This is a genomic window from Zafaria sp. Z1313, from assembly GCF_050563205.1.
In the GTDB taxonomy this organism is placed as follows: domain Bacteria; phylum Actinomycetota; class Actinomycetes; order Actinomycetales; family Micrococcaceae; genus JAZDCJ01.
Genome location: NZ_JBNWUK010000022.1, coordinates 1 through 54,007, shown reverse-complemented (window position 1 = coordinate 54,007; position 54,007 = coordinate 1). Strand labels below are relative to the sequence as shown.

Below are 54,007 nucleotides of genomic sequence, written 5' to 3'. Positions count from 1 at the left end.
CGAGGTTCGGCAGGTCCGGGTAGAGGGGGTGGGCGGTGGCGAGGGCCTCGACGCGTTCCTTCAGGCCGGCCAGGGTCTCCGGATCGGCACCGTTTTCGTCGGTCCCGGCGATCAGGGCCTCGGCGATCACGTCCGCGACCTCGGCGAACGCTGCCTCGGAGAAGCCGCGTGTGGCCAGGGCCGGGGTCCCGATCCGCAGCCCCGAGGTCACCATCGGCGGGCGCGGATCGAACGGGACCGCGTTGCGGTTCACCGTGATCTCCACGGACGCGAGCAGATCCTCCGCCTGCTGCCCGTCGAGCACCGAGTCCCGCAGGTCCACCAGCACCAGGTGCACGTCCGTGCCCCCGGTCAAGACGCTGATCCCCCGCGAGGCCACGTCCGGGCGGGTGAGGCGTTCGGCCAGGATCCGCGCCCCGGCCAGGGTCCGCGCCTGGCGTTCGGCGAACTCCTCGCCCGCGGCGATCTTGAACGCGACCGCCTTGCCCGCGATCACGTGCTCCAACGGCCCGCCCTGCTGGCCCGGGAACACCGCGGAGTTGACCTTCTTGGCGATCTCCGGATCGTTGGAGAGGATGATTCCGCCGCGCGGGCCCGCCAGCGTCTTGTGCGTCGTGGAGGTCACCACGTGCGCGTGCGGGACCGGGGAGGGATGCAGCCCCGCCGCGACCAGGCCCGCGAAATGCGCCATGTCCACCATCAGGTACGCCCCGACCGCATCCGCGATCGCCCGGAAGCGGGCGAAGTCCAGCTGCCGCGGATACGCCGACCAACCGGCCACGATCAGCTTCGGCCGGTGCTCCAACGCCAGGGCCTCGACCTCGTCCATGTCCACCTCGTAGCTGGACTCGTCCACCCCGTACGGGACGATCGTGTACAAGCGGCCGGAGAAGTTGATCTTCATCCCGTGCGTCAAGTGCCCGCCATGGGCCAGATTCAACCCCAGCACCGTGTCGCCGGGACGGATCAGCGCGTGCATCACCGACGCGTTGGCCTGGGCCCCCGAATGAGGCTGCACGTTCGCGAAACCCGCCCCGAAGAGCGCCTTGACCCGCTCGATCGCCAGCGACTCGATCACGTCCACGTGCTCGCACCCACCGTAGTACCGGCGCCCCGGGTACCCTTCGGCATACTTGTTCGTCAACACCGAACCCTGCGCCGCCATCACCGCCTGCGCCGTGTGGTTCTCCGAAGCGATCATCTCCAGACCGCCCCGCTGCCGCGACAGCTCCGCGTCGATCCCCGCAGCGACCTCCGGATCCAACGCGGCCAACGACGCCGTCAACGACCCCGCGACCACCGGCTCATACGTGGTGCCCGGCCCGGCGACGCGGTCGGCCTCCGTTGATGCGCCGCCGGATGCGATCTCTGTGGCCTGGGACATGAATCCTCCTGGGGAACTAATGGTCGACAACTGATATATCACTGTGCGACTCATAGTATGATCGGGATCACAGGGCGTCAAGGCCTTCGCCGAAACCGGCGGGAGGAACCGGGGCCGCGACAAGCAGGAGGAGCCGATGAGCACGTCAACCACCGCCGGAGGCGCTCGGAATCCCGCGACCGGTAGCGGCGGGCGGGCCCCGGGCTCCGAGGGGTCGCTGGCCGGGCAGGCCTACCGGATCCTGCGCGACCGGCTGATCATGCTCGACATCGCCCCCGGCGACCCCCTCAACGAGGGGGCCCTCGCGGCGGAGCTCGGCTTCGGCCGCACGCCGCTGCGGGAGGCGCTCAAGCGGCTCGAGACGGACCACCTCGTCGTCTCCTACCCCCGCCGGGGCACGTTCGCGACGATCGTGGACATCACCGAGCTGGCGGCCATCTCCGAGGTCCGCGCCGTCCTGGAGCCGCTCGCGGCGCGCAAGGCCGCCCGGAATCCGCATCCGGCAGTCCGGGCCGAGCTGGAGGACGTTGCCGAGGCCATCGGCTCCCTCGACGGCGGCCGGGGTCGCCGCGAGCTCATGGAGTACGACCTCGAGGTCCACCGCCTCATCTACCGGGCCGCCGGCAACCTGCACCTCGAGGAGTCGCTCGTGAGGCTCGACAACCTGGCGACCCGCATCTGGTGCCTGGTCCTGGACCGCCTGCCGTCGATCGAGAGCCATATCGCGGAGCACGTGGGCCTCCTCCGGGCCATCCTCGACGGCGATCCGGACGAGGCCGAGCGGCTTGCCACGGAGCACGTGGGGCACTTCGAGCAGGCGGTCCGCGCCGTTCTCTGAGTGCTGGCTCCGGCCCGGCCGCACGGTCGCGTCCGCAACAATCCTTGACTGTCAGCGCCCTCTGGGTAGAGTGATCTGCAACACAGTTGCGTAGATCGCAACTCTCGTGTTTCCGCATCTTCCCCAGAAAACCGGCCCAACGGGCCGGAGAACCGAAGGGCCCTCCAGATGTCACACACCGAATCCAATGCCACCGGGCTGCGCGGCGGAAACGACGACGGCGTCGTCCCCGCCCCGGCCGCTCCCCATCCCTCCGCAACCACGACACCAACTCCCCGGCCCGCGGCCGTCGACCGGGCCGCCGCCGACCCGCCCGCGCCCGCCCCGTCCGTCGCCGAACCGCTCGCGGGGGCCCCGGCGCCGTCCCCGGACGGCGGGAGAAACCGCCCCGGTGTGAACCTGCCGCGCTTCCGCGGCCGCGTCATCCCACCGCTGGACCGCGCGGTCATCAAGATCCTCCCGCCCGTCCTGATCGTCGCCGTCATCATCGCCGTCACGGTGGATCCCGCCGGGGCCGCCTTCGTCATCGGAGAGATGCGGACCTTCGTGACGTCCGGCTTCACCTGGCTGTTCATCCTCTATTCCGTCATCGCCGTCGTCGTCTGCGTCTGGCTCGCGTTCTCCAAGGTGGGGCGCATCCGGCTCGGCGGGCCGAAGTCCAAGCCAGAGCACAGCAAATTCGCCTGGTACTCCATGCTCTTCGCCTGCGGGCAGGGCATCGGCCTGATCTTCTGGTCCGTCGCCGAGCCGATCATGCTCCGCGACGACGCGCCGCTCATGGCCGCGAACGGCAATCCCGGGGAAGCCGGGATCGTCTGGGCCTACTTCCACTGGGGGCTCACCGCGTGGGCGATGTACTGCGTCGTCGCGATCTGCCTCGCCTACTCCCATCACAACCTCGGCAAGACCCTGACGTTCCGCGAGGCGACGGTGGACATCCTTCCGGAAAGGATCCAGCGGCCCGCCGGCGTCGTCGTGGAGCTCCTCGCGATCATCGCCACCGTGCTCGGGCTCGCGACGTCCTTCGGTTTCGCAGCGATGCAGTTCACCTCCGGCCTGGCCGCGTTCACCGGCATCGAGCCGGGGCCGTGGGTGTGGGTCGGTGTCATCGCCGGGCTCGGCGTGCTCGCCGCGGTGTCCGCCTTCGTCGGAGTCAACAAGGGCATGAAGCGCATCAGCGAGGCCAACTCGATCCTCAGCATCGTCCTGGTCGTCGGTGTCTTCCTCTTCGGCCCCATCGTCTACATCCTGTCCAACATGTCCCAGACCTTCGGCGCGTTCTTCTACAACTTCGTGCCGATGAGCCTCTGGACCGATGCTGCGACGGCCACCGGACCGCTCGAGAGCTGGCAGGACAGTTGGAACGGCTGGTGGACGGTGTTCATCTGGTGCTGGGTGATCGCCTTCTCACCGTTCGTGGCCGGCTTTATCGCCCGCATCTCCCGCGGCCGCACGATCCGCGAGTTCGTCCTGGGCGTGACCATCATCCCGTCGCTCATCGTCATGGTGTGGATCGGGATCATCGGATCCGCCGCCCTGTACTACGACGACGCCACGAACCGGTCGATTTCCGACGACGTCGCGGTGGACACTTCGAGCGGACTGTTCTCCATGCTGGGCATGATCCCGGTCATCGGCGTCCTGCTGATCATCGTGGCGACGATCGTCGTGGCCACCTACTACGTCACGAGCCTCGATTCCGGCACCTACGCCCTCGCGGAGTTCGTCTCCGCGCCGAAGAAGGCCGGGCCGTGGTTCCGCGTGGTCCTCGTGGCGAGCATCGCCTCGGTGGCGATCGTCCTCCTCTCGCTCGGCGGTACCGCGGTCGTCGACACGGTCCAGACCGGGACCATCATCGGGGCCTTCCCCTTCTCCTTCGTCATCCTGCTGATGATCGCCAACCTGATCCGGCGGCTGCGCTGCCGCACCAAGGAGGTCAAGCAGCTGGAGAAGGACGTCAACGACCCGCAACCGCGCGACGAGGACCGCTTCCTCGACGACGACGGACTGCCCGTCCTCCCGCCCGGGTCCCCCGGCGGCGACCGCGGCTGACCCGGCCGGCCCCACACCACGACGGCGCGCGGCCGCCTGCCGCGCGCGGAATCAGGAGCAAACATGGAACAGGGAACACCAGGTGCGGCACGCGTCCACCTGGCCGAGATCGATGCCCACGCCTTCGCCCACTGGCTCGCCGGCGGCGCGGGGACCGTGGTCCTGCCGGTCGGAGCCCTGGAGCAGCACGGCCCCCATCTGCCGTTGGGCACCGATGCGATCCTCTCGGCCCGCATCGCGGCCGGGGTCGCGGAGGGGATCGGCGGGCTCGTCGCCCAGCCCTTCGCCTACGGCTACAAGTCCCAGCAGAAGTCCGGCGGCGGCAACCACCTCACGGGAACGGTCAGCCTCGATGCGGCCACGGTCATCGGCCTGACGCGGAACGTCGTCGGATCCCTGCTCGCCCAGGGTGCGCGCCACGTCGTCGTCCTCAACGGCCACTACGAGAACTACCAGTTCCTCTACGAGGGGATCGACCTCGCCGTGAAGGACCTCGGCCTGAGCGGCCCGGACGGGCCCGGCGTGCTGCTGTTGTCCTATTGGGACTTCGTGACGGACGACGTGCTCGCGGCGGTGTACCCGGACGGCTTCCCGGGCTGGGACATCGAGCACGGAGGGGTCCTGGAGACCTCGCTGATGCTGCACCTCGAGCCGGCGCTCGTGGACCTGGCGCGCGCCGTGGACCACCCGCCGGCCGAACTGCCGCGCTTCGACCGCCTGCCGGTGGTCGAAGCGCGGACGCCGGCCACGGGCTGCCTCTCGGCGCCGACCGGGTCCGACGCCGAGAAGGGGCGCCTGCTGTACGAGCGGGTCGTGGCCGAGATCGTCGCCGACCTGGCCCGGGAACTCGATACGGCGAGGAGGCAGACGCCGGGCGGGTCCCCGGAGGAATCCGCGCCGTCGGCCGCGGGCGCCACCGGGTAGCCGTCCGAGGGCCCGGCGGGCCCGCCGTCCATGCGTCGCGGACCACCTCCACGCGGGGGTGGTCCGCGACGTTTTGTGGTGTTCCGGGCCGCAGGAAATCATGCGGGCGAGGGTCTTGACGTGACGTGGCCCACATGCTCATATGGATGCAACACCGTTGCATTGATTGCAACCCGAGCATGGGTGGAGCCACATGACACGACTTCCCGAGCAGGCTGGACGGACAACGGCGTCCGTTCGGCCGGCGGGCGACGCCGGGACCGGCGAGCCGAATCCCAACAGCCGGAACCGCCCCGAGCAGGTCACCAGCGCCACCCGGCGCCGGGTCGTGACCGCGAGCTTCATCGGCAACTTCGTCGAGTGGTTCGATTACGCGGTCTACGGCTACCTCGCCGTCACCATCACCGCCGTCTTCTTCCCGGAGTCCGATCCGCAGACCGGACTCATGCTGACGTTCGCGCTCTTCGCGATCTCGTTCCTGGTCCGTCCCCTGGGCGGCTTCATCTGGGGGCACATCGGGGACCGGATCGGCCGCCGCTCGGCCCTGAGCTGGTCGATCCTGCTGATGTCGCTCGCCACCTTCTGCATCGCCCTGATCCCGTCCTACGGCGTGATCGGCGTCTGGGCGCCCTTGGCGCTGCTGGCCATGCGGGTGGTCCAGGGCTTCTCCGCCTCCGGCGAGTACGCGGGCGCCTCGGCCTTCCTCGTGGAGTACGCGCCGGCCAACCGTCGCGGGCTCTACGCCGCCGTCGTGCCCGGATCCACGGCCGCGGGGCTGCTCTTCGGATCACTCATCGCGGCCGTCCTCACGTCGACGCTCGACGAAGGCCAGATGTCCGATTGGGGCTGGCGGCTTCCCTTCCTGCTCGCCGCCCCCATGGGCCTGATCGGCCGCTACATCCGCACGAAGCTCGAGGATACTCCCGCCTTCCGCGAGCTGGCCCGGGAGGACGAGGTCGTGAAGGCGCCGGTCGGCGACCTCTTCCGCAAACACGGACGGAGCCTCGTGCTGGCGTGCGGCGCGGTGTTGCTCAACGCCGTCGGGTTCTACGTGATCCTCAGCTACATGCCGACCTACCTGTCCCAGGAGGTGGGCCTCGAGGCCACGCTCTCCTACCTTGCCACGACGGTCGCGCTCACCACGTACATCGGCTTCATCTTCCTGACCGGCATGCTCTCGGACAGGTTCGGCCGCAAGAAGGTCCTCATGAGCGCCTCTCTGGTGTTCCTGGCCATGACCGTTCCCGCCTTCCACTTCCTGAGCACGGGCAGCTTCGCCGTGATCCTGCTGGTCCAGATCGCGCTCGGCGCGGCACTGACCCTGAACGACGGAACGCTTCCGAGCTTCCTCGCCGAGCTCTTCCCGACCCGCGTGCGCTACACGGGATTCGCCGTCAGCTTCAACCTCTCCAACGCCGTCTTCGGCGGCACCGCGCCGCTCGTGGCGACCTGGCTGATCGCCACCAGCGGCAGCATGCTGGCCCCCGGCTGGTACCTCATGGGCGCCGCCGCGATCTCCCTGGTCGCCGTTGCCTGCGCTACCGAGACCGTCAACAAGCCACTGCGCACCGAGTGAGCGGCGGCTCCACCCGGCCCACCGAACCCCAACAACCCCACGTCCCTCGCGGACACCACCCCTACAGGAGGACACCATGACCATCACCACCCCCGGATCGATCGCCGAGCTCGAGCGCCTCAAGGTCCTGCACAACGGCACCAAGCAGCCGCTGACCTTTTCCGACGCCGAGTTCGAGCGCCGCCTGTCCGGCCTGCGCCGGATCATGGCCGCCCAGGACCTCGACGCCGTCATCCTGACGAGCTACCACGGCATCAAGTACTACTCCGACTTCCTCTACACGACCTTCGGCCGCAACTACGCCCTGGTCGTCACCGCCGACGACTCGGTCACCGTGACCGCCAACATCGACGCCGGCATGCCGTGGCGCACGAGCTACGGCGAGAACATCGTCTACACCGACTGGCAGCGGGACAACTTCTACTTCGGCCTGCAGGAGGCCCTGCGCCAGCGCGGCGTGACGGCCCGCCGGCTCGGCGTCGAGGACGACGCCCTGCCGCTGCTGACCCGCCAGAAGATCCAGGCGGCGTTCGAGGGCGCCACGCTCGTCGACGTCTCGCAGGACGCCATGCGCCAGCGCATGATCAAGTCCGCGGAGGAGATCGAGGTCATCAAGCACGGCGCCCGCATCGGCGACCTCGGCGGCGAGGCCATCAAGGCCGCGATCCGCGAGGGGATCAGCGAGTACGAGGTGGCGCTGATCGGCACCGAGGCCATGGTCCACGAGATCGCCCGGACCTTCCCGGACCGCGAGGTGCGCGACACCTGGGTATGGTTCCAGTCCGGGATCAACACCGACGGCGCCCACAACTGGGCCACGACCCGCACGCTCCAGCGCGGCGACATCCTCTCGCTGAACTGCTTCCCGATGACGTCCGGCTACTACACCGCCCTGGAGCGCACCCTGTTCCTGGGCCAGCCGGACGAGCGGAGCCTTCAGCTGTGGAACATCAACGTCGAGGTCCACCGCCGCGGCCTGGAGCTCATCAAGCCCGGCGCGGTCTGCCGGGACATCGCCGCCGAGCTCAACGAGATCTACATCGGGCACGGACTCCTGGCCAACCGCACCTTCGGCTACGGCCACTCCTTCGGCGTCCTGTCCCACTACTACGGGCGCGAGGCCGGCCTGGAGCTGCGCGAGGACATCGACACGGTCCTGGAGCCGGGCATGGTCGTCTCGATGGAGCCGATGATCACGGTCGCCGACGGCCTGCCGGGCGCGGGCGGCTACCGCGAGCACGACATCCTCGTGGTCGGCGAGGAAGGCGCCGAGAACATCACGAAGTTCGGCTTCGGTCCGGAGAACAACATCATCGACGCCTAGCCGCGCCGACGCGCCAGGGCCCCGCGCCCGCCTCCGGGCGGCCGCGGGGCCCTGCGCCGTGGGGCGGTTCCCCGGAGCGGCGCACGGTATCCTCGAGCAAACACCACCACGCAGGGGCCGGGCCCGTGCCCTCGCGGGCGCGGCCGGCCGGGAAAGGGACGGCAATGGTCCGGAGTACGACGCCGGAGCCCGGCCACGGCGCGAACGGCCGGCCCGGGAACGGGGCCGGGGAGGCGGGCGGCGAGAACGGCGGAGCCCGCGGCGCCTCCGTGATCGTGAACGTCGTCGACGTGTTGCGGTGCTTCACCGTGGAGGCGCCGGTCCGCGGTGTCACCGAGATCGCGGGGGAGGTGGGACTTCACAAGTCCTCCGTCTCCCGCATCCTGGCCACGCTCGAACAGGAACGCATCGTGGAAAGGGACGAGGCGACGCGGAAGTACCGCTTGGGGCTGGGCCTCATCGCGGTCGCCGGCCCGCTGCTCGCCAACCTCGACGTCCGCCGGATCGCCTTCCCCGTGCTGGAGGAGCTGCGCGACTCCACGCGCGAGACCGTCGCGCTGACGGTGTGGGACGGTGCGGAGTCCATCTCCGTCGAACAGCTCGCGAGCCCGCGCCAGGTCAAGCACACCTCGCCGATGGGCAGCCGCTACGCGACGGGCCTGAGCGCCTCGGTCCAGGTGTTCCTGGCGCACGAGGACCCGGCCGACGTCGCGGCCCTGATCGCGGAGGGGTCCATCGAGTTCGAGTCCGGGGGCGCCGACGTCGCGGGCTATCGGGAGCGGCTCTCCGCGGTCCGCGCGGCCGGGAGCGCCGTCAACTACGGGGAGACCAGCGAGGACGAGGTCGGCGTCGCCGCTCCGGTGCGCGACCACCGTGGCACGGTGGTCGCGGCGGTCATGATCGCCGCCCCCCGCTACCGCGTCACCGAGGACGTGCTCGCCTCGCTCGCGGCCGCGTGCCGCCGCTCCGCCGAGGAGATCAGCGTCCGGCTCGGGGGAACCGCCGGCTGAGCCCGGGACCGCGGTCCGGGCCGCCCGGCGGGCGCGCCTTGACTGTAACGGGCGCCACAAATAGCATTGGAGGCAACGCCTGTTTCATCACGAGCAACTACCGTTGCCCGGCCGGGCACCCGCGGAACCGCACGGCGGTACCCGGGCCCCGGCGTCGTACCCCTGCCGAGGAGAAGCCATGGAAGAAATCCGCATCGAAGCCAACGGACACCTGGGGCCGATCGATTCCTCGCGCATCCCGCGCTTCGCCGGAGCCGCGAGCTACGCCCGCCTCCCGCGGCTGGACCAGGTCTCCGGCGCCGGCATCAAGGTGGTCGGCGTCCCGTTCGACGCCGGCGTCTCCTACCGCCCGGGCGCGCGCTTCGGCGCCAACCACGTCCGCGAGGCCTCCCGCCTGCTGCGCCCCTACAACCCGGCCCTGGACGTCTCGCCGTTCGAGGACGTGCAGGTGGCCGACGCAGGCGACATGGCCGTGAACCCGTTCAACATCAACGAGGCCATCGAGACCATCCAGGACAACGCCCTCGCGCTCACGGCCGACGGCTCGAGCCTCATGACGATCGGCGGCGACCACACGATCGCGCTGCCGCTGCTGCGCGCCGCCGCCGAGCGCGCCGGCCAGCCCGTCGCCATGCTGCACTTCGACGCCCACCTGGACACGTGGGACACCTACTTCGGCGCCGAATACACGCACGGCACCCCGTTCCGCCGCGCGGTCGAGGAGGGCATCCTCGACACCGAGGCCATCAGCCACGTCGGCACCCGCGGCCCGCTCTACGGCAAGAAGGACCTCGAGGACGACCGCCGCTTCGGCTTCGGGATCGTCACGAGCTCCGACGTCTACTACCAAGGCGTCGCCGAGATCGTGGCCAAGCTGCGCGACCGGATCGGAAACCGTCCGCTCTACATCTCCGTCGACATCGACGTCCTCGACCCCGCGCACGCGCCCGGCACCGGCACGCCGGAGGCCGGCGGCATCACGAGCCGCGAGCTCCTGGAGATCCTGCGCGGCATGCGCGGCATGAACCTGGTCGGCGCCGACGTCGTCGAGGTCGCCCCGGCCTACGACCACGCCGAGCTCACCGGCGTCGCGGCCTCCCACGTCGCCTACGATCTGATCACCCTGATGGCCGACAAGCGCGCGGGGCAGAATGGGTACGACGCCGCTGCCTCCTCCGGCGCGCAGGGCGCCGGGGCCGCGGCCCTGGAAGAGGGCGTGAAGTAGATGCAGACCCAGCAGAACCAGCCCGCCGAGGGTGCGGCCCCGGCGTCGTCCGGCGCCACCGCGTCCGCCGGGGCCGTCCGCAACGGCGGCGACCTGGTCATCGAAACGCTGGAGGCGCTTGGCGCCAAGACCGTCTTCGGGATCCCCGGCCAGCACGCGCTCGGCCTCTTCGACGCGCTCTCCCGCTCCTCGCTGCGCTTCGTGTCCTCCCGCGTGGAGAACAACTCCGCGTTCGCGGCCGACGGGTACTCCCGGGCCACGGGCGAGGTCGGCGTCCTGTTCCTCTCCACCGGGCCGGGCGCCCTGACCTCCCTCGCCGGGCTGCAGGAGGCCTACGCGACCGGCGTGCCGATGGTCGTCGTCGCGAGCCAGATCCCGCTCGACGGCCTCGGCGCCCGCCGCAAGGGCATGCTGCACCAACTCGACGACCAGAAGGCCTCGGCCGCGAACGTCACCAAGAGCCAGCGCACCGTCCACCACGCCTCCGGCATCCCGTCCGCGATCCAGGACGCCTGGGCGGACGCCGTGACCGTGCCGCAAGGCCCCGTGTGGGTCGAGGTGCCGCAGGACGTGCTGCTGGCCGAGGTCTTCGTCCCGCCGGTCTTCGACGCGCTCGCCGAGCCGTACGACCACCCGCCGCGTGTCGAGCTGATCCGCGAGGCCATGCGGTGGCTGTCCGTGGCCGAGCGGCCGGCGATCGTCGCCGGCGGCGGCGTGCGCCGGGCCGGTGCCGAGGCCGAGCTGCTCGCCGTGGCCGAAGGGCTGCGCGCCCCCGTGATCTGCTCGCCCGGCGGCAACGGCGCCTTCCCGTGGGAGCACCCGCTGAGCCTGCAGTCATGGGTCGAGGACCGGCACACCACCGAGGTGCTCGAGGACGCGGACGTGCTGATCGTCGTGGGTTCCTCCCTCGGCGAAGTCACGTCCAACTACTTCACGCTCAACCCGCGCGGCCGGATGATCCAGATCGACGCCGAACCGCGGGTGCTCGAGTCCAACCGTCCCGCGCTCGGCATCCGGGCCGACGCGAAGTCCGCCCTGGCCTTCCTCGTCGACGGGCTGCGCCGCGTGGCGGAGGACCGCAACGGCCGCGCCCGCGGGGAGAACGAGGGCTTCGCCTCCGGGGTGGCCGAGGGCGACGCGCTCGTGGCGCTCGGCGGACACCGCAGTTGGCACGGCAAGTCGCCGGAGGACGTCGTCGCCCAGACCCTCGCCAAGGTCCGGGCCCGGCTCGATGCGCAGGACCTCGCCAAGGAGCAGGCGTTTATGGCGGACATCCGGGCCGCCGTCCCGGACTCGATGCAGACCTTCTGGGACATGACGATCGCCGCCTATTGGGGCTGGAGCTGCTGGGACTCCCGCGACGGGCAGTTCCACTCCGCCCAGGGCGCCGGTGGCCTCGGTTACGGGTTCCCCGCGGCGATCGGCGGTGCCGTGGGCCTCGCCGTGGCCGGGAAGACGGGGGTCGACGGGCGCGTGCTCGCCGTCTCCGGCGATGGATCGTCGATGTACTCGATCTCCGAGCTCGCCACGGCCAGGCAGCACAACGTGCCCGTCACGTGGCTGATCGTCGACGACGGCGGCTACGGCATCCTGCGCGAATACATGGTGGGCGCATTTGGCAAGGCCACGGCGACGGAGTTGGCGCGGCCCGACTTCGTGGCGCTGGCCGAATCCTTCGGCGTGCCCGCGCGGCGCGTGGAGCCCGGAGACGTCAAGGGCGCCCTCGAGGAGGCCCTGGCCGCCGACGGCCCCAACGTCGTGGTGGTCGAGACCCTGCTGCAGATGTTCGCGCCGACGCACCTCGACTGAGCGACGGGCCGCGCCATGTCGCGCGTCGGCTGACCGGCCCGGGCCATGATGGGCGCAGTCCGTTGGTCCGGCCCGGGCCATGATGCGCGTTGGCCGTTTGGGCCAGCTCATCGCGGTGACCTGGGTCGACTGTGCAACCGGCCCGCGCCGTGGTGGACGCAGCCCGATGGTCCGGCCAGCACATCGCCAGCGCGCACGCCCGCCGTTCGCCTACCGAACATGGACGCTTTCACTGGGGCATGACGATAAATTGTCATGCCCCAGCGAAAGCGTCCATGTTCGTGCCGGGCCGACTGGTGGTGGTGGGTTCGTGTGTGGCCGATCTGGCCTCCACAGAACCGCTGCATTGATCCGTTGGCCCCAACTGTCCACACGACCCGCTCGACCCGATGTCGCCCACGTCTGGGGCTGAAACGGTGGCGGCATGACTTCCGAGAGCCGCCAGTCGTCGACCGCCAACGCCAGCCCACCAGTCGACCGCCCATCGCCTGTCGACGACGCGGTCAACCGGTTGACGACGTGGAGGCAGCTCAGGATCGGCGGGATGAGCCAGGACGAACTGCGCGACAGCCTCGCTCAAGGCGGCCTGGTGCGGGTCCGCTCGGGCATCTACCTCCCCGGAGCGGTGGCGTCGGAATTGGCCGCGTGGGACAGGGACCTCGTGGCGATCCACGCGCACGCCATGGCCTCCCGCGGTCGATGTGTGTTCGTCCTCGCGTCGGCGGCGAGGTTGTGGGGTCTCGACGTCTGGGGCGCAGGGAACGAGATCCACGTCGCGCAATCCGGCCGCGCCGTGGCCCAGGGCAAGGGAAGGGGCCTCGTCAGGCATCAGATGGACGTGGACCCGGCTTTTATCCGGACGGTGTCGGGGCTTCAGCTCACCTCCGCGGCACGCACGACGGCCGACGCGCTGCGGCTGCTGGACACAACGAGCGCGGTGGTCCTGGCCGACTCCGCGCTGAGGGCCGGCGTCGCGCTGGACGACATCGCTGGACATCTCGAATCGGCGCGGGGCCGTCGCGGTGCCGTCCGGGCCCGGGAGCGTCTCTCGCTGGCCGATGCCGCGTCGGAGTCGGTGGCCGAGGGCCGCCTGCGCATGATGCTGCACTCCTGGGGTTACCCGCCGCCCGTCCTCCAACACCAGGTGATCGTTGCCGGCCAACGGTATCGCCTGGACTTCGCATGGCCCGAAGCCGGCCTCGGGCTGGAGGTCCACGGCAACGGCAAGTACTTCATGGAGAAGCCAACGGGGGACAAGCTGCTGCAGGAACGCAAGCGTGAGGCGCGCCTCAGGGAGGCCGGGGTCTCCGTCCTCAATGTCTGGTGGGAGCAACTGGGGCAGCCCGAACTCCGCGAGCGGATCGGATCGCATGTGGCGCCGTTGATCCGCGGTCGTCGTCTGACGGGTTGAGGCCTCGGCGGTGAAGCCCGGCGTTGACGAACCTGCCCTGCCGTCGCCGTGCCCGTCGCCGACCCGGCTCGCGCCGTTGACGTCCGCAGGCCACCGCCGCTCGCCCGGCGTGGCCCGGATCACCACGGCGTAGCATGGCGCCATGGACACCTCCCGCCATGACACCTCCCCCGATGACCCCTCCCGCGCAGAGACCTCCTTCGACGTGATCGTCGTCGGCGCCGGGCTGGCGGGCCTGGTCGCCGCCACCGAGGCCGCCGACGCGGGCCGCCGCGTCCTGCTGATCGACCAGGAGGGCCGGCAGAACCTCGGCGGCCAGGCCTGGTGGAGCTTCGGCGGGCTGTTCCTCGTCGACAGTCCCGAGCAGCGGCGCCTGCGCGTGAAGGACTCCGTGGACCTCGCACTGCAGGACTGGTTCGGCACGGCCGGCTTCGACCGGCCAGAGGACCATTGGCCGCGCGAGTGGGCCACCGCCTATGTCCACTGGGCCGCCGGCCCGAAGCGGGAGTGGCTGCACGGCCTCGGCGTGCGCTTCTTCCCCGTCGTCGGCTGGGCGGAGCGGGGTGGCCACGGCGCGGACGGCCCCGGCAACTCGGTCCCGCGCTTCCACATCACGTGGGGCACGGGCCCCGGGATCGTCGAGCCGTTCGCGAACAAGGCCCTGCAGGCCGTCGCCGACGGGCGGCTCACCGTGCGCTGGCGGCACCGCCTCGACGCCCTCGTGCTGCAGGATGGCGCCGTCGTCGGCGTCAGGGGCGCGGTCCTGGAGGGTACGACGGCGGGGCGCGGCGCCCCGAGCAGCCGCACCCCGGTGGGGGAATTCGAGTACCGGGCATCCGGCGTCGTCATCGCGACGGGCGGGATCGGAGGCGACCTGGAGAAGGTGCGCGCCGCCTGGCCCGGGCGTCTCGGGACGCCGCCGGAACGCATGGTCGCGGGAGTTCCCGCGCACGTCGACGGACGGGGACTGGACATCGCGGTGGAGGCCGGCGGACGGATCATCAACGGCGACAGGATGTGGCACTACACGGAGGGCCTCGCGAACTGGGACCCCGTCTGGAAGGACCACGGGATCCGGATCCTGCCCGGGCCGAGCTCGATGTGGTTCGACGCCGCGGGGGAGCGGCTGCCCGCTCCGCTGTGGCCCGGATTCGACACGCTCGGCACGCTCGAGCACCTGATGCGGGGCGGGCACGGGTACTCCTGGTTCGTGCTGAACCGGAGGATCATCGGCAAGGAGTTCGCCCTGTCCGGGTCCGAGCAGAACCCGGATCTCACCGGCAAGGACGTGCGGGCCGTCCTGCGCCGCGCCCGGGTCGACGTGCCCGGACCGGTGCAGGCGTTCCTGGACCACGGCGAGGACTTCGTGCAGGCGGACACGGTGGAGGAACTCGTCGCCCGCATGAACGCGCTCGCCGGGAACACGCTGCTCGATCCGGCCCGGATCAAGGAGCAGATCACGGCCCGCGACCGGGAGGCCGGCAACGGCTTCGGCAAGGACGGGCAGCTGGCGGCGGTGCGGGCCGCGCGCGGATACCTCGGCGACAAGCTCGTGCGGACCGTGGCGCCCCACCGCATCCTGGACCCGGCGGCCGGACCACTCATCGCGGTGCGGCTGAACATCCTCACGCGCAAGAGCCTCGGCGGCCTCGGGACGGACCTGCGTTCCCGCGTCCTCGCGCCAGGCGGCGCGACGGTTCCCGGGTTGTACGCGGCGGGCGAGGCGGCCGGCTTCGGCGGCGGTGGGATCCACGGCTACCGCGCCCTCGAGGGGACGTTCCTCGGCGGTTGCCTCTTCAGCGGCCGCGCCGCGGGCCGGGCGGCGGCCTCCGGGGACTGAAGGGCGGCTGGGGCGGCATCTGACAGGCGGCGTTTTCATCGAGTGAATGCATGATCAGCGGTGGTTCTCTGCCTAGACTGGGGCTTCCACGTCATTCGTCTCGCCGTGCGCACCGGTGCGCGGCTTCTCTAGGGGGAAACCAATGTCAGATCCCAACGTCCCGCAGTACCCGGGCCAGGGCCAGGCCGCGGCCGGCCAGGGCCCCTACGAGGCGCCCGGACAGCAGGGCCAGTTCCAGCAGCAGGGCCAGTACGCACAGCCGGGGCAGTACCCGAACTGGGAGCAGCAGCAGCCGGCGAAGGCGACGGGATTGACCATCGCCGCGCTGGTCATCGGCATCGTCGCCCTGGTCCTGTCCTTCATCCCGATCTTCGGCATGATCTCGTTCGTCCTCGGCCCGCTCGCCGTGGTGCTGGGCATCGTCGGCCTCGTGAAGAAGCGCCCCAAGAAGGGCTTCTCCATCACGGGCATCATCACGGGTGTCCTGGCGCTCATCATGGCGATCGTCTGGGCCGTGGTCTCGTTCTTCGCGGCCTCCGTCCTGACCACGGGCGGCGACAGCGCCAGCTACACCTTCGAGGCCACCTCGGAGGGCTCCGCCAGCTACGGCTACATCGGCACGAGCATCGAGGACGTCCACGACGGACTGCTTGCCCCGGGAGAGACCTTCTCCGAGCAGGTCGAAGCCAGCACGATCCTGGGCAGCGTCTTCGTCATGAACGCACCGGGCGAGACCGGCAGCGTCGGTTGCGTCATCCGCGACGCCGACGGCGCAGTGGTGTCCGAGTCCACCGTCGAGGGCGAGGGCGCCGAGGCCACCTGCTCGGTCCTGGGCGGCTGACCCGGGCCCGACCCGCGCACACCTCGGCGGCCGCTCACCAGTTCATCGTGAACTGGCGGGCGGCCGCCCGCTTAAGCACCGGCACGGAGAGCGCCGCGCCGAGCGCGCGTGCCGCGACGCGGGAGAGCGGGCGGGGCAGCGGCCGTCCGAGCACCATGTTCACGTGCGCCTGCCGGCCCGCCCGTGCGGCCGCGGCGAGGCGGCGCCGTGAGAAGTGGGCGAAGCGAGCGGCTTCGTCGCCTTGAGGTGGCTCGGTTGCCGTGTCTCCTGGTTCCGGCCGCAATCCGCGCTCCGGATCCGTCGTCACCGCGGACCCGTCGCGGGCCGGGGAGGGCGCGTCCGGCCGGAGCCCCGCCACAAGTCCGCCCAGGAGGTCGGCGAGCTCGGCCGCGTCGAGCAGCCCGAGCGTCATGCCCTGGCCGCCGATCGGGCTGACCTCGTGCGCCGCGTCCCCGATGAGGATGAACGGGCCGCGGACCATCGTGTCCGCCGTGCCGCGCCACGTGCCGAACGCGCTCGTCATCCCGGCGGTCAGCGGTTCCGGGGCGTGGCCCGTCCGTGCCGAGACGATCCCGGCGAGCAGCGCCGCCCGCGCCTCGGGGAGCGTCCGACGGTCAGGGGCCGGCGGGATGTCGGCCCGAGGTCCTCCGCTCGAGGCCTCCCCGCGTCCGGAAGCCACCCGGCCAGTGGTGGCGGTCCCGCTTCCGGAATCCACCCGGCCGGTGGCGTCGTTCCCACCGCCGGAAGCCACCGGGCTGTCGGCCGCCGTCCCGCCGCCCGACAGCCGCACGACCCAGCGGCGCGCCTCGCCCGGCAGCGGGAACGACTCGACGATGCCCTCCGGGTGCAGGAACAAGACGGCCTCGTCGCCGAGCCCGCTGGAGTCCGCGAAGTCGCCCATGAGGTAGCGGTCCGGATAGCGGCGGCGGTGGTGGCCGATTCCCGCCAAGCCGCGCACGGTGGAGCGGATGCCATCGGCGCCCACGAGGAAGCGGGCCCGGACGGTCGAGGCCGGGCCGCCCCCGGTGGGCGTCGTGGTCACCTCAACGCCGCAGCCCGCCCCGTCGCCGTTCGCCCTACCGTTGGTCAACCCGCCGCTGTTGGGCGCAGCACGCCCGCTGGATGCGCCGGCTCCACTCGGGCGATCATCACTTTCTGGACGAATCCGTGTCCATGGGACACGGATTCGTCCAGAAGCCGATGACGGGCGGGGCGGATGGGCGGCGGCCTCGACGACCCGGTGGCCACGGCGCAGGGCGGTGTGGTCCAACGCATGGAGGCGCTCTTCGAGCAGCCTGATGGTCGTGGACTGGGGGAGCGACAGCACCCAGGGGTATGGCCCGCCGATCCGCGCAAAGTCCATCATGGCCAGGGGCCGGCTCGCGATCTCCAGACGCTGCTCCCGGGGTGTGGTGCCACAGGGGGCCGTCGACCCACCGCTACCGATGCCGCCGGACCGGATCGGCAGCCCGGCCAGGACGCCGGTGCCGCGCCGGATCCGCAGCCCCGCCGCGATCGCCGCCTCCGCGACGCCGGCCCGCGCCAGGACGGCGAGCCCGGGAGGGTGGAGGCCGATCGCGCGCGAATCCGCCGGGGGAGCGGCTTCCGGTTCGAAGACCCGTACCCTCCACCCGGCCTGGACCAGGAGCACCGCGAGGGCCAGCCCCGACGGCCCGGCACCGGCCACCACGACGTCGACCTCCTCGACCCCGCCCCCGTTCACGGCCCGGCCCCCGTTCACAGCCCCGCCCCTGTTGACGGCCCGGCCCCCGTTGACGGCCCGGCCCGGTGGATCAACAGGTTACGGAACGGCGGCCGGGCCACCGCTTCCCACGCGGGAGGCGTCGCGGCCTCCAGCTCGGCCAGGGTGTAGCTGCGGCGGATCGAGGTCAGGCCGTCGCACCGGATGAAGGAGCCCGGGGCGAGCGGCGCGGCGGCCGCCCAGAACAGCGCGTAGGCGGCGCGGGAGCGCCGGATGTCGTTGTGAACGGCGATCCCGCCGGGGGCCAGGAGCCGTTCCGAATCGGCGAGCAGGCCGGCGAACGCCTCCTCGTCGAGGTGGTGCAGCACGTGGTTGGACACGACGGCGTGGAACCGCCGGCCCGAGGCGGCCACGGCGGCACTCGTGGCCCGCTCGAAGCGGACCCCGGCGTCGTACCCTGCTCCCTGGGCGAACGCCTGCGCCCGCGCGTCCGGGTCGATCCCGGTGACCCGCAGGCGGATCCCGTCCCTCGCCGCGAGGCGGTGCAGGTGTGCCGCGACGTCCCCGCCGCCGCAGCCGACGTCGAGCAGCTCGGCGGCGCCAGTGAGCGGCAGCGCCGGCCGCAGCAGCCCGCGGTAGACCGCGGCCCAGCCGGCGAGGGCACGGTTGACGTAGGGGAAGCGGGCGTAGGTCGCGGCGAGCCGCGCGGGGTCGCACCCGGGCCGGTCCATCTCCTCGACCGCGTCGACGGCCCGGTCCCGCAGCCCCACGTCAGCGGCCGGGCAGCAGTGTCATGAGGGAGGTCTCCACGGTCAGCCCCGGGCCGAAGGCCATGGAGCACACGCGCCCCGGCGCCCCCGAATCCAGGATCTCCTTGAGCACGAACAACACGGTGGAGCTGGACATGTTGCCGTAGTCGCGCAGCACGGTCCGCGCGGGGACCAGCTGCCCGTCGTCCAGCTCCAAGCGGTGTTGCACGCGGTCCAGGATGGCCCGGCCGCCGGGGTGGATGCCCCAGTGCTCGATCTCCGCGTAGGCGCGCCCGGCGAGCGAGGGGTCGCGGGCCAGGAGGGGTTCGAGCGCGCCGACGATGTGGTCGTCGATGATGTGCGGCACATAGGTCCCCAGGACCATCTCGAAGCCCTCGTCGCCGATGTTCCACGCCATCGAGTCCTCGCCGACGGGCGTCAGCACGGTCTCGAAGTGGTCCAGGCTGAACGCCGGCGTCGTGGCTTCCGGCCCGGGCGGGCGCGCCGTGACGACTGCGGCCGCCGCTCCGTCCGCGAAGAGCGCCGAGCCCATGATGGTGTCCGGGTTGTTGGAGGTCCGCACGTGCAGCGAGCACAGCTCGGCGCACACCACGAGCACCACCGCGTCGGGGTCCGCCTCGCAGAACAGCTTCGCGGCCCGCAGCCCCGGGAACGCGGCGTAGCAGCCCATGAACCCCAGGTGGTAGCGCTGCACGGACGGGGCCAGCCCCAGCCCGCGGACCAGCTGGTAGTCCGGCCCGGGGTTGTAGAAGCCCGTGCAGGAGACCGTGACGACGTGCGTGACGTCCTCCGGCCCCAGGTCCGGGCAGGCCTCGAGCGCGCGCCGGCCGGATTCGAGGAACAGCGCGGACGCCTCCTCGGCGAAGACGGCGTTGCGGACCTTGGTGGAGGGGCTGAGCAGGTTCCCGGTCTCAGGGTCGTAGAACAGCGGGGACCCGGCGCGGGCTTCGGTGGTCAGCTCGCCGATGACGGTGTGGCGCGTGCGGATGTCGGCCGAGTCGAAGGACGTCGCCACGAGCCGCTGGCCGAGCCGGGTCAGCCCCGGCTGCGCGGCGAACACGTCCCGGGCCAGGTCCTGGTGCAGCACGGTGGAGGGGACGGCGGTCTCGATGGTGCGCAGCAGTACCGGCATAGCGCGAGCCTACGGTCCGTGCCGGCGGCCGTCTAGGGCGGCCCCGGGAGGGGGAGGACGACGCCGGACGGGGCCCGGGTGCGCCGCCTACCCCTTGCGGTGGCCGGCCGCGCGGCGGGAGGCCATGAGCCGTTCGACGACGGACAAGGCGGTCGCGGCGTTGCCTCCCGGGCCCACCGCGAGGTAGGTGGGGGCCTCGTGCGCGGGGCGTGATTCGTCGTCGTACCGGAACGGCAGGTAGCTGCCGCCGGACTGGCGGACCAGGAACGCGCCCGCCGCGACGTCCCACGGGTTCGTGTCGAAGCCCAGGGTGATGTCCGCCCAGCCGGCCGCGACGTGGGCGAGCATCAGGGCTCCGCTGACCTTGCGACGCAGGGTGGCGTAGGTGCCGACGAGCTCGGCGAAGGCCTCGAGGCCGGCGGGCCCGTCGAGGGCGAGCGCCTCGGCGGAGGGGTAGTCGGTCATGATCGAGGCACGGGACTCCTCGGCGTGCGCGGCGGGGCGCAAGACCCCGCCGTTGAGGTAGGCCCCGCCCGAATCCGCGCTGAACAGCAGCTCGGCGACCGGGTCGTAGACGACGCCGGCGACGACCTCGCCGTCGAGCGCCGCGGCGATGGAGACGCAGAAGAACGCGACGCCGTGGGCGAAGTTGCTGGTCCCGTCGATGGGATCCACGATCCACTCCACGCGGCCCCTCCCGCGGTGCCCGCCCTCCTCGCCGAGGATCCGGCTGTCCGGCTCGGCGGAGAGCACATGCTCCGCGATCGCCTCCTCCGACGCCTTGTCGTAGACGGTCACGAGGTCGTGGTGGTTGCTCTTCTGGGTGATCGCGAGCTCGGAGCGGAAGGCCCCGCGGAGCATCGGGCCGACCGCGCGCGCGGCGTCCTCGGCGATCGAGCGGAGTCGGGCGGAGCGCTGGGCGGGGGTCTCGTTGGGATCCACGGTCCCAGCCTATCGGTGCGCGGGCCCGGCGGGACCGCCGCCCGGGCCGGGTTCCCGCGGCCGTCATCTTCGACACATTCATTGATTGCGGCAAGCAACCATGCCTATGGTTGTCCTAGGCAATCAAACTCCGTTCCCCGCGTCCCGGGCCGACCCCGGGGCGCCGCTTGCGCAAGGACCCCCCCGTGGCACTGAATACAGAGACCGCCCTCAAGCTCGTGGAGAGCATCCAGTCCTTCCACCAGGTGCTCAAGTGCGTCAGCCATGCGGGCCTGCGCCCCGGCCAGCCGGGGCTCGGCCCGCTCGCCGTGCTGGAGCGCATCGAGCGCTCCGAGCCGGCCCGGGCGGTCGACGTCGCGAAGGGCCTCGGCATCGGCCCCGCGGCGCTGAGCCGCCACGTCGCCGAGCTCGAGTCCTCCGCCCTCGTCCTGCGCGGCCCCGACCCCGACGACGCCCGCGCCCAGCTCCTGCGGCTCAGCGACGCCGGCCGGGACGCCGTCGCGGCGGCCCGCGACCGCCGCGTGGAGGTCCTCGTGCGCCTCCTTGACGGCTGGGACGAGGCGCGCGCCCTCGACGCGACGGGCCTGCTCGACGACCTCGCCCTGCACTTGCGCGACGGGCTGCGGACCTCCCGGGAGGAGCAGGCATGAGCCCCGAGGACTTCCGTGGGGACCCCGCCCGCCGCCCCGGCACGTCCCGGGGGAACGACGCCGATGCCGCCCCGGGCGCCGAACCCTCCCGGGAAGCGGGGAGCCCGGGCGGTCTCTTCGGCGACACGGCGATTCCGCACCCCGACGCGGGCACGCAGGGCCTGATCACCGCGGCGACCCCGATCGTCCCGCCGGCGCCGGACGCCCCACCCCGGCCGGGCTCCGCGCCCGAGCCGGGCCCCGGCGTCGTCCGTCCCGAGCCCGTCGCGGACGTGCCGCAGATGACCAGGCAGGAGGTCCTGCGCTCCATCACGGGCGTGCTCGCGAGCTTTTTCGCGGCCATGCTCGCGGCGACGATCGTCTCGATCGCCCTGCCGACGATCATGGCCGACCTCGGTGGCTCCCAGACCGACTTCGCCTGGACGATCACCGCGGCGCTGCTCGCCAACGCGGCCTCCACGCCGATCTGGGGCAAGCTCGCCGACCTCTTCGACAAGAAGCTGCTCACGCAGATCGGCATCGCCGTGTTCGTCATCGGCTCGCTCCTGGCCGGATTCGCCCTCAACATCCCCATGCTCATGGCCTCCCGCGTCGTCCAGGGCCTCGGCATGGGCGGACTGACCGCGATGGGCATGGCCGTCATCGGCTCCGTCATCCCGCCGCGGGAACGCGGCCGCTACTCCGGCTACTTCGGCGCCGTCATGGCTGTCGCGACCGCGGGCGGGCCGCTGCTCGGCGGCTTCATCGTGGACACCCCGCTCGGATGGCGCTGGACGTTCTGGATCGGCATCCCGCTCGCGCTCGTGTCCATGGTGCTGATCCACAAGACCCTGCACCTCGTCCACGTGCCGCGGAAGGTCTACATCGACTGGGCGGGATCGCTCCTCGTCACCGCGGCCGTGGCCACGCTGCTGATCTGGGTCTCGTTCGTCGGCCAGGAGGGCGGCTTCGCGTGGGCCTCGTGGCAGACGGCCGTGATGGTCGGCGGCTCGCTCGTGCTCACCGCCGTGCTGCTGTTCGTCGAAGGGCGGGTCCCCGATCCCGTGATCCCGCTGAAGATCATCAGCCAGCGCACCACCGCCCTGGCCATCCTCGCCTCCATCGCGATCGGCGTCGGCATGTTCGGCACGGGCGCGTTCCTCGGCCAGTACTTCCAGCTCGCCGTCGGCGCCACCCCGACCATGGCGGGCGTCTACACGATGCCGATGATCCTCGGAAACCTCATCGGCTCCGTGGTCTCCGGGCAGCTGATCAGCCGCTTTGGGCGCTGGAAGGTCTTCCTGGTCATCGGCTCCCTCGCCAACGTCGCCGGGCTCGGGATGCTCGGCCTCATGGACGCCTCCACGCCGTTCTGGTACCTCGCCGCGGGCATGGTGCTCAACGGGCTCGGCATGGGCATGATGCTGCAGAACCTGGTCCTCGCCGTGCAGAACACCGTGAAGGTCACCCAGATCGGCACGGCGAGCTCTTCCGTGGCGTTCTTCCGCTCCGTCGGCGGCGCCGCCGGGGTCGCCGTGCTGGGCGCCGTCCTCTCGGAGCAGGTCGCGTCCCGCGGCCCAGGCGCCCTCGGCGAGGCGACCGCCGTCGTCTTCCTGATCTCCGCGGCCGTGGCCCTCGCCGCGTTCCTCTGCGTGGTCTTCATCAAGGAGGTCCCGCTGCGGCGCTCGGTGTAGGGCCTGCGTGCCATGATGGATCCGCGCCGCAGCAACCGCACCCCCACGGCAAGGAGGCCACAGTGGACGCCCCGAGCAATGAGTCCCCCGCCGACGAGTTCCCCGCCCAGGAGTCCCGCGCGGACGGAGCGAGCCCGGCGGACCTGATCGACGTCGACGCCCTGCTCGGCCCGGAGGAGCTCGCCCTGCGCGCCGAGGTCCGCGGCTTCGTGGACGAGGCCGTCCGGCCGCACATCGGCACGTGGTACGACTCCGCCCGCTTCCCGGCCGAGCTCGTGCCCGAGCTCGGGCGCCGCGGCCTGCTCGGCATGCACCTGGAGGGCTACGGCTGCGCGGGCCGCAGCGCGGTCGAGTACGGGATCGCGGCCGCCGAGCTCGAGGCCGGGGACTCCGGGATCCGCACGTTCGTCTCCGTCCAGGGCTCGCTGGCCATGACGGCCATCCACCGCTTCGGCTCCGAGGAGCAGAAGAGGCGCTGGCTGCCGGGCATGGCGGCGGGGGAGCTCATCGGCTGCTTCGCGCTGACCGAGCCGGACTCGGGCTCCGACCCCGGATCGATGCGCACGACCGCCCGCCGGGACGCCTCCGGCGACTGGGTGCTCAACGGCGCCAAGCGGTGGATCGGGCTCGCGAACCTCGCCGACGTCGCCGTCGTCTGGGCGCGGAGCGACGACGGCATCCGCGGCTTCCTGGTTCCCGGCCGGACCCCGGGCTTCACGGCCACCCCGATCGAGGGCAAGCTCTCGATGCGGGCCTCGGTGCAGTGCGGGATCGAGCTCGAGGACGTGCGCCTGCCCGCCGACGCGGTGCTGCCCGGGGCGCTGGGGCTCAAGGGCCCGTTCACGTGCCTGAACGAGGCCCGCTACGGGATCGCCTGGGGGGCCATGGGCGCGGCGCGGGACAGCTTCGAGGCCGCGCTGGACTACGCGCAACGGCGGATGCAGTTCGGGCGGCCGCTCGCCGCCTACCAGTTGACGCAGGCCAAGCTCGTGGACATGGCGCTCGAGATCAACAAGGGCTTCCTCCTGGCGCTGCATCTGGGGCGCATGAAGGACGCGGGCACGCTCTCGCCGCAGCAGATCAGCGTCGGCAAGCTCAACAACTGCCGCGAGGCCATCGCGATCGCCCGCGAGGCGCGCACGATCCTCGGCGGCAACGGGATCACGCTCGAGCACTCGCCGCTGCGCCACGCCAACAACCTCGAGTCGGTGCGCACCTACGAGGGCACCGACGAAGTGCACCTGCTCATCCTCGGCCAGCGGCTCACGGGCCACGCGGCGTTCCGCTAGGGCGGGGTCAGGACTCGTCGAGCTGTTCCGGCTGGTTGCCGAGGAGGAAGTGGCGGCCCGTGACTTCGCGCGGGGTGATCTCCACCCACGTGTCCTTGAGGGTCTGGACCCAGGGGCGGACGCCGGCGGCGCGGGCGAGCTCGATCTCCGCCTCGGTCTCCAGGACCCGGGCCGTGCCGCGGACGACGACGGACCAGGCCTGGTCGCTCAGGATGCCGTCCGACTCGAACGCGACCGTCGGGTTGATGGTGAGCCCGGCCAGCTTGTTCCCGGGGGCCGTGCGGAAGTAGAGCTTCCCCTCGTGGGCCGCGTGGTTGACCGGGACGATGTCCACGTTGCCCGCGACGCTGAGCGCGATCCGGCCATGGTGGGTGCGTCCCAGCAGCGTCCAGCACTGCTCGGTGTCCAGGATCATGACGGGCTGGCCGTCCTCGTGTTCAAACATCATGCCGCCCATTGTTCTACAGAATGTAGAAGAATGCGAGGGGTTTTCGGTGCCCGTTTCCGCCGCCGCGCGGTGACGGCCCCACGGCCGCGTGCGTGAAAGACTGGGGCCATGGCAGCACCGAACACCGTGAAGCACGCCCGCCACCTGGGGGTCCGCCTTGAAGACGGATGGCACGCGTTCCGCGAGCGAGGCGGCCGGAGCCGCGGACTCGTGGCCACCGTCCTGCCCTTCCGCGGCTACGGCGTCAGCGGGGCCGACGGCTGGGTGCGGGTCTTCGCACGTATCGTCCTGGCCCGGCCCGGCGCGTTCACGAACGGCCTGCCCAAGTCCAAGGTCGTCTCCGACGGCGTCCGCGGCTGGAGGAACTTCATCTCCCCGCCCATCCCGCACGCCGAGGTCGTCGCGGAGATCGGCGGGCGGACCTTCCGCGTCGACGCCGACCGCGGAGGCGTCCTCGACGTCAAGATCACGGTGGACCTGGCGCCCGGCTGGCACGCGGTGACCCTGCGCAGCGAGTCCTCGGAACCCGCGGACGTGTCCGTGTTCGTCGTCGACCGCTCGATCGACTTCGGGGTCGTCTCCGACATCGACGACACCGTCGTCGTCACCGCCCTCCCGCGCCCGCTGCTGGCCGCGTGGAACTCCTTTGTGCTCAGCGAGCACGCGCGCGTCGCGACGCCCGGCATGGCCGTGATGATGGAGCGGCTCATGCGCACCCGCCCGGGATCCCCGGTGCTCTACCTCTCGACGGGCGCCTGGAACGTGGCCCCGACCCTCACCCGCTTCCTCTCCCGCAACCTCTACCCGGCCGGAGCGCTCCTGCTGACGGACTGGGGGCCGACCGAGGGGCGCTGGTTCCGCTCGGGGCAGCAGCACAAGGTGGACCAGCTGCGCCGCCTGGCTGCCCAGTTCCCGCACATCAGCTGGCTCCTGGTCGGCGACGACGGACAGCACGATCCGGAGATCTACGCCGAGTTCGCCCGCCGCCACCCCGGGCAGGTGCGGGCGATCGCGATCCGCCAGCTCACGCCGTCGGAAGCCGTCCTGGCCGGCGGCCGCTCGATGGGCACCATGGACTCCACCCCGGGGACGCCGTGGGTGTACGCGCCGGACGGTGCCGGGATCTGCGAGGGCCTCGAGCGGCTGGGGCTGCTGGAACCCGAACGTGTCGCGGGGCCGCCCACCTCGGCGATGCCCGTCCTGCCGCGGAAGACGCCGTGAGCGGGCGCCGCCTGAGCGTCGGCGTGCCGATGCGGTGGGGCGACATGGACGCCTACGGCCACATCAACAACGTCAACCTGGTCCGCATGATGGAGGAGGCGCGGATCGCGGCCTTCGGCGTGCCGGGCGGGACGGGCAAGCCCGGCGCCGAGCCCGTCGTCGAGCTGTTCTCCACCGTTCCGGCCGACACGCAGACGCTCGTCGTCGAGCACCGGGTCCGCTACGTGGCCCCGCTGGACTACCGCAACGTCCCGGCCCGGGTCGACGTCTGGATCAGCTCGGTCAAGCCCGCCTCGTTCGACATCGCCTACGAGTTCCACGATCCCGTCGACGGCGGCGTCTGCGTGCGCGCGATCACGACCCTGGCGTTCTTCTCCACTGCGGAACAGCGACTGCTGCGCATCCCGGCCGAGCACCGCGAGGCGCTCGCCGGGTTCCTTGGAGAGCCGCTGTTCCGCTGAGGGCGGCTCAGGCCCCGCTGTGCAGCAGGCCCGCCGTGACCTCGACGAACCGCAGGCCGAGTTCCGGATCGTGCTCCAGATCGCACGGGGCCAGCTCGTCGCTGGAGAGGCTGAAGTAGCGGCGGCCGGCCCCGACGCCGGGGTCCTCCGGGACGCCGAGGATCCGGGCCGCCTCGTTCCAGGCGCAATGCCACCACAGCGTCTCGAACGGCTCGGAAGCCCAGCGCACGCGGTGGTCGAGCCGTTGGCCGGCCAGGTTCAGGAGCCGGACGATCTCGGCCACGTCATGGGCCGTGTAGCGTGCGACCTTCAGACCGGCCGTCATCACGGCCACCCGGAAACCGGGAAGGAACGCCGTGACGTGGGCCGGTTGCCACGCGGTGGGGTCCTTCCGGGCGCGGGCCAGGCGGAGCGGGTAGATGTCGTGTCCGTCGCGGTAGCTGCGACAGCTGCCGTCGGGTGCGTTCATGAAGGTGTGCCTTCCGTTGCTCTTGCCCGGAGCGGTATTGCACCGGACCGCTTCGTCATCCGAACCACCCGTGAAGCATGGGGTTGGTGCGCGGCCGGGTCGGAGCCCTGCGTGTGGCCGCATCTCGTGAAGCTGCCTCCATCCTAGCGGCCCGGTGCGACGCTTCGGCAAGCAACGCACCGGACCGCACCGGACCGGGACGGTCAGCCCTGGCGCGCCTTGAGCCGCGGATTGGCCTTGTTGATGACGAACGTGCGGCCGCGGCGGCGCACCACTTGCGCGCCGGGCTGCTACTTGAGGGCGCGGAGCGAGTTGCGGACCTTCATGGGGTTCCTCCTGGGATCGTGCTGCCGTTCTCGGACGGAGCGCCGTGCGGCGCCCCGGTGGTCCCGGCGCGGGACAGCTCCGCGTCGGTGAGTTCGCAGGCGGCGAGGGCCGCGGCGGCCTCCTCGGCGGCACCGGCCATGTCCGGGCCGGTCATCAGGAGCCGGGTCCCGGCCGCCCGCCGGCCCCACGTGCCGAGGTGCTCCATCCAGACGCGGGGTCCGATCCCGGTCACGCCGAGCCGCGCGGTCGGGGAGTCGGCGAGCCAGACGTCGCCGCGCAGCCAGGCGACGCCTTCGGCGATCCGGGGCAGGGTCGCGCGGAAGCGGTTCGCCTGCAGAGGCCGCCCGGCGCGGAGCTCCACCGTGCCGAAGGGTCCCCGGGAGCCAGGCGTGGGCGGCTCCGTGCCCGGCCCGAGTTCGGCGTGGAGCAGGCGGGCCCGTGGGGGCGATCTCGGCGATGAGCTGCATGCCTGGACGAACCCCGCCCCACCGGACTGGCAGCCCGCGGAGCCGCCGCCGAGGAGGTGGGCGAAGAGGCCCTCGACGAGGAGCACCTCGCGGCACTGCGCGAACGCCTCGATCAGGAACTCGCCGGCCGTGCGGTCGTCGGCGGGCAGGCTGCTGAGCCCGGATTCCCAGAGCGTGTGGCGGTCCCAGAGCTGGTCCTCGACGGATGCGGGGTCCACGGCCAGGGCGAGCGCCCGGGGATGTCCGTGCGGCATAGTACCCGTTCGCCTTCGAGCAGGTCGTGCACCACGACGACCGCGTCGGGGTGGTCGGCGCGGAGGCGGGTGAGCGCCTGGTCGCGGCAGTGGAAGTCGAGGGAGGAGAGGAGATGGAGGCTCACGCGGCCAGTCTATTGAGAATCATTCTCAAGATGCAAGCCGCCTGGAGTCCGTCCGGGACGCCGTCCGGGGCGGGGGCGTTTGCATTGACGGGATTCGTGGGATTGGGTGGACAAAAGGCAACCGCCGGCCCGCGGCCGGCCCGAAGGAGTGTGTCCTCAGCATGAGCGTTTCCCCCGCCCCGCGTCCGCAGCGCCCCCAGACCGTCCTCGAGGTCCTCGCCACCGAGCGGCTCTCCGAGCACATGGTGCGCTTGACCCTCGGCGGCGAGGGCTTCGCCGGCTACCAGGACAAGGACGCCACGGACAAGTACGTCAAGCTGCTCTTCGCCGATCCCGCGCTCGGCCTCGAGCCCCCGTACGACCTCGACGAGCTCCGCTCCCGGCTGGAGCCCGAGCAGATGCCCGTGCGCCGCACCTACACCGTCCGCTCCGTCGACCCGGACGCCGGGACGCTGCAGATCGACTTCGTCGTCCACGGGGACGAGGGCATCGCCGGTCCGTGGGCGGCCGCCGCGCAGCCCGGCGACAAGCTCTGCTTCAACGGCCCGGGTGGGATGTACTCCCCGGACCCGGCGGCCGGTTGGCACCTGTTGGCCGGAGACGAGTCGGCCCTGCCCGCGATCGCCTCCGCGCTCGAGGCCATGGGGCCGGACGCCCGCGGCATCGCCTACCTCGAGGTGGCCTCTGCCGCCGACGAGCTCGAGCTCTCCGCCCCGGCGGGCATCGAGCTGCGCTGGCTGCACCGCGGCGGCACGTTCAGCCCCGAGACGACGCGGCTGGCCGCGGCCGTCATGGCGGGGCAGTGGCTCGACGGCGACGTCCAGGTCTTCGGGCACGGCGAGCGGGAGATGATCAAGGCCCTGCGCCGCTACCTCGCGGACGAGCGCGGGGTCCCGCGCCAGCGGATGTCGCTCTCCGCCTACTGGGCCCACGGCCGCGCGGAGGACACCTTCCAGGCCGAGAAGCGCGAGCCGATCGGGCAGATCTTCCCGGAGTAGGCGCCTATCCGGGCAGCTGAGCCGCCCAGCAGTGGAACAGCGCGTAGGCGCGGTACGGGCTCCAGGCGTGCGAGCGCTCCTCGGCCGCGCGCGCATCGACGCGTCCCAGGGCCCGGCGGAGGACGAGGTCCCCGGGCGTGAACGCGTCGGGGTCGAAGCCGGCCCGCACGGCCAGGTAGTCCGCGGTCCACGGGCCGATCCCGCGCAGGCCGAGCAGTTCCGCGCGGGCCAGCGGGAACCCGGGGCCGCCGCGGGGATCCAGGCCCGCTACCGGCATCGCCGCGGCGAGGGCCGCCATCGCCGCGTGCAGGGTCAGGGCCCGCTGCCCCGTGATGCCGACGGCGGTGTGCAAGTGCCCGGGGTCCGTCTCCGCCAGCTCGGCCGCGTCCGGGAAGATCCGCAGCCCGCCGGGCCCGTCGCGGCCGAAGGCCTGCACGAGCCGGCCCGAGAACGTCCGGCACGCGGCGAGCGAGACCTGCTGGCCCAGGATCGTCGTCGCGAGCGCTTCGACGGGATCGAGGAACCCCACGCGGCGCAGCGAGGGCCGGGCCGCGACGAGCGGGGCCAGCGCGGGATCGCGCCGCAAGTGTCCGACGACGGGGCCCAGGTCCGCGTCGAGGTCCAGCCAGGCGCGGATCCGGGAGGCCAGCTCGTCCGCCCAGTCCGGATCCCCGCCAGCCGTCGGGGTGCCGGGCCCCCGGGCGTCGACGAGGACCAGCTCCCGCGTGAAGCGCAACGTCGCCTCGACATAAGCCGTGGAACAGGGGACGAGGCGGCGGAAGGTGGCCCCGGCGTCGTCCGGGTCCGTCCCGGAGGCCAGCTCGACGCCCGGCACCGCGTGGGCGCGCAGCACCGCGAGCACGTGGAGCGGATCCAGCCCGCCCGGGCCCGGCTCGAGCTCGAGCCGGACGGACTGCGCGGCAGCGCTCACGCGGCCGCCCGCTCGAGCTCCAGCAGCGCGGCCTTTGCCTCGGGGCCGCCGAGGTAGCCGCCCAGGGTGCCGTCGCTGCGCAGGACGCGGTGGCACGGGACCACAAGCGGCAGCGGGTTGGTGGCGCACGCCGTGCCGACCGCCCGCACGGCCCGCGGACGGCCCGTCGCCCGGGCGATCTCCGCGTAGCTCGCCGTGCTGCCGTAGCCGATGTGCGGCAGGTATTCGTGGACCTCGCGCCGGTAGCCGCTCGAGAGCGCGCGGTCCAGCGGCAGCTCGAAGCCGCGCCGCCGGCCGGCGAAGTACTCCTCGAGCTGGCGGGCCGCCGTGTCGAGCCGCGTGCCGCCAGCCAGGATCCGCGGACCCAGCCGGGCCGCGAGGTCCCCGAGCACCGCCTCGTGCCCCTCGGCGGCGAACGCGACGCGGACCAGGCCGCGCTCCGTCGCCGCGAGCAGCAGCGGGCCGAACGGGGAATCGACGGTGCGGTAGGAGGCGTCGAGGAGGCCTTCGGACTCGGCACGCGCTGCCAGCCGGTCGCCCAGGGCGGCGAGGACCGCGGGGCCGGCCCCGAGCCCGGGGAGCAGGCCGGATGGAAACCCCCCGGGGAGATCGGGCTGCCGGTCGGCGTCGTGGGAGCGGGATCCGGTGTTCATCGTGCGGCTCCTTTCGGGGACTCGGTGGGTTCGGTGGACGCGCTGGCCCCGCTGACCACGGTGGACCCGTTGGCCGAGTTGGCCGCGTTGGAGGAGAGCGCCGCGCGCAGCTTGGCGACGCCGTCGGCACATGCCCGGCGGGCGGCTTCCGGCGTGCCACCGAGGATGTCCGCGACCTCGCGGTGCGGCAACCCGGCGACGTGGTGGTAGGCGACGGCGGCGCGCTGCTTGGGCGGCAGGCCCGCGAGCGCCCTCCACAGACCCTCGTCCGGATCGGTGGCGATCCCGAGCGTGGAGTGCCGCTCCGGGAGCACCTCCGCCGGGACGGGGCGCCGCGCCGTCGCGCGGACGGCGTCGATGGCCTTGCGGTGCGCGATTGTGACGAGCCAGGCCTCCACGTTGGCGTCGGCCGGCAGGCCGGGGTAGGCGCGGAGGGCGGACAGGAAGGTCTCCTGCCATGCGTCCTCGGCATCGGCGTGGGGGCCGAGGACAGCGCGGCAGACGCGCAGCACCATCGGGCCGTAGGCCTTCACGAGGTGGTCAAAGGGCTGGTGGGTGTCCATCACCGGGTAGACGCGCGGAGTCCGCGGAACGTGAGGTCGGGGTCCCTCGCGCCGGCCTCCGGGCCGGTAGGGGCCACGTGGTCCGGTCCGGCCGGCCTCACGTCAGCCGGCCAGGGCGCGTCCACGTCAGCCGGCCAGGGTGAGCCCACGTCAACCGGCCAGCGCGCGTCCACGTCAACCGGCCCTGCGAGCCCGCGTCAGCCGGCCCGGGCGGCACCGGCCGGGTCCTGCGCGGACGGGAAGTCCTCCGAGTCGATCGTGGCCTGCTGGGCGGCGTTGTAGCGGTGACCGTGGACTGTGTCCTGGTTGACGAGGGCGTCCAGCTCCGCGAGCGTGGCGGCGTCCAGGACGACTTCCTCGGCGCCGAGGTTCTCCCGGAGGTGCTCCAGGCTCGTGGTGCCGGGGATCGCCACGACGTGTTCGCCCTGTGCCACGACCCAGGCCAGGGCGATCTGCGCGAGCGAGGCGCCGACGCGGTCCGCGACGGCCCGCACGCCGTCGAGCAGCGCCAGGTTGCGGGGGTAGTTCTCGGCGGAGAAGCGCGGCATGTGGTGGCGCATGTCCCCGGGCGGCAGCGCGGCGGGGTCCGTGAGGGTCCCCGTCAGGAAGGCCCGGCCGAGCGGGCTGAACGCCACGAAGGTCGTGCCGAGCTCGCGGCAGGCGTCGAGCATGCCGAGCTCGGGATTGCGCGTCCAGAGCGAGTACTCGTTCTGCACGGCGGCGATCGGGTGGACCCCGTGGGCGCGGCGCAGCGTCGCGACGGAGACCTCCGAGAGGCCGATCGCGCCGATCATGCCCTCCTGGACGAGCTCCGACATCGCGCCGACGCTGTCCTCGATGGGCACGTCCGGGTCGAGCCGGTGCAGGTAGTAGAGGTCGATGAAGTCGGTGCGCAGATTGCTCAGGGACTCCTCGGCCTGCCGGCGGATGGTCTGCGGGCGGCCGTCGATGCGCGCCTTTCCGCCCGAGAGTTCCAGGCCGCACTTGCTGGCGAGGAAGAACTCGCGGCAGCGGTCGGCCACGGCCGCGCCGACGAGCTCCTCGTTGCGGCCGCCGCCGTAGAGCGTCGCCGTGTCGAGGTGGTCGATCCCGGCGTCGAGGGCCTCGCGGAGCAGGTGGGCGCCGTCCCGCGGGGAGGGGAAGTTGGAATATCCGTGGCTGAGGTTCATGCACCCCAAACCGATCGGGCGCACGGTGGCGTCACCGAGGACTCGCTGTGTCATGCCTCTTGTCTAGCACGAATCCCGGTCCGCCTACACCTCGTGTGAGGGGGCTTCGGGGCGCAACACGCTAGAGGGGTTCGGCAAGGGTGTCGATGAGGCGGGAGAGCTCGCGCTGGCTGCTCCCGGGGATCGGCAGGAGCGGCAGGCGGGGCTCGCCGGCGTCGACCCCCGTCGCGCGGGCCAGCGCATAGAGGTTGCTGAGCTTGCGCAGTCCCGTGAAGGCATGCAGCAACGGCGAGAGCTCCGCGTGGAGCCGGCCGGTCCCGGCCGCGTCGCCGGCGACGACCGCCCGGCGCAGGGCGGCGAAGTGGTGCGGCAGCAGCGAGGCGGGGCCGCTGTGCCAGGCGTCCGCTGCGAACCCGGCCTCCGCGATGAGGGCGTCGCCGCTCATCCCGTGGCTGAAGTCCTCGGGGCTCCCGGCGCGCAGCCCGCGCAGGCGATCGTAGCGTTCCCGGAATCCAGCGGTGTCCGCCGCGGACTCCTTCAGGGCCGCGATCCCGGGGACGCGGGAGAGCTCCGCGGAGACGCCGAGGGGGAACGCGTACGCCGTCGTCCCCGGGTTGGAGTAGAGGCAGATCGGCAGGTCCACGGCCGAGGCGACGAGTCGGCACTGGTTGGCGACCTCGTCGTCGTTCAGCGGCACGTAGGAGACCGTCGAGACGAGCAGCCCGTCCACGCCGGCGGCGGCCGCGTCCTCCGCGTGGCGCAGGAGCTCCGTCGTGGAGACGGCGCTGACACCCGCGTAGACGGGCAGGGCCGGGCCGGCGCCCCGTGCCGCGGCTGTTCCCCGGGCGATCACGGCGCGCCGCTCGGCCGGGTCGAGGTAGGCGAAGCTACCGGAGCTGCCCAACAGCGTGATGCCGTCCACGCCGGAGCGTGCGAGCGAGTCCACGTGCCGCTCGAGCTCGGCGTGGTTCACCGACCCGTCCTCGGCGAAGGGGGTGACCGGGTAGGCGATGAGTCCGCGGAAGGCCGTCATCCCGACATCGTAGAGCACAGGCCGATGAACGCCCCCAGCTCGGCCAGTGCGTCCGGGCGCCCGGGCAGCGCGTTGGTCAGTTCGGGGGAGCGGACGACGACGGCGCGCCACTGCCCGCGCGAGACGGCGACGTTGACGCGATTGCGGTTGAACAGGAACTCCTGCCCACGTGGCGCCTCGGCCGCGGCCGAACAGGCCATCGACACGATCACCACGGGCGCCTGCTGGCCCTGGAACTTGTCCACCGTCCCCACGCGCACGCCGCCCAGCCCCGCGGCGTCGAGCGCTTCCCGGATCAGGGCGACCTGGGCGTTGTACGGGGCCACGACGAGGACGTCGCCCTCGGCCAGGGGCCGGGGCACCGCGCCGGCGGACTCCGTCCACGCCAGGCCGAGGTGGCGCCGGACCTGCCGGAGGACCTCGGCGGCCTCCTCCGCCGACGAGGTCGTGTTTCCGGTGTGCTCCACGAGGACGGTCTCGACGCCGGCCGGCACCCCGGCGAGGAAGCGCTCCGCCGCGGCCGGCGCGGACTCGAGCTTGCCGTCGTAGCTCAGCCGGGACACCTTCGAGCACAGCGCCGGGTGCATCCGCCACGAGTCAGCGAGGAAGTAGCCGAACTCCTCCGGCAGCGTCGCGTGCCCGGCGGAGAGCCAGCCGAGCGCCGACTCGTCCACGGGTTGCGGGTGCTTGCCCTGCGTGACCTGGGGCAGCTGCTGCGGGTCGCCGAGCAGCAGGAGGTTGCGGGCGGCACGGGACGCGGCGAGCGTGTTGGCGAGCGAGTACTGCCCGGCCTCGTCGATCACGAGCAGGTCCAGTGAGCCCGGCGCGACCGAGGCCCCCGTCATCGTCCACGCGGTCCCGCCGACGACGCAGCCGCCGCCGTCCACGATGAGATCCTCCAGTGCCGCCGGGTCCGTGTGCGCCCACGGCTTGGCCGCGTCGTCCCCCGGCTTCGGCTTCTTGGCGACGAGTGCGGGATCCACGCCGGCCGCGATGACCGAGCGGAGCAGCCCCTCGACCGCGGCGTGCCCCTGGGAAACGACCCCGATCTTCCAGCCGCGCGCCACGAGCCGGGCGATGACGTGCGCGCCGACGTGGCTCTTGCCCGTCCCCGGAGGCCCCTGCACGGCGAGGTAGGAGTGGTCGAGGTCCGCCACGGCCTCGGTGACCGCGCCAGCATAGTCGTGTCCGCCGTCGTCAGAGGTCCCGACCGGCGGCAGCGTGGCAAGCGTCGCGAGCCGGGGCGGCCGACGACGCAGCACGTCCAGCCCGGCGTGGCGCGGCAGCGAGGGCAGCGCGGTGCCGACCTGGCGGGCCAGCTCCGTGAGCGATTCCTCGATCGACCGGGTCGCGATCGGCTTCCCGGGCGTGAGGGCCAGCGGGACTTCGCCGTACGGCTCCGTTCCCTGCCTCGTGCGTTCGGCGAGGAGCAGCTCGAGCGTCCCCTCCTCGGCGCCCGGCGCGGCCTCGATGACGGTCGCGTTGAACGTCCCGCCGCGGATCTCGGACCCCGCGAGCGGCTCCGGCACGGGGGCGTCGTACAGCGCGAACCACTGGCTGTTGTCGCCGACGTCGGATCCCTCCGCGGCCGTGCCCCTCAGGCGCAGCGTCCGGGTCAGCGTGCGGGCCCGGGGCGTCGCCTTGGCCCAGTCCTCCACGACGTCCGCGGAGCGCACCATAACGACGTTCCGGGTCTCCTCCCACGTCTCGACGTTCTCGGACAGGCGGTCGAAGTGCCCCCACCAGTACTGCTTGCGCTCGCGCCGATGGTAGCCCGTCGCCGCGGCCACCATGGCGGCCGCGCGCTCGTCCGGTGTCGGCGGACGGTCCGCGGGCAGCCCGTCCAGGTAGGTGCGGAGCCGCAGTTCCGCCGGGTCCGGTTCCTCCTCCGTCTGCTCCCGCGGAGCCGGGGCATCCTGGCCAGGGGAGGGTACGACGTCGGAGCCGTTCCCGCGTGCCGGGTGTTCCGTTCCGAGCCCGCGGAGCCAGTCCCTCAGGCGAAGCGTCGAGACGCAGTCGTCCTTGTTGTAGGCGGCGATCGAGTCGATCACTTCCTGCGCCTTGACGGCGTCTCCGGCGTCGCGCGCGGCGCAGTACTCGGCGTAGGCGATGACGGAGGCGCCCGCGTTGGTCACGTCGCCCGAGCGTGGCCCGTCGGTCATGTAGAACGGCTCGAGCTTCTTGATCGAATAGGAGTCGGCCGAGATGCGCAGGGAGTGCCGGACGGTGTCCAGCAGGTCCACGAGCAGGCCCTCCTTCAACCAGCCGTCGATCGCGTCCTCGGCGGCCGTGTGGCGTACGGAGAGGTTGCGCAGGGCCGATTTCTCGTAGGCGGCGTAGTGGTAGACGTGCATCTCAGGCCACGTCCGGCGGCGGGCCTCGATGAAGGCCACGAAGTCCAGGAACGCCTTCTTCTCCCCGGCCCGGTCGTGGGCCCAGAACGGGATGAACTCCTCGGCCCCGGAATCGTGCACAACGAGCCCGAAGAGGTACTCGATGCCCCACGAGCCGTCCTCTTCCGCCTGCCAGAGCGGGTCGCCCTCGAAGTCGAAGAAGACGTCGCCGGGGCTCGGCTCCGGCAGTCGGCCGATCGTGTGCTTCGGAAGGACCTTGTAGTTCAGGCCGCTGCCGTCCGGGGCCGCGCCGTCGCCCGTCTCGAGGCCCGTCTGCAGGCGGGCCTGCTCCCGCAGGCGGACCTGCGGGCCCTTCGCCTGCTCCGCGGGCATCGCGGCGAGCTGCTCGATGGTACAGACGCCTGCGGCGCGCAGCTTCTTGCGCTGGGCCAGGCTCATCCCCGCCACGAGGAGCAGGTCGCGCCGCGCCTGGACCTCCTCGGCGCAGTAGTCGCAGCGGCCGCACGCCGCCAGCCCCGGCTGCTCCCAGTCGACGACGTTCCCGCTGGCGCGGTGCGCTTCGACGAGGGCGACGAGGCGGTCGCGGCGCTCGCGGAAGACGGGCAGCAGGTCCGGCATCGGGTGGACGCTGCGGCTCAGGTCCCCGAGCACGAGGACGGCCTCGTCGGCCGGTTCCAGGCCTTCGGCCAGCAGCTGGTCCCCGTACGCGGCGAGCTGCAGCAGGGCCGTGGTCTTGGCGTGGCGGGCGAGCTTGGAATCCCAGACGGCGTAGCGGCCGTCGGGCTGGCGGACGATGAAGTCGGCATAGCCGAGGAACGCTCCGTCGAAGAAGACGGCCTGGAACACGACGTCGGCCCCGGTCCGCAAGACGCCGAGGGTCTCCTCGCGGGCGGCGGTCAGGGTGGCATGCATGGCGGCTGACGGGCCCCCCTCGGGGCGTTCGATCTCCCTGACGCCCGTGCCGCGGTCGGCGTCCCACGTCCCGTACTGCTCCCTGAAGCCGGCCAGGACCTTCTGCTCGTGGGCGTCGCCGAGGGCCGCGGCGCGCTTGAGCATCTCGTCCTCGGGGAAGTCCGGCTTGGAGCGGCGCTTGAGGAGGACGTCGAGGCGGTACAGCGCCGCGAACTCGCACTCGCTCGCGATCGCCAGGTCGCTCGCCGACAGGATGACCGACTGCTCCGGCCGCCCCGGATCGTCCAACAGAAACACGTTGTCCCCCCTCGCCCGGCGGATCCCTTCCGCCGCCATCGTGAATCTAACAGCCGCCCCCGACACTTCGGCCAGCCGCCCCGACACCCCGGCCCGCCGCCCCCGCATCACGATCCACTCCCGCCTTGTTCTGAGCGAGTTGAAACGACCCGTGAGGGGATCGTGATGCGCAGGGAGGGGGCCGAGGTGGGGGGTCAGTCGCGGACGCGCACCGCGGCCTCCTGCAGGTTCTGCTCGACGCGCGTGTAGGCATCCGAGGCGACCGCCTTCCAGAACGAGAGCGCCAGGATGGGATCATCTCGCTCGAAGCGCGCGATGGCCTCGGCGGAGAGCACCCGGAGCGTGACGGGCCCCTGGGCGCGGACCCGCACGGGGGCGCCGCCGGCGACGCCGAGCGCGATCTCCCCGAAGGTCATGCCCGGGCCGAGCGTGGCGTGCTTGAAGCGCTGCCCGTGGTGGATGGTGCTCGTGGCGACCTTGCCGGAGGTGATGAAGTAGATGCCGCCGAACTTCTGCCCGGAGCGCCGGATCACCTCGCCGTCGTCGTAGCGCTTGTCCTCCATGGCCGCATCGAGCGCCTCGACCTGCTCCGCCGAGAGCGGGGCCAGGGCCGGGAAGTCGGGCACGGCCACGGCGTCCTTGACGAGCCCCGGGGCGCCGTGGCGCTCGATCAGCAGCTCCTCGGCCCATTCGACGGCGTCCGTCCGGCGGGCGAACAGCGGCGTGACCCCCGTGCAGAGGGCCTCCGAGATCCGCCCCTCGTGGTCGATCACCGCCAGCCGGTGGCCATCCTGTTCGAAGCCCGCCCGCAGGTCCTGCATGAGCCGCAGCGAGACGTCGTTGACCTCGTCGACCTTGCGCACGTCGAGGAGCAGGATCTCCACGTCCTCCGGCAGCGAGCTGACGTGGCGGGAGACCGACTCGGCGCCCGCGAAGAGCAGGTCCCCGTGCAGTTCCACGAGCTGGGCCCGGTGGCCGTGCGCGGAGAGCACGTCGGCCGCCTCCTGGCTGCGGCGCACTCCCGACGGGGCGTCCGTGACGGGGTACTGCTCCCGGATGGCGGAACGGCCGATCCGGGCGGCCTGGACGAAGTGCAGGCCCATCTCGGCGGCGATCCGCTGCGACGCGGCGATCCCGCGGACCGAGGAGCCGTGGTCGTCGAGCGGCGGGGAGTAGACGGAGATGCCGAGCTGCCCCGGCAGCACCGCGATGAGTCCGCCCCCGACCCCGGACTTCGCGGGGAGGCCGACGGCGCTCGTCCAGGCCCCGGCGTCGTCGTACATCCCGCACGTGAGCATCACCGAGAGCATCCGCTGCACGGCGTCGAGCCCGAGCACGCGCTTGCCCGTCACCGGCTGGCGGCCGCCGTTGGCCAGGGTCGCGGCCATGAGCGCGAGGTCGCGCGCGTCGACGAGGACCGAGCACTGGCGGAAGTAGTTCTCGACGGGGACGTCCGGATCGTCCTCGATGATCCCGAAGCCGCGCAGCAGGTTCGCGAGGGCGCGGTTGCGGAACCCGGTCTTGGACTCGGAGGAGTAGACGCGCTCGCTCACGGAGAGCGGCCGCCCCGCGAAGTCGGAGTATGCGGCGAGGATCCGGCCGAAGCCGTCGCGGCCGCCGGAGCCCTTGATGAGTGACGTCGCGGCGATCGCGCCCGCGTTGATCATGGGGTTCGCGGGGCGTCCGGTCTCGCGGGAGAGCGAGATCTCGTTGAACGCGTCGCCGCAGGGCTCGACGTCGACCTTCCGGTCCACGGCCTCCGCGCCGAGGTCCTCGAGTGCCAGCCCGTAGGTGAAGGGCTTGGAGATCGACTGGATCGTGAACTCGGTGCGCGAGTCGCCGACCTCGTAGACGTGGCCGTCGACGGTGGCCAGGCAGATCGCGAAATCGTCGGGGTCGGCCTCGGCCATCGCGGGGATGCCCTGGAACGGCACGCCGTCCTTCAGCCCGGACAGCTCGCGATGCAGTTCCCTCAGGTAGCTCTCGATCGGTGAACGCATGTGTCCACCCTATGCGCGGACCGTGGAGAGGGGATCCGGCCGGCCCCCCAGCCGACCGGATCCCCGATGGGATGCCCAGCTGCGCGGACCCGCGGCCACGGTGCCCCCCAACGGCGCCGTCCCCCGGCGGCGCCACCGCGTGGTGTGCGGTTCCGCGCTGAAAGCTGAACGATTCCAGTACAGCGCCCGGCACCGACAGTTTGGGTCCGGACGGAAGCCGGGCCCCGGCGTCGTACCCTTCCGGCTACTTCCGGCGGCCGAACAGGAGCGACGCGGCCGCCGTCGCTCCCGCCACCGTGTAGACGGCGGGCCAGGCGCCGATCTTCTTCGCGAGCGGGTGGGAGAGGCCGAACGCCGCGACGTACGCCGCGGTCAGCGCCGTGGCCCGGCCGGCCCCGGCGTCGCGCTTCCAGACGAGGAAGGCCGCCGTCCCGGCCGCGGCGAGCACGGCCCCGCCGAGCTGGCGGTCGCCCGTGTCCCGGGCGGTCTTGTAGCCGCCGACGAGGCCGGCGGAGGCAAGCAGTGACGAGAGCAGGCGTGACATGGGTCTCCTTGTCGAAAAGCGGGCGGGATCTGTTAACAGCCTAGTGCCCGCGGGCGTAGCATGGCGGGCATGACCGAGGCCGCCGCAGTCCCCAGAACCCCCCGCAAAGTCATCATGGTCGCCGTCGTCGCGGCCCTCGGAGGCTTCCTCTTCGGCTTCGACTCCGCCGTCATCAACGGCGCGGTCGACGCGGTGCAGGGCCAGTTCGGCCTCGGGAGCGTCCTGCTCGGCTTCACGGTCTCCTGCGCCCTGCTCGGCGCGATGATCGGCGCGTGGGGCGCGGGGCCGTTCGCCGACCGGCAGGGGCGCGTGCGCGCCATGATCGTGGCGGCCGTCCTCTTCGCGGTCTCCTCCGTGGGCTCCGGGCTGGCCTTCGGCGTCGTGGACCTCATCGCCTGGCGGCTCATCGGCGGCATCGGCGTCGGCATGGCCTCCGTCCTCGCCCCCGCCTACATCGCCGAGGTCTCCCCGGCCCACAGCCGCGGCCGGCTCGGCTCGCTCCAGCAGCTCGCGATCGTGCTCGGCATCTTCACCGCCCTGCTCTCCGACGCGCTCATCGCCGCCGTCGCCGGCGGCGCGTCCGAGGTCACGTGGCTGGGGCTGGAGGCCTGGCGCTGGATGTTCCTCGCCGAGGTCATACCGGCAGTCGTCTACGGCGTCCTGGCCTGGAGCCTGCCCGAATCGCCGCGCTACCTCGTGGCCAAGAACGAGTTCGCCAAGGCCGGCAAGGTCCTCACGGACGTCGTCGGCCTGCCCACGAAGGCGGCCGTGGAGGACAAGATCGCGGCGATCAAGGAGACCATCAACCTCGAGACCCGCCAGGGCCTGCACACCCTCACGGGCGGGCGCTACTGGCTCCTGCCGATCGTCTGGGTCGGCATCCTGCTCTCCGTGTTCCAGCAGTTCGTCGGCATCAACGTGATCTTCTACTACTCCACGAGCCTGTGGCGCTCGGTCGGCTTCACGGAGGCCGATTCCTTCACGGTCACGGTCATCACCTCGATCACCAACATCGCCGTCACCATCGTCGCGATCGCGCTCGTGGACAAGATCGGCCGCAAGCCGCTCCTCCTCGCCGGTTCCACGGGCATGACGCTCGCCCTCGGCCTCATGGCGCTCTGCTTCAGCCAGGCCACGGGAACGGGGGAAGACGTGAGCCTGCCGCAGCCGTGGGGCACCGTGGCGCTCATCGCCGCCAACCTGTTCGTCGTCTCCTTCGGCGCCTCCTGGGGTCCGGTCGTGTGGGTCCTGCTGGGGGAGATGTTCTCCAACAAGATGCGCGCCGTGGCCCTCTCGGTCGCCGCGGCGGCCCAGTGGGGCGCCAACTTCCTGGTCACCACCACCTTCCCGGCGCTCGCCGAGATCGGCCTGGTCCTGGCCTACGGCCTCTACGCGTTCTTCGCCCTCTTGTCCTTCTTCTTCGTGTGGCGTTTTGTGAAGGAGACCAAGGGCAAGGAGCTCGAGGCCATGCAGTAGCCACGACACCGGGAGGAAGCATGGGACGGCTGATCTACACGGCGATCACCTCGCTCGAGGGGTACTTCGTCGACGCGGACGGCGAGTACGGCTGGTCGATGCCGGACGAGGAGGTCTACGCGCACCTCATGGAGCGTGAGGCCTCCGTGGCCACGTTCCTGCTGGGCCGGCGGATGTACCGGGAGATGACGGCGTGGGAGGCCCCGGAGCTCGTGGCCGAGGACGCGGACTTCGTGCAGAACTACGCGGGGACGTGGGCCGCGGCCGAGAAGATCGTCTTCTCGCGCACCCTCGATTCCGTCACCAGCCCCCGCGCCCGGATCGAGCGCGAGTTCGATCCCGACGCCGTCGCCCGGCTCAAGGAATCGGCGGAGCACGACCTGAGCATCTCCGGGGCGGAGCTAGCCGCCGAGGCGATCCGGGCGGGTCTGGTCGACGAGTACCGGCAGTACGCGAGCCCCCTCGTCGTCGGCGGCGGCCGGCACTGGCTCCCGGAGGGCGTCCGGCTCCCGCTGCGGCTCGTGGAGCACGCCGCGTTCGGCAACGGGGTCGTCTACCTCGCCTACGTGCCGGCCTGACGGTACGACGCCGGGGCCCGGCCCGGGCTGATCAGCCGCCGGCCGCCGTGGGAACCTCGGCGAGGTGGGCCAGGACCGCCGCTCCGATGACGCGCGCACCGGCGTGGTCCGGATGGATCCCGTCGTACGCCATGCCCGGTGCGAAGCGGCCCGGGTCGTCAGCGGCGCGCAGCCCGGCGGCGGCATCGACCCACTCCCAGCCCTGCTCCGCCGCGAAGGCCTCCAGCCACGCGTTGTACTCGAGGGTCGGTCCGCCGAAGCCGTCCCGGGGAGGGATCGACGAGACGACGACGCGCGGTGCGCCGGCTGCCTCGACGAGGCGGATCAGGTTCGCCCCGATCCGCTCGGGAGCCGTTCCGCGGTAGATGTCGTTGGTGCCGGCGAGCACCACGAGCACGTCCGCGTCCACGGCGCCGAGCCCCGCGGCCATGTCGGCGCTCGTCGCCCCTCCCACGGCCCAGCCGCCCGTGAACTCCACGCCGGGGGCCTGCGCGTGGCGCACCCACGAGCGCTCGCCGACCTCCCGCCGTCGGACGTCCTCCGGGAACGCGTGGTCCGCCGTGATCGAGTCCCCGGCGACGGCGAAGCGCAGGACGTCGGCGCCGGCGACGGCCTCCGATCCGGTCCCCGCGACCGCCGGGACGGGCGCCCCGGAAGCCGGACCGCGGACGGCAGGGGACTGCAGCACGGCCAGCAGGGCCGCGGCGAGCAGGACGGAGAGGACGACGGCGGCCGCACGCCCGCGCCGCAGGGCGCGGTTCGGGCGAGGGGCGGGCGGGGCGGCGGGGGCCGGAACGGGTGGCACGGGAGGGGCTTTCGGGCGGGCGGCGGACGGATCAGCTCAAGCGTAGGTCCACCCCGCCCCGCCCCCGCCTCGGGGGCGGTTGCGATCCGGTGACGATTCCCTGCGCCTCCTAGCCGATGCCGCCCGTGCAGGCGGCCCCGGGTTCGGGCGTCTGCGGTCCCTGGCGGTACTTCTGGATGAAGTCGGCGATCCGCGGATCCTGCGCGGAGTCGGCCACGAGCTGCACGCCCCAGGCGCTGAGCTTGATGGGCTCCTCCTGCGCGGGCACGGGACTGAGCAGCAGGTAACTGCGCTCGCCGACGGTGTCCGTCAGCGCGGCGATGTCGGCTTCGGCGGCGTCGTCGTTGTAACTGATCCAGACGGCGCCGTGCTCGAGCGAGTGCACGGCCGCCGTCTCCTGGACCGGATCGGTGTAGATCCCGCAGTTCTGCCAGACGGGGAAGTGGTCCCCGCCGACCCCTGGCACGGTCTCGTACTCGACGGCGTCCTGGACGTGGTTGGCGCTGACGATCTCGTATTCCTGCGCCCCGTCAATGGGCTGCGCGGCGCGGGCGACGGCCTCGTTGCGGGCCTGGGCCTGGCCCGTGACGACGATGCCGACGGGGACGGCGATCGCCGCGACGGCGGCGACGGCGACTCCGGCCGTGATCCAGCGCCCGCGCTTGGCGCGGCGCTCCTGGGCGGCGACGAGGGCGAGGGCCTGCTCGCGCTTGGACCGGGGTTCCCGGTCCGAGGTGGCGTTCTTGCGGTTCATGGTGTCTTCCTTCACGGTGTGGGAGGCTCAGCCGAGGTCGGCGAGCAGGTTGTTCATGGCGTGGATCTCCGACTCCTGGGCGGTGATCATCTTGGCCGCCAGGTCCAGCACGTGGGCGTCCGAGGCCCGATCCAGGGCCGCCTGGGCCATCGCGACCCCGCCCTGGTGGTGGCGGATCATGAGCTCCAGGTAGAGCCGGTCGGCGTCGGAACCCGTGGACTCCTCGAGGCGGGTGATGTCCTCCGCGCTGGCCATGCCCATCGAGGCGTTGGTATGCGCGGCGGCGGCCTGGGCTCCGGAGACGGGTCCGTGCGTCGACGTCCCCTCCGTCGATGTCCCCTCGGTCGAGGTCCCGTGCGCCGCGTGGGAGCTTCCGCCCTCCACGACGAGGTCCTCCATCCAGGCCATGGCCGGCCGGTCGCCGGTCTGCGGCAGCCCCCACAGCTCGAGCCAGGCGTACATCTGTCCGGACTGCTGCGCCTGCGTCGTGGCGATGTCGTAGGCGATCGAGCGGACGCCCTCGCTAAGGCCGGTGTCGCGGACGATCAGGGAGAGCTGGACGGCCTGGTTGTGGTGGGTCTGCATGTCTCGCGCGAATCCGGCGTCGGCGGAGAGCTCGTCCGGCGACGTGGAGGCGGGAACGAGCGTGCCGAGCAGCCAGCCGCCGATGCCGACGGCCACCACGAGGGCGGCGAGCGCGGCGACGAGCGGGCGGTTCAGCACGGGTCCGGACGGGGCGTCCGGGACGCGGGCAGGGTCGTGCGGGGTTTCTGGCATGGTTCTCCTCGGGAGCGGCACGGAGGGGCGGGCGGCGGCGCAGGGCCGCCGGGCCTACGTGCGGCTGACCGAGAGGGCGTTGAGGTCCGGGGAGGTGGCGCCCGCGGCGTCGGGACGTCCGGAGAGGTCGGCCGCGAATCCCGGGGCGCCCCAGGCGCGGTCCGTGTCGGGACGCGGCGCGGTGCCGGCCGGGACGGGCTGGACGTCGGTCTGCCCGTGGCAGGCGGGAGCCGGGGCGTGCAGCGGGCAGTCGGTCGCGCCGTCGTCCACGGAGGACGACGCCGGGGCCGAGCCTGCGTGCCCGTCGGGGGCATGGCGGGTCGACCCGTAGGCGACGGAGACGGCGTCGGCTACCGAGCCCGCCGAACGTGCCGGGCCTGCGGGGTCCGCCGTGGCTCCGACGGGGCCGGCGAGGAGGGCGGCCAACAGGAGTGGCAGCGCGAGGACCGCGGCGACCAGCGCGGCGAGGCGCGGGCGTCGGTTCCTGGGCATGATGCTCCTGCGTCGAGGGCGATGGTTGACCGTACAAGAATAGCCGCCGGAAGCTGGGAAGCCCCTGTGAGCCGTCACAGGCGTACCGCGTAGATTCTTCTCCCATGAGAGAGGTCGAGGGCGGGGGAATCCGATGAGCGGGGCGCTGGAACAGTGGTGGCGGGCCCTGCGTGACGGATTCGCCCACGGCGCGCCCCTGCATCTGGAGGCCATGGTCGTTGTGCTGGTGATCGCCGCCGCGGTGGCGCTCTCGGTTCCGCGGGCGACGTGGCGGTGGTTCGGGCTCTACGTCACGTTCGTCCACGAGCTGGGGCACGCGCTCGCGGCGCTGCTGACCGGGCGCGTCGTGCGGGGCATCCGCCTGCGTCTGGACCACTCGGGCGAGATGGTCAGCCAGGGCCGGGGCACGGCGTCGGCGGTCTGGGCCGGATTCTGGGGCTACCCCGCGCCGGCCGTCGCCGGCGCCCTGATGGTGTGGTCTGCCGCGTCCGGATGGGGAGGTGCCGCGTTGTCGATCGGGGCCGTGGCGCTGCTCGTCTCGATCCTGTTCATCCGGAACGGCTTCGGGATGCTGCTCGCCGTGGTCTGCGCGGCGGTGGCCCAGGGGCTCGTGGTGTTCCTGCCGCGGCAGGCCGTGGGCGTCGTCGTGTTGGTTCTCGGCATTTCGCTCCTGGTCGGGGCGGTGCGGGACTGGTTCAAGGTGGCTTCCGTGCACCGGCGCCGCGGCGACCGCCGCAGCTCGGACGCGTACCTCTTGTCCCGCATGAGCGGCGTTCCCTCTCTCGCGTGGCTGGCCGGATTCGCCGTGGTCATCGGGGCGTGCTCCTTCTGGGCGCTGACGGTCCTGGGCCGCGTCGTCGGCTGAGGCGGCGTCATGCGGCGTGGGGGTCCTCGTGCTGGGGCAGGTCGTTGAGCTCGAGGTAGATGGGGGCGTCCCCGGGCGTCGCCGGCGTGCCGGGCAGCGGTGGTGCGATCGAGCGGACCCGTTCGCCGTCGGCCGTCGTGATGACGACGGCGTGGCGCTGTCCGGGGAGTAGCTCTGTTTCGGCGCTCCAGGCATTGGCTTCCTTGTCGTAGTTGCAGGCCTCGCACAAGCCCTGGCCGTTCTCCGTGGAGGTCGTACCGCCCGAGGCGTAGGACAGGATGTGGTCGTAGTGGCGGATCGGGGCGTCGCACCAGGGCATGCGGCACTGGGCGTCGCGGATGGCGATGAACTTCTTCATGCCCGCGGGGAAGATCCGGGCGCGCGAGTCCATGCCGAGTAACGCTCCGCTGTCCGGTGCGGTGTAGAGGCGGCGCAGCCAGATCCGCGCCGCCGACTCCTCGTCCGGCGACATGGCCTCCGGGAGGACGCTAGACGGCGGCCCGGCTGGCGGAGCCTGCGGTGCAGGAGGCATCGAGGGCGGAGGGCCGGGCGGCTGCCCTCCGGGTGGGGCCGGAGCGCCGGAGGCGACGCTGCGGATGAGGTCCCGTGCCCACTGGGCGGGAACGACGCCGTAGCCGTTAAGCCGTGCCGGCTCGGATTCGCCTTGGAGCAGTGTCCTGTCGGTCATGACGAGTTGGATCTCGAGGTCGACCGGTGCCCGTGCGGGGCGGCCGGTGACGCGTTCGACGAGCGTGTCGGCCATGATCTGCCCCCGGGAGCGGCGGTCGCCGGAGGCCCGGCACCGCTCGGCCTCCTGGGAGAGCGCCGCGACGACGGACACGCCGGCGGCGACCGGCAGCAGGGCGGTGACGTTGACCATGGTGTCGGGGGCGGGCCGCGAGGTCACGCGGCGCTCGGACTCGGCCTTCGCTGCCCGGGCCACGACCGAGTGCGGATCCAACGCCTGCGCCAGTTGCTGGGCCCGCGCCGCGAGAGCACGGGGACCGAGGCCACGCACGGCGTCAGGGGTCGGGCACAACGTGCGGTCCAGATGCTGCCGATCCTCAAGGGTCAGGCAGGCGGTCTCGCGCACCAGCACGGTCGCGCCCCACTCGTTCAGCGTTCCCGCTTCGAGGGCCTGCAGCGTGTGGGGCATTTCGCGGACCAGGATCCGGGAGAGACCCAGATGGCGCTGGCCCAGGTGCGGGGACTCGCGGCGCGCGGCACCGAGCTGCGCGCCGATGCCCTGCCCCAGCCGCTCGGCCGGAACGCCCCGGGCGCGGCGTTCCTCCCGCACGGCGTGGTCGAAGGCGGCCGCGAGCCGGGCCTGCGCGGCGCACGCGGCGGACTTCAGGTCCTCAAGGACACTGATCCTCTCCAGTGCCTCGGCCGGGGTGATCCCGTCCAGCTCGGGCGGGCTCTCGAGGGCCCGTGCCGCTTCCCGTAACCGCGATTCTTCGAACATGTGTACTACTCTATGGAGTCCTTCCGACACTTTGGTGCGGACCATTGCCGTTGTGGACGAGGCGGCCCGAAGGGCGGATGTGGAGGGCGGGTCGCTCGGCCTCCGCGGCCAGGCGTGTCATAGCCAAGGCCGGCCGGATCGGGCAGAGTGGAGGTCATGCCTGTCTTCGAGTACCGGACCACCCTGCCCCGCGGCCGCCGGGAGGTCTTCGAGTGGTTCGAGCGGCCCGGCGCCATCACGCGGTTGACCCCTCCCTTCTCCGGCAGCGTGCGCCGCGGCCCGAGCGACGGCATCCGGCCGGGTTCGACGGCCGTCCTGGGCATCGGAGCCCCGGGGTCCGCCGGCCTCCTGGGCGCCGCGGCCGCCAGCATGGCCTCCGGTGTCCTGCCTGCCAAGGCCCGCCCTGAACTGCTCTGGCACGCCCGCCACACCGACCTCGAACCGGGGCTCTCCTTCACCGACACGATGGACCGCGGTCCGCTCAGGGCCTGGACCCACCGTCATCTCTTCGAGGACGCTCAGCGCACGGGAGGCGGGTCGGGGACCACCATGGTCGACCTCGTGGAATTCGAGCTCCCCGCCGTTCCCCGCGTCGACCGGCCCCGGACGGGTGGATGGACGGAGGCCCTGTTCCGGCGCGAGCTCGAGCGCATCTTCGCCTACCGCGAGCGGCAGTTGCGGGCGGATCTGGACTTCCACGCCGCCCATTCCGGCACGCCGCGTACCGTCGCCGTCAGCGGCGCCGGCGGGACGATCGGCACCCAGTTGTGCGCCCTCCTCGCAGGAGGCGGGCACCGCGTGATCCGTCTCGTCCGCCGTCGCGCATCGGGCCCGGACGAAATCTCCTGGGACCCGGAATCCGGCCGGCTCGACCCCGCGGCGCTGGGCGAGTGCGACGCCGTCGTCCACCTCTCGGGGCATCCCATCGGCGGGAGGCTCACCCCCTCGACGAAGCAGAAGATCCTGGCCAGCCGTACGACGTCGACCGCCCTCCTCGCGAGGACCCTCGCCTCGCTCGCGGGCGACGGCCGCCAGCGGGCCCTCGTCGTCGCCTCGGGCATCGGCTACTACGGATCCCATCCGCACCAGACGCCCGAGCCCGAGCCGTTGACCGAGGACTCCCCGGCCGGCCACGACTTCCTGGCCCACGTCTGCGTCGCCTGGGAGGAGGCCTGCCGCCCCGCCATCGTGGCCGGGGTGCGGGTCGCGAACCTGCGCACGGGCCTGGTCCAGACGCCCGCCGGCGGGCTGTTGCCGCGTTTCCTGCCGCTGTTCCTGGCAGGGCTCGGTGGTCCGCAGGGCGCCGCGGCCTGGAAGAGCTGGATCGGCATCGACGACATCGCCGCCGCCCATGCCTTCGCGGCCCTGAACGACGCCGTCGAGGGCCCTCTCAACGCCGTGGCCCCCCAGCCGGTCACGGGCACGGAGTATGCCCGCGTGCTCGGCACGGTGCTGCGACGCCCGGCGGCCATCCCGGTTCCGGCCTTCGGCCCGCGCCTGTTGCTCGGAACGCAGGGGGCCCACGAACTCGCCGAGGCGGACCAGCGCGTGGCGCCAGCCGTCCTCGAGCGACTGGGCTTCTCCTTCCGGCACCGTTCCCTCGAGGCCCAGTTGCGGCACGTCCTCGGCCGGAGTTGAGACGCTCCGGGCCTGTGATGCGCCTGTGAATCATTCGGTCCGGGACCGTTCGGCTTGACGGGCCCCCGGGGTCGCCGGTTAGCGTGGTTAGATCACGTTTTGGTAACGCCAGCCCGGTCCGGGCGGCTTCGCCCCGCCGTTCGGGGTGCCGAAACACGCAGGGCCCGCACCCTTGGTTCGTCCGCGCGGCCTCCTGGAAACCTGATGTCGATCATCTGCCGGACGAACACGCATCGATGGCCGGGGACGGCCTGAGCGGGGGTGGCCCTGGAGAACCGTGATCCAGAACAACAAGACCCGTCGTTTCACCCGTGCCGGCATCGCCGGCGGAATCGCCACGCTCGCGCTGGCCGGAGGCGTGGTGGGCCTCGGAGCCGCTCCCGCCTCCGCTGCCTCGGCCGCGACGTGGGACGCGCTGGCCGAGTGCGAGTCCAGCGGCAACTGGTCCATCAACACCGGAAACGGCTACTACGGCGGGCTGCAGTTCAGCCTCCAGACGTGGCAGGCGTTCGGCGGAACCGGCAACCCCGCCGACGCCAGCAAGGCCGAGCAGATCGCCGTCGCCGAGAAGATCCTGGCCGGCCAGGGCTGGGGCGCCTGGCCCGCGTGCTCCGCCAAGCTCGGACTGTCCGGGAAGTCCGGCTCGATCGCCGGATCCTCGGAGGCCTCGTCGACCGCCTCCACGGGTTCGACGAGCTCCCAGTCCACGAGCTCCCAGTCGGCCGGTTCCCAGTCCTCCGGCGCAGCGTCGTCGAGCCAGGGTGCGGCGACGCAGGAGGCCACGGCTCAGAAGGCCGCGCCGCAGAAGTCCTCGGCCTCGGTGCCGAAGCACCGCGCCGACGCCCCGGTCGACGCCGTCGCCACCGTTCCCGCGAAGGACTCCGGCGACGACTACACCGTCGCGTCCGGCGATACGCTCTTCACGATCTCCGAGGAGCTGGGCCTGGCCGATTGGCGCGCGCTCTACTCGCTCAACCAGGACGTCGTGGAGAACCCGGACCTCATCTTCGTGGGCCAGGAGCTCGACGTCCCGACGAAGTAGCGCCACGGCCCGCGGGCGGGCCGTGGCGGTGGCCCCGAAGGAATGCGGCCCAGACCTGTTCGGCCTCCACGCCGAAGGTCCGGGCGATGTCCTCGAGGGACCACCCCTCCCGCCGCAGCTCGCGCAGCGTCGGGTACCCCGGTGGTTCCCGCATCCCGTCCATGGGCCCATTCAAACGCAGGGCACCGACGCTTCGGATCCGAAGCGCCGGTGCCCTGCGACGTGTGACGTGTGCCTGCCCGGCTACCGGGATTCCCGCGGCCGCAGTTCCCCGGCGTCCGCGACCTCGAAATGGTGCTCGAGGTGCTCGTGGCACAGGCAGTGGATCGTGAACATCGGCAGCCCGTAGGAGCCGTACCATTCGTTGGCCGAGAGCAGGACGTGCCCGCGCAGGGCGAGCGCCGGGAGCTCGGGCGGCATAAAGGGGTTGTACTTCGAGGGGTAGACCCACTGGCCCTCGAGCTCGAAGCTCGGCAGCGCGTAGGGGTCGTGCCGGTTGTGCTCGGTGGGGTAGAAGACGCCGTCGATCAGCCAATGACTGGCCAGGCCCTGCTCGAGGTCCTGGTTGTAGCTTGTCGGGAACAGGATCGCTTCCACGGGACAGGCCTTTCTTCGCGGGGAGCCGGTGGCTCCTCAAAACCGTTGGCTCTTAAAGGGGAACCGATGGCGGGGGCCACTGCGACATGCCACCCGCCATCGGCTTCATTCACCACTTACCAAGCAAGACTTAGCCTACCCTTACTCAATTTCGTTGTAAAGGCGTCTCCTAATAAGTCTCCGGATGTCCGCCAATGACACCGCGTAACGGCGCGATCCGGAGCCGCCCGGACGCCCCCGTGCGAAAGACCTCGATCGGGGTCCCGTAGACCTCCGTCAGGCGCCCGGCCGTGCAGACCTCCTCCACGGCCCCATCGGCCACGACCCGTCCGTGGGACATCAGCAGCACCCGGTCGGCGTAGGCGGCGGCCGCGTCGAGGTCGTGCAGGACGACGACGGCGGAGCCCGCTTCCGCGAGCCGGCGGCACTGGGCGAGGGTCTTCTCCTGGCGCGCGATGTCCATCGCGGACACGGGCTCGTCCAGGAGCACGACCCGCCCTTCCTGCGCCAGGACACGCGCGAGCGCGGTGCGCTGGCGCTCGCCGCCGGACAGGACCGTCACGGCCCGCGGGGCCAGATGCGAGATCTCGGTGGCCTCCATCGCGGCGGCGACCGCATCGTCGTCGTCCTCCTCCCGTTCCGTGCGCCGCCACGCCGTGCGGCCCATGCGCACGACCTCGGCGGTCGTGAAGGGGAAGGCGACCTGCGACTCCTGGCCCATGACCGCGCGGTGCCGTGCGGCCTCGGCCGTGCCCCACGCCTTGAGCGGGCGGCCGGCGAGCCGGACCTCGCCCGCCGCGGGGGAGAGGTTCCCCGCGAGGACGGCGACGAGGGTCGACTTGCCGGCGCCGTTCGGCCCGATCACGGCCGTCACCTCGCCGGCTCGGACGTCGACGTCGACGCCGTCGAGGATGGGACGCCCGCCCGCCTCGATGCGGACGCCCCGCGCCTGGAGCTGGACGGACGTGGTGGTCGCGGCGTCTGCGGCGGCGCGCGCCACGGTGCTCTGGTTCCTCACAGCATCCCCTGCTTCTTGAGCGTGTGGCGGAGCAGGATGAAGAACACCGGCCCGCCGACGACGGCGGTGAAGATCCCGATCGGCAGGTCGGCGAACGGGATCGCCGTGCGCACGGTCAGGTCCGCGACGCTGAGCAGCAGCGCCCTGCCGAGCGCCGAAAGCGGCACGAGCGAGCGGTGCGACGGTCCGGTCACGAGCCGCAGCGCGTGCGGGACGATGAGCCCGACGAAGCCGATGATCCCCGCGAACGCCACGGCGGCGGAGGTCAGCAGCGCCACGCACAGGATGGCCCCGATCCGCAGCCGTTCCACGTCGACGCCCGCGTGCCGCGCGGCCCGCTCGCCGAGCGAGAGCAGGTCCAGCTGGCGCAGCAGCAGGGCCGCGCCACCGAAGCCCGCGCCCAGCACCACGGCGCTCGTCGCGACCGCCGTCCAGGTCGAGCCGTTGAGCGAGCCCATTTGCCAGAAGACGATCTGCTCGCGGCTCGCGGTGTCCGCGAGGAACACGAGGAAGGAGATCGCGGCCCCCGCCTCGGCGTTCACCGCGATGCCCGTCAGGACGAGGGTGAGCACCATGGAGCGGTTGCCGGAGCGCGCCAGGAGGTAGACGAGCCACGTCACGAGCAGGCCGCCGAGGAAGGCGGCGAGCGGGAGGATCAGGGGGCTCGCGGCGCCGAGGCCGAACACGATCACGAGGCAGGCGCCTACGGCCGCGCCGGAGGACACGCCGATGACGCCGGGCTCGGCGAGGGGGTTGCCGAAGACGCCCTGCATCACCGCGCCGGCGACCGCCAAAGCCGCGCCGACGACGACGCCGAGCAACAGGCGCGGGAAACGCACGTTCCACAGGGTGGCGTCGAGCATCGCGGTGGACTCCTCGCGCGTGCCGGTCACGGCGCGCCACAGCGAGCCGAGCACGTCGCCGGGCGTCGTGGCGAACTGGCCGTTCGCGGCGGAGACCACGAGCACGCCGGCGAGCAGGACGGACAACACGGCGCGGGTGGCCCATGCACGGCCGCGCCGGGCCAGGGCGCCGCGCGGAGTGCCCGGGGCGTGCTCCGGGCCGGCGCCGGCGCGTAGACCGCCTCGGCGATCGCGAGGAGCGCGGCGGCGGAGTTCGGGCCGAAGGAGAGCAGCTGGCCGTCCGGGACGTCGACGACGCGGCGCTTCTGCCCGGCGGTCGTCTGCGCGACGCCGGGTCGCTCGAGCAGCCCGTCGAGCCCGCCGGTGGACTCGAGCCCGGCGCTCATGACCAGGATGACGTCCGGATCGAGCGCGGCGAGCGCCTCGGCGTTGGCCGGCTTGGTGCCGGTGATCCCCGCCTCGCCGGCGGCGTCGGTGATCATGGGGCGGATGCCGTCCATCGTGCGATCCGGGGTGAACATGACCAGGTCGATGCCGGCGGAGCGCAGCTGCTCGAGGACCTCGGGCGGGCCGAGCGTCGAATCGGCGAGGATCACGGTCGGAGCCAGCGCCAGGATGGCCTCGGCGTTGCGCTCGTGGCCGTTCGAGGTGACGAGCGGCAGGGACGCGATCGAGGGGTTCGTGTTCGACGACGTGCGCCCGACGAGCTGATCGCCGAGCCCCAGGCCGATGACCGTGTCGGCGAGCGTTCCGTACCGGTCCAGCGCGAGGATGCGGGAGGCGTCGTCGACGGTGACGGACGGGGTCTGTCAGATTAACGGTGGATCTGGCCTGGCGCATTGTCAGTTGATTCGGCCTTCGAAGGTGATAGCGAAGGCGTTGAGCGCGGGCTTCCACCTCGTGACCCACCGTGCCCGACCTTGCCCCGTCGGGTCAAGCGACCGGGTCACGAGATACAGGCATTTCAGCGCGGCAGCGTCGTTGGGGAAGTGCCCGCGGGCACGGACGGCGCGCCGGTAGCGGGCGTTGAGCGACTCGATCGCGTTCGTGGAGCAGATGATGCGGCGGATCTCGACGTCGTAGTCCAGAAACGGGATGAATTCCGCCCATGCGTTCTCCCAGAGCTGCCGGATCGCGGGATACATGGTGCACCACTTCTCGGCGAACTCCTCGAACCTGGCCCTCGCGACAGCTTCGTTGACGGCGGTATAGACCGGCTTGAGGTCGCGGGCGATCTGGTCCCAGTACTTCCGCGACGCGTATTTGAACGTGTTGCGGATCAGGTGGATGATGCATGTCTGCACCGTCGTCAGCTCCCACGTCGTGTTGATCGCGTCCGGGAGGCCTTTCAGCCCGTCGCAGACGACGATGCAGACGTCCTCGACGCCGCGGTTCTTGATCTCGGTGAGCACGCCGAGCCAGAACTTCGCGCCCTCACCACCGTCGCCGGCCCAGATCCCGAGGATGTCGCGTTCCCCGCCCGTGGTGACGCCGACGGCGACGTAGAACGGTTTGTTGCGCACCTGCCCGTCCCGCACCTTCACGACGATCGCGTCGATGAACACCACCGGGTAGACGCGGTCCAACGGACGGTTCTGCCACTCGGTCATCTCCTCGATCACCTTGTCGGTGATCTTCGAGATCGTGTCCTTCGAGACGCTGGCTCCGTAGACATCGTCGAAGTGCGCCGCGACCTCACCGGTCGTGAGCCCGCGCGCGGTCAATGACAGCACGATCTCGTCGATCCCGTCCAGCCGACGCTGCCGCTTGCGCACGATCCTCGGCTGGAACGACCCCTCACGATCCCGGGGAACGTCGATCTGCACTGCACCGACCTCGGTCATCACGGTCTTCGCCCGCGTCCCGTTACGGGCATTCTCGCCGGTGCTGGGCTGGTGCTTGTCATAACCGAGGTGCTCGGTCATCTCGACCTCGAGCGCAGTCTCCAGCACCCGCTTCGTTAGCCCGGCGAGCAGCCCGTCCGGGCCGACCAGGCTGACGCCCTTCTCCTTCGCTTCC

At 72.1% G+C, this 54,007-nt stretch carries 48 protein-coding genes, 1 pseudogene and 1 riboswitch; of the genes and pseudogenes, 22 read left to right on the top strand and 27 right to left on the bottom strand.

Translation table 11 applies throughout. The features are described 5' to 3' along the window. The coding region (gene glyA / locus ACQ3I4_RS15115) for a serine hydroxymethyltransferase (RefSeq protein ID WP_329863190.1) at positions 1 to 1,384 on the bottom strand (1,384 nt) is incomplete at its 3' end. Positions 1,385 to 1,520: 136 nt separating this feature from the next. Here glyA and ACQ3I4_RS15110 point away from each other — a divergent pair. From ACQ3I4_RS15110 to ACQ3I4_RS15060, 11 genes are all read left to right on the top strand, one after another. After that, the gene (locus ACQ3I4_RS15110; RefSeq protein WP_329863192.1) at positions 1,521 to 2,222 is read left to right on the top strand and encodes a GntR family transcriptional regulator; all 702 of its coding nucleotides are present in this window, start codon (positions 1,521 to 1,523) and stop codon (positions 2,220 to 2,222) included. A gap of 168 nt (positions 2,223 to 2,390) precedes the next feature. After that, positions 2,391 to 4,274, top strand: coding sequence for a BCCT family transporter (locus tag ACQ3I4_RS15105; RefSeq protein WP_430633848.1), 1,884 nt, complete (start codon positions 2,391 to 2,393; stop codon positions 4,272 to 4,274). A 63-nt stretch (positions 4,275 to 4,337) separates the two neighbouring features. Further along, the gene (locus ACQ3I4_RS15100; protein ID WP_329863196.1) at positions 4,338 to 5,198 is read left to right on the top strand and encodes a creatininase; all 861 of its coding nucleotides are present in this window, start codon (positions 4,338 to 4,340) and stop codon (positions 5,196 to 5,198) included. Positions 5,199 to 5,391: 193 nt separating this feature from the next. Then, positions 5,392 to 6,774 carry an MFS transporter gene (locus ACQ3I4_RS15095; RefSeq protein ID WP_329863198.1) on the top strand — a complete coding sequence of 461 codons (1,383 nt, stop codon included), beginning with the start codon at positions 5,392 to 5,394 and terminating at the stop codon, positions 6,772 to 6,774. Positions 6,775 to 6,850: 76 nt separating this feature from the next. Further along, positions 6,851 to 8,098: an aminopeptidase P family protein gene (locus tag ACQ3I4_RS15090; protein ID WP_329863200.1), complete on the top strand. Its 1,248-nt coding sequence runs from the start codon at positions 6,851 to 6,853 to the stop codon at positions 8,096 to 8,098. 164 nt (positions 8,099 to 8,262) lie between these two features. Continuing rightward, positions 8,263 to 9,108, top strand: a complete 846-nt coding sequence (locus ACQ3I4_RS15085) for an IclR family transcriptional regulator (RefSeq protein WP_329863201.1) — start codon at positions 8,263 to 8,265, stop codon at positions 9,106 to 9,108. 178 nt (positions 9,109 to 9,286) lie between these two features. Next, positions 9,287 to 10,333, top strand: coding sequence for an agmatinase (gene speB, locus ACQ3I4_RS15080; protein ID WP_430633847.1), 1,047 nt, complete (start codon positions 9,287 to 9,289; stop codon positions 10,331 to 10,333). Further along, positions 10,334 to 12,142 (top strand): thiamine pyrophosphate-binding protein, encoded by a 1,809-nt coding sequence (locus tag ACQ3I4_RS15075; protein ID WP_329863204.1) that lies wholly within the window; start codon positions 10,334 to 10,336, stop codon positions 12,140 to 12,142. 424 nt (positions 12,143 to 12,566) lie between these two features. Next, positions 12,567 to 13,553 (top strand): hypothetical protein, encoded by a 987-nt coding sequence (locus tag ACQ3I4_RS15070; protein WP_430633846.1) that lies wholly within the window; start codon positions 12,567 to 12,569, stop codon positions 13,551 to 13,553. Positions 13,554 to 13,695: 142 nt separating this feature from the next. Further along, the gene (locus tag ACQ3I4_RS15065) at positions 13,696 to 15,393 is read left to right on the top strand and encodes an FAD-binding dehydrogenase (RefSeq protein WP_430633845.1); all 1,698 of its coding nucleotides are present in this window, start codon (positions 13,696 to 13,698) and stop codon (positions 15,391 to 15,393) included. A gap of 142 nt (positions 15,394 to 15,535) precedes the next feature. Next, positions 15,536 to 16,234, top strand: a complete 699-nt coding sequence (locus tag ACQ3I4_RS15060) for a DUF4190 domain-containing protein (RefSeq protein ID WP_329863210.1) — start codon at positions 15,536 to 15,538, stop codon at positions 16,232 to 16,234. Between the two features lie 34 nt (positions 16,235 to 16,268). Here the strand turns inward: ACQ3I4_RS15060 and ACQ3I4_RS15055 are convergent, their stop codons facing one another. The 4 genes from ACQ3I4_RS15055 to ACQ3I4_RS15040 all read right to left on the bottom strand — a co-directional run bounded on the left by ACQ3I4_RS15055 (position 16,269) and on the right by ACQ3I4_RS15040 (position 20,780). After that, the gene (locus ACQ3I4_RS15055; RefSeq protein ID WP_430633844.1) at positions 16,269 to 17,975 is read right to left on the bottom strand and encodes an FAD-dependent oxidoreductase; all 1,707 of its coding nucleotides are present in this window, start codon (positions 17,973 to 17,975) and stop codon (positions 16,269 to 16,271) included. Next, positions 17,972 to 18,706 (bottom strand): methyltransferase domain-containing protein, encoded by a 735-nt coding sequence (locus tag ACQ3I4_RS15050; protein WP_329863214.1) that lies wholly within the window; start codon positions 18,704 to 18,706, stop codon positions 17,972 to 17,974. Before ACQ3I4_RS15050 ends, ACQ3I4_RS15055 begins: the two co-directional genes overlap by 4 nt. Position 18,707: 1 nt before the next feature. Further along, on the bottom strand, positions 18,708 to 19,838 hold the full coding sequence (locus ACQ3I4_RS15045) for a type III polyketide synthase (RefSeq protein WP_329863216.1): 1,131 nt from the start codon (positions 19,836 to 19,838) through the stop codon (positions 18,708 to 18,710). 87 nt (positions 19,839 to 19,925) lie between these two features. Further along, complete coding sequence (locus ACQ3I4_RS15040; RefSeq protein ID WP_329863217.1) at positions 19,926 to 20,780, bottom strand: inositol monophosphatase family protein; 855 nt, start codon at positions 20,778 to 20,780, stop codon at positions 19,926 to 19,928. A 185-nt stretch (positions 20,781 to 20,965) separates the two neighbouring features. On the opposite strand from ACQ3I4_RS15040, the gene ACQ3I4_RS15035 reads away from it, so the two are divergent. From ACQ3I4_RS15035 to ACQ3I4_RS15025, 3 genes are all read left to right on the top strand, one after another. Beyond that, the gene (locus ACQ3I4_RS15035; RefSeq protein WP_329863219.1) at positions 20,966 to 21,430 is read left to right on the top strand and encodes a MarR family winged helix-turn-helix transcriptional regulator; all 465 of its coding nucleotides are present in this window, start codon (positions 20,966 to 20,968) and stop codon (positions 21,428 to 21,430) included. Then, on the top strand, positions 21,427 to 23,103 hold the full coding sequence (locus ACQ3I4_RS15030) for an MDR family MFS transporter (protein ID WP_430633843.1): 1,677 nt from the start codon (positions 21,427 to 21,429) through the stop codon (positions 23,101 to 23,103). The genes ACQ3I4_RS15035 and ACQ3I4_RS15030 overlap by 4 nt, the downstream gene beginning before the upstream one ends. Positions 23,104 to 23,246: 143 nt before the next feature. Beyond that, positions 23,247 to 24,392: an acyl-CoA dehydrogenase family protein gene (locus ACQ3I4_RS15025; protein ID WP_329863273.1), complete on the top strand. Its 1,146-nt coding sequence runs from the start codon at positions 23,247 to 23,249 to the stop codon at positions 24,390 to 24,392. Positions 24,393 to 24,399: 7 nt separating this feature from the next. On the opposite strand, the gene ACQ3I4_RS15020 is transcribed toward ACQ3I4_RS15025, so the two are convergent. Further along, positions 24,400 to 24,840, bottom strand: a complete 441-nt coding sequence (locus ACQ3I4_RS15020) for a pyridoxamine 5'-phosphate oxidase family protein (protein WP_329863220.1) — start codon at positions 24,838 to 24,840, stop codon at positions 24,400 to 24,402. 108 nt (positions 24,841 to 24,948) lie between these two features. On the opposite strand from ACQ3I4_RS15020, the gene ACQ3I4_RS15015 reads away from it, so the two are divergent. Continuing rightward, on the top strand, positions 24,949 to 26,061 hold the full coding sequence (locus tag ACQ3I4_RS15015; protein WP_430633842.1) for an App1 family protein: 1,113 nt from the start codon (positions 24,949 to 24,951) through the stop codon (positions 26,059 to 26,061). Continuing rightward, positions 26,058 to 26,522, top strand: coding sequence for an acyl-CoA thioesterase (locus ACQ3I4_RS15010; RefSeq protein WP_329863223.1), 465 nt, complete (start codon positions 26,058 to 26,060; stop codon positions 26,520 to 26,522). Before ACQ3I4_RS15015 ends, ACQ3I4_RS15010 begins: the two co-directional genes overlap by 4 nt. 7 nt (positions 26,523 to 26,529) lie before the next feature. Here ACQ3I4_RS15010 and ACQ3I4_RS15005 read toward each other — a convergent pair whose 3' ends face one another. From ACQ3I4_RS15005 to ACQ3I4_RS14995, 3 genes and pseudogenes are all read right to left on the bottom strand, one after another. After that, the gene (locus ACQ3I4_RS15005; protein WP_430633841.1) at positions 26,530 to 26,991 is read right to left on the bottom strand and encodes a hypothetical protein; all 462 of its coding nucleotides are present in this window, start codon (positions 26,989 to 26,991) and stop codon (positions 26,530 to 26,532) included. 13 nt (positions 26,992 to 27,004) lie between these two features. Continuing rightward, a riboswitch (SAM riboswitch) is annotated at positions 27,005 to 27,123 on the bottom strand. 71 nt (positions 27,124 to 27,194) lie between these two features. Continuing rightward, a pseudogene (ykgO, locus tag ACQ3I4_RS15000) lies at positions 27,195 to 27,317 on the bottom strand (type B 50S ribosomal protein L36). Beyond that, positions 27,314 to 28,039 (bottom strand): GTP-binding protein, encoded by a 726-nt coding sequence (locus tag ACQ3I4_RS14995; protein ID WP_430633840.1) that lies wholly within the window; start codon positions 28,037 to 28,039, stop codon positions 27,314 to 27,316. Before ACQ3I4_RS14995 ends, ykgO begins: the two are co-directional and overlap by 4 nt. A 286-nt stretch (positions 28,040 to 28,325) precedes the next feature. On the opposite strand from ACQ3I4_RS14995, the gene ACQ3I4_RS14990 reads away from it, so the two are divergent. Beyond that, a complete protein-coding gene (locus ACQ3I4_RS14990) occupies positions 28,326 to 29,162 on the top strand; it encodes a siderophore-interacting protein (RefSeq protein ID WP_430633839.1) in 837 nt (278 codons plus the stop codon). 4 nt (positions 29,163 to 29,166) lie between these two features. Here the strand turns inward: ACQ3I4_RS14990 and ACQ3I4_RS14985 are convergent, their stop codons facing one another. From ACQ3I4_RS14985 to ACQ3I4_RS14950, 8 genes are all read right to left on the bottom strand, one after another. After that, a complete protein-coding gene (locus ACQ3I4_RS14985; protein ID WP_430633838.1) occupies positions 29,167 to 30,093 on the bottom strand; it encodes a DNA-3-methyladenine glycosylase 2 in 927 nt (308 codons plus the stop codon). Beyond that, positions 30,090 to 30,746: a methylated-DNA--[protein]-cysteine S-methyltransferase gene (locus ACQ3I4_RS14980; protein ID WP_430633837.1), complete on the bottom strand. Its 657-nt coding sequence runs from the start codon at positions 30,744 to 30,746 to the stop codon at positions 30,090 to 30,092. Before ACQ3I4_RS14980 ends, ACQ3I4_RS14985 begins: the two co-directional genes overlap by 4 nt. After that, positions 30,743 to 31,309: an RNA polymerase sigma factor gene (locus ACQ3I4_RS14975; protein WP_430633836.1), complete on the bottom strand. Its 567-nt coding sequence runs from the start codon at positions 31,307 to 31,309 to the stop codon at positions 30,743 to 30,745. The genes ACQ3I4_RS14980 and ACQ3I4_RS14975 overlap by 4 nt, the downstream gene beginning before the upstream one ends. A 197-nt stretch (positions 31,310 to 31,506) precedes the next feature. After that, a complete protein-coding gene (locus tag ACQ3I4_RS14970; protein WP_430633835.1) occupies positions 31,507 to 32,532 on the bottom strand; it encodes an aldo/keto reductase in 1,026 nt (341 codons plus the stop codon). Between the two features lie 67 nt (positions 32,533 to 32,599). Then, positions 32,600 to 33,511: a dihydrodipicolinate synthase family protein gene (locus ACQ3I4_RS14965; RefSeq protein ID WP_430633834.1), complete on the bottom strand. Its 912-nt coding sequence runs from the start codon at positions 33,509 to 33,511 to the stop codon at positions 32,600 to 32,602. Beyond that, a complete protein-coding gene (locus ACQ3I4_RS14960) occupies positions 33,508 to 37,074 on the bottom strand; it encodes a TM0106 family RecB-like putative nuclease (protein ID WP_329863239.1) in 3,567 nt (1,188 codons plus the stop codon). Before ACQ3I4_RS14960 ends, ACQ3I4_RS14965 begins: the two co-directional genes overlap by 4 nt. A gap of 194 nt (positions 37,075 to 37,268) precedes the next feature. Next, positions 37,269 to 39,074, bottom strand: coding sequence for a glutaminase A (glsA, locus tag ACQ3I4_RS14955; RefSeq protein ID WP_430633833.1), 1,806 nt, complete (start codon positions 39,072 to 39,074; stop codon positions 37,269 to 37,271). Positions 39,075 to 39,318: 244 nt separating this feature from the next. Further along, positions 39,319 to 39,618, bottom strand: coding sequence for a hypothetical protein (locus tag ACQ3I4_RS14950; RefSeq protein ID WP_329863243.1), 300 nt, complete (start codon positions 39,616 to 39,618; stop codon positions 39,319 to 39,321). A 69-nt stretch (positions 39,619 to 39,687) separates the two neighbouring features. Between ACQ3I4_RS14950 and ACQ3I4_RS14945 the strand changes: the two genes are divergently transcribed. Continuing rightward, complete coding sequence (locus tag ACQ3I4_RS14945) at positions 39,688 to 41,094, top strand: sugar porter family MFS transporter (RefSeq protein ID WP_329863245.1); 1,407 nt, start codon at positions 39,688 to 39,690, stop codon at positions 41,092 to 41,094. A 20-nt stretch (positions 41,095 to 41,114) separates the two neighbouring features. Beyond that, positions 41,115 to 41,672, top strand: a complete 558-nt coding sequence (locus tag ACQ3I4_RS14940; RefSeq protein ID WP_329863247.1) for a dihydrofolate reductase family protein — start codon at positions 41,115 to 41,117, stop codon at positions 41,670 to 41,672. A 31-nt stretch (positions 41,673 to 41,703) separates the two neighbouring features. Here the strand turns inward: ACQ3I4_RS14940 and ACQ3I4_RS14935 are convergent, their stop codons facing one another. The 4 genes from ACQ3I4_RS14935 to ACQ3I4_RS14920 all read right to left on the bottom strand — a co-directional run bounded on the left by ACQ3I4_RS14935 (position 41,704) and on the right by ACQ3I4_RS14920 (position 44,500). Continuing rightward, positions 41,704 to 42,477: an SGNH/GDSL hydrolase family protein gene (locus ACQ3I4_RS14935; protein ID WP_329863249.1), complete on the bottom strand. Its 774-nt coding sequence runs from the start codon at positions 42,475 to 42,477 to the stop codon at positions 41,704 to 41,706. A gap of 109 nt (positions 42,478 to 42,586) precedes the next feature. Next, positions 42,587 to 43,231, bottom strand: a complete 645-nt coding sequence (locus tag ACQ3I4_RS14930; RefSeq protein WP_329863251.1) for a DUF3105 domain-containing protein — start codon at positions 43,229 to 43,231, stop codon at positions 42,587 to 42,589. 27 nt (positions 43,232 to 43,258) lie between these two features. Next, on the bottom strand, positions 43,259 to 44,008 hold the full coding sequence (locus ACQ3I4_RS14925) for a DUF305 domain-containing protein (RefSeq protein WP_329863253.1): 750 nt from the start codon (positions 44,006 to 44,008) through the stop codon (positions 43,259 to 43,261). 54 nt (positions 44,009 to 44,062) lie between these two features. Beyond that, positions 44,063 to 44,500 carry a hypothetical protein gene (locus ACQ3I4_RS14920; protein ID WP_329863254.1) on the bottom strand — a complete coding sequence of 146 codons (438 nt, stop codon included), beginning with the start codon at positions 44,498 to 44,500 and terminating at the stop codon, positions 44,063 to 44,065. A gap of 133 nt (positions 44,501 to 44,633) precedes the next feature. Here ACQ3I4_RS14920 and ACQ3I4_RS14915 point away from each other — a divergent pair, with 133 nt between their 5' ends. After that, positions 44,634 to 45,365 carry a M50 family metallopeptidase gene (locus ACQ3I4_RS14915; protein ID WP_329863256.1) on the top strand — a complete coding sequence of 244 codons (732 nt, stop codon included), beginning with the start codon at positions 44,634 to 44,636 and terminating at the stop codon, positions 45,363 to 45,365. A 7-nt stretch (positions 45,366 to 45,372) separates the two neighbouring features. Here the strand turns inward: ACQ3I4_RS14915 and ACQ3I4_RS14910 are convergent, their stop codons facing one another. Further along, positions 45,373 to 46,830 (bottom strand): HNH endonuclease, encoded by a 1,458-nt coding sequence (locus tag ACQ3I4_RS14910; protein WP_329863258.1) that lies wholly within the window; start codon positions 46,828 to 46,830, stop codon positions 45,373 to 45,375. Between the two features lie 156 nt (positions 46,831 to 46,986). On the opposite strand from ACQ3I4_RS14910, the gene ACQ3I4_RS14905 reads away from it, so the two are divergent. Together ACQ3I4_RS14905 and ACQ3I4_RS14900 are read left to right on the top strand one after the other, a co-directional pair. Next, positions 46,987 to 48,468: a TIGR01777 family oxidoreductase gene (locus ACQ3I4_RS14905; protein ID WP_329863260.1), complete on the top strand. Its 1,482-nt coding sequence runs from the start codon at positions 46,987 to 46,989 to the stop codon at positions 48,466 to 48,468. A gap of 277 nt (positions 48,469 to 48,745) precedes the next feature. Beyond that, positions 48,746 to 49,510: a transglycosylase family protein gene (locus ACQ3I4_RS14900; protein ID WP_329863261.1), complete on the top strand. Its 765-nt coding sequence runs from the start codon at positions 48,746 to 48,748 to the stop codon at positions 49,508 to 49,510. A gap of 243 nt (positions 49,511 to 49,753) precedes the next feature. Here the strand turns inward: ACQ3I4_RS14900 and ACQ3I4_RS14895 are convergent, their stop codons facing one another. The 5 genes from ACQ3I4_RS14895 to ACQ3I4_RS14875 all read right to left on the bottom strand — a co-directional run. Continuing rightward, positions 49,754 to 50,107 carry a hypothetical protein gene (locus tag ACQ3I4_RS14895; protein WP_329863263.1) on the bottom strand — a complete coding sequence of 118 codons (354 nt, stop codon included), beginning with the start codon at positions 50,105 to 50,107 and terminating at the stop codon, positions 49,754 to 49,756. A gap of 169 nt (positions 50,108 to 50,276) precedes the next feature. Then, positions 50,277 to 51,125: a heme ABC transporter ATP-binding protein gene (locus ACQ3I4_RS14890; protein ID WP_329863265.1), complete on the bottom strand. Its 849-nt coding sequence runs from the start codon at positions 51,123 to 51,125 to the stop codon at positions 50,277 to 50,279. After that, on the bottom strand, positions 51,122 to 52,117 hold the full coding sequence (locus tag ACQ3I4_RS14885) for a FecCD family ABC transporter permease (RefSeq protein ID WP_329863267.1): 996 nt from the start codon (positions 52,115 to 52,117) through the stop codon (positions 51,122 to 51,124). The genes ACQ3I4_RS14890 and ACQ3I4_RS14885 overlap by 4 nt, the downstream gene beginning before the upstream one ends. Beyond that, positions 52,015 to 52,713 carry a heme/hemin ABC transporter substrate-binding protein gene (locus tag ACQ3I4_RS14880; protein WP_430633849.1) on the bottom strand — a complete coding sequence of 233 codons (699 nt, stop codon included), beginning with the start codon at positions 52,711 to 52,713 and terminating at the stop codon, positions 52,015 to 52,017. Before ACQ3I4_RS14880 ends, ACQ3I4_RS14885 begins: the two co-directional genes overlap by 103 nt. Before the next feature lie 117 nt (positions 52,714 to 52,830). Beyond that, a partial coding sequence (locus ACQ3I4_RS14875; RefSeq protein WP_430633832.1) for an IS256 family transposase occupies positions 52,831 to 54,007 on the bottom strand: 1,177 nt, incomplete at its 5' end.

What these genes read in the sequence shown, in the direction of transcription:
- ACQ3I4_RS15005 (WP_430633841.1), bottom strand. Translation starts at nt 26,991, where the DNA reads ATGAACGCACCCGACGGCAGCTGTCGCAGCTACCGCGACGGACACGAC.
- ACQ3I4_RS14980 (WP_430633837.1), bottom strand. Translation starts at nt 30,746, where the DNA reads ATGAACACCGGATCCCGCTCCCACGACGCCGACCGGCAGCCCGATCTC.
- ACQ3I4_RS14945 (WP_329863245.1), top strand. Translation starts at nt 39,688, where the DNA reads ATGACCGAGGCCGCCGCAGTCCCCAGAACCCCCCGCAAAGTCATCATG.
- ACQ3I4_RS15065 (WP_430633845.1), top strand. Translation starts at nt 13,696, where the DNA reads ATGGACACCTCCCGCCATGACACCTCCCCCGATGACCCCTCCCGCGCA.
- ACQ3I4_RS15090 (WP_329863200.1), top strand. Translation starts at nt 6,851, where the DNA reads ATGACCATCACCACCCCCGGATCGATCGCCGAGCTCGAGCGCCTCAAG.
- ACQ3I4_RS15110 (WP_329863192.1), top strand. Translation starts at nt 1,521, where the DNA reads ATGAGCACGTCAACCACCGCCGGAGGCGCTCGGAATCCCGCGACCGGT.
- ACQ3I4_RS14930 (WP_329863251.1), bottom strand. Translation starts at nt 43,231, where the DNA reads ATGAACCGCAAGAACGCCACCTCGGACCGGGAACCCCGGTCCAAGCGC.
- ACQ3I4_RS14920 (WP_329863254.1), bottom strand. Translation starts at nt 44,500, where the DNA reads ATGCCCAGGAACCGACGCCCGCGCCTCGCCGCGCTGGTCGCCGCGGTC.
- ACQ3I4_RS15105 (WP_430633848.1), top strand. Translation starts at nt 2,391, where the DNA reads ATGTCACACACCGAATCCAATGCCACCGGGCTGCGCGGCGGAAACGAC.
- speB (WP_430633847.1), top strand. Translation starts at nt 9,287, where the DNA reads ATGGAAGAAATCCGCATCGAAGCCAACGGACACCTGGGGCCGATCGAT.
- ACQ3I4_RS15095 (WP_329863198.1), top strand. Translation starts at nt 5,392, where the DNA reads ATGACACGACTTCCCGAGCAGGCTGGACGGACAACGGCGTCCGTTCGG.
- ACQ3I4_RS14965 (WP_430633834.1), bottom strand. Translation starts at nt 33,511, where the DNA reads ATGACGGCCTTCCGCGGACTCATCGCCTACCCGGTCACCCCCTTCGCC.
- ACQ3I4_RS15015 (WP_430633842.1), top strand. Translation starts at nt 24,949, where the DNA reads ATGGCAGCACCGAACACCGTGAAGCACGCCCGCCACCTGGGGGTCCGC.
- ACQ3I4_RS15030 (WP_430633843.1), top strand. Translation starts at nt 21,427, where the DNA reads ATGAGCCCCGAGGACTTCCGTGGGGACCCCGCCCGCCGCCCCGGCACG.
- ACQ3I4_RS15070 (WP_430633846.1), top strand. Translation starts at nt 12,567, where the DNA reads ATGACTTCCGAGAGCCGCCAGTCGTCGACCGCCAACGCCAGCCCACCA.
- ACQ3I4_RS14940 (WP_329863247.1), top strand. Translation starts at nt 41,115, where the DNA reads ATGGGACGGCTGATCTACACGGCGATCACCTCGCTCGAGGGGTACTTC.
- ACQ3I4_RS14990 (WP_430633839.1), top strand. Translation starts at nt 28,326, where the DNA reads ATGAGCGTTTCCCCCGCCCCGCGTCCGCAGCGCCCCCAGACCGTCCTC.
- ACQ3I4_RS15060 (WP_329863210.1), top strand. Translation starts at nt 15,536, where the DNA reads ATGTCAGATCCCAACGTCCCGCAGTACCCGGGCCAGGGCCAGGCCGCG.
- ACQ3I4_RS15075 (WP_329863204.1), top strand. Translation starts at nt 10,334, where the DNA reads ATGCAGACCCAGCAGAACCAGCCCGCCGAGGGTGCGGCCCCGGCGTCG.
- ACQ3I4_RS15085 (WP_329863201.1), top strand. Translation starts at nt 8,263, where the DNA reads ATGGTCCGGAGTACGACGCCGGAGCCCGGCCACGGCGCGAACGGCCGG.
- ACQ3I4_RS14995 (WP_430633840.1), bottom strand. Translation starts at nt 28,039, where the DNA reads ATGCCGCACGGACATCCCCGGGCGCTCGCCCTGGCCGTGGACCCCGCA.
- ACQ3I4_RS15045 (WP_329863216.1), bottom strand. Translation starts at nt 19,838, where the DNA reads ATGCCGGTACTGCTGCGCACCATCGAGACCGCCGTCCCCTCCACCGTG.
- ACQ3I4_RS14905 (WP_329863260.1), top strand. Translation starts at nt 46,987, where the DNA reads ATGCCTGTCTTCGAGTACCGGACCACCCTGCCCCGCGGCCGCCGGGAG.
- ACQ3I4_RS14925 (WP_329863253.1), bottom strand. Translation starts at nt 44,008, where the DNA reads ATGCCAGAAACCCCGCACGACCCTGCCCGCGTCCCGGACGCCCCGTCC.
- ACQ3I4_RS15020 (WP_329863220.1), bottom strand. Translation starts at nt 24,840, where the DNA reads ATGATGTTTGAACACGAGGACGGCCAGCCCGTCATGATCCTGGACACC.
- ACQ3I4_RS14910 (WP_329863258.1), bottom strand. Translation starts at nt 46,830, where the DNA reads ATGTTCGAAGAATCGCGGTTACGGGAAGCGGCACGGGCCCTCGAGAGC.
- ACQ3I4_RS15100 (WP_329863196.1), top strand. Translation starts at nt 4,338, where the DNA reads ATGGAACAGGGAACACCAGGTGCGGCACGCGTCCACCTGGCCGAGATC.
- ACQ3I4_RS14950 (WP_329863243.1), bottom strand. Translation starts at nt 39,618, where the DNA reads ATGTCACGCCTGCTCTCGTCACTGCTTGCCTCCGCCGGCCTCGTCGGC.
- ACQ3I4_RS14970 (WP_430633835.1), bottom strand. Translation starts at nt 32,532, where the DNA reads ATGACACAGCGAGTCCTCGGTGACGCCACCGTGCGCCCGATCGGTTTG.
- ACQ3I4_RS14975 (WP_430633836.1), bottom strand. Translation starts at nt 31,309, where the DNA reads ATGGACACCCACCAGCCCTTTGACCACCTCGTGAAGGCCTACGGCCCG.
- ACQ3I4_RS14915 (WP_329863256.1), top strand. Translation starts at nt 44,634, where the DNA reads ATGAGCGGGGCGCTGGAACAGTGGTGGCGGGCCCTGCGTGACGGATTC.
- glsA (WP_430633833.1), bottom strand. Translation starts at nt 39,074, where the DNA reads ATGCGTTCACCGATCGAGAGCTACCTGAGGGAACTGCATCGCGAGCTG.